The organism is Janthinobacterium sp. FT14W (genome assembly GCF_009208755.1).
GTDB lineage: Bacteria > Pseudomonadota > Gammaproteobacteria > Burkholderiales > Burkholderiaceae_D > Janthinobacterium > Janthinobacterium violaceinigrum.
On sequence record NZ_WFLL01000008.1, the window covers coordinates 110,913 to 159,126 of the forward strand.

General features: G+C 63.9%; 46 protein-coding genes (1 of these 46 running past the window's edge). 25 read left to right on the forward strand and 21 right to left on the reverse strand.

Features of this window, described 5'->3' with window-relative positions; translation table 11 throughout:
- A protein-coding gene (locus GCN74_RS08265) for a hypothetical protein (protein ID WP_152256212.1) crosses the window boundary here: on the reverse strand, positions 1-211 show its 5' portion. Its footprint begins 65 nt before the window's first position; only the first 211 of its 276 coding nucleotides appear in the window; it begins with the start codon at positions 209-211; its stop codon lies beyond the left edge, outside the window.
- 112 nt (positions 212-323) lie between these two features.
- Here GCN74_RS08265 and GCN74_RS08270 point away from each other — a divergent pair, with 112 nt between their 5' ends.
- Complete coding sequence (locus tag GCN74_RS08270; RefSeq protein ID WP_152256213.1) at positions 324-2,633, forward strand: UvrD-helicase domain-containing protein; 2,310 nt, start codon at positions 324-326, stop codon at positions 2,631-2,633.
- A 64-nt stretch (positions 2,634-2,697) separates the two neighbouring features.
- Here GCN74_RS08270 and GCN74_RS08275 read toward each other — a convergent pair whose 3' ends face one another.
- The 3 genes from GCN74_RS08275 to GCN74_RS08285 form a co-directional block, all read right to left on the reverse strand.
- Positions 2,698-3,489, reverse strand: coding sequence for a BPSS1780 family membrane protein (locus GCN74_RS08275; RefSeq protein WP_152256214.1), 792 nt, complete (start codon positions 3,487-3,489; stop codon positions 2,698-2,700).
- Between the two features lie 2 nt (positions 3,490-3,491).
- Positions 3,492-4,448, reverse strand: coding sequence for a homoserine kinase (locus tag GCN74_RS08280; RefSeq protein WP_152256215.1), 957 nt, complete (start codon positions 4,446-4,448; stop codon positions 3,492-3,494).
- 83 nt (positions 4,449-4,531) lie between these two features.
- A complete protein-coding gene (locus GCN74_RS08285) occupies positions 4,532-4,927 on the reverse strand; it encodes a hypothetical protein (protein WP_152256216.1) in 396 nt (131 codons plus the stop codon).
- 302 nt (positions 4,928-5,229) lie between these two features.
- On the opposite strand from GCN74_RS08285, the gene polA reads away from it, so the two are divergent.
- Positions 5,230-7,992: a DNA polymerase I gene (gene polA / locus GCN74_RS08290; protein ID WP_152256217.1), complete on the forward strand. Its 2,763-nt coding sequence runs from the start codon at positions 5,230-5,232 to the stop codon at positions 7,990-7,992.
- Positions 7,993-8,020: 28 nt separating this feature from the next.
- The gene (locus GCN74_RS08295) at positions 8,021-8,905 is read left to right on the forward strand and encodes a dienelactone hydrolase family protein (RefSeq protein ID WP_152256218.1); all 885 of its coding nucleotides are present in this window, start codon (positions 8,021-8,023) and stop codon (positions 8,903-8,905) included.
- A 77-nt stretch (positions 8,906-8,982) separates the two neighbouring features.
- Here GCN74_RS08295 and GCN74_RS28690 read toward each other — a convergent pair whose 3' ends face one another.
- On the reverse strand, positions 8,983-9,240 hold the full coding sequence (locus tag GCN74_RS28690; protein WP_193317011.1) for a hypothetical protein: 258 nt from the start codon (positions 9,238-9,240) through the stop codon (positions 8,983-8,985).
- Here GCN74_RS28690 and GCN74_RS08300 point away from each other — a divergent pair.
- Together GCN74_RS08300 and GCN74_RS08305 are read left to right on the forward strand one after the other, a co-directional pair.
- Positions 9,152-9,910 carry a ZIP family metal transporter gene (locus tag GCN74_RS08300; RefSeq protein WP_052140365.1) on the forward strand — a complete coding sequence of 253 codons (759 nt, stop codon included), beginning with the start codon at positions 9,152-9,154 and terminating at the stop codon, positions 9,908-9,910. The genes GCN74_RS28690 and GCN74_RS08300 overlap by 89 nt on opposite strands.
- 273 nt (positions 9,911-10,183) lie before the next feature.
- Entirely contained in the window at positions 10,184-11,926 is a 1,743-nt protein-coding gene (locus tag GCN74_RS08305) for an ABC-F family ATP-binding cassette domain-containing protein (RefSeq protein ID WP_152256219.1), read from the forward strand.
- A 42-nt stretch (positions 11,927-11,968) separates the two neighbouring features.
- Here the strand turns inward: GCN74_RS08305 and GCN74_RS08310 are convergent, their stop codons facing one another.
- The 3 genes from GCN74_RS08310 to GCN74_RS08320 are packed head-to-tail and all read right to left on the reverse strand — an operon-like array spanning position 11,969 to position 14,916.
- Positions 11,969-12,820 carry a sulfurtransferase gene (locus GCN74_RS08310; protein ID WP_152256256.1) on the reverse strand — a complete coding sequence of 284 codons (852 nt, stop codon included), beginning with the start codon at positions 12,818-12,820 and terminating at the stop codon, positions 11,969-11,971.
- Between the two features lie 12 nt (positions 12,821-12,832).
- Positions 12,833-13,756 (reverse strand): DMT family transporter, encoded by a 924-nt coding sequence (locus GCN74_RS08315; RefSeq protein WP_152256220.1) that lies wholly within the window; start codon positions 13,754-13,756, stop codon positions 12,833-12,835.
- A 59-nt stretch (positions 13,757-13,815) separates the two neighbouring features.
- Positions 13,816-14,916: an aromatic ring-hydroxylating oxygenase subunit alpha gene (locus tag GCN74_RS08320; RefSeq protein ID WP_152256221.1), complete on the reverse strand. Its 1,101-nt coding sequence runs from the start codon at positions 14,914-14,916 to the stop codon at positions 13,816-13,818.
- 407 nt (positions 14,917-15,323) lie between these two features.
- Here GCN74_RS08320 and GCN74_RS08325 point away from each other — a divergent pair, with 407 nt between their 5' ends.
- From GCN74_RS08325 to GCN74_RS08365, 9 genes are all read left to right on the forward strand, one after another.
- Positions 15,324-15,575: an exodeoxyribonuclease VII small subunit gene (locus GCN74_RS08325; RefSeq protein WP_152256222.1), complete on the forward strand. Its 252-nt coding sequence runs from the start codon at positions 15,324-15,326 to the stop codon at positions 15,573-15,575.
- Between the two features lie 8 nt (positions 15,576-15,583).
- Positions 15,584-16,483 (forward strand): polyprenyl synthetase family protein, encoded by a 900-nt coding sequence (locus GCN74_RS08330; RefSeq protein ID WP_152256223.1) that lies wholly within the window; start codon positions 15,584-15,586, stop codon positions 16,481-16,483.
- Positions 16,484-18,355, forward strand: coding sequence for a 1-deoxy-D-xylulose-5-phosphate synthase (gene dxs / locus GCN74_RS08335; protein ID WP_152256224.1), 1,872 nt, complete (start codon positions 16,484-16,486; stop codon positions 18,353-18,355).
- A 158-nt stretch (positions 18,356-18,513) separates the two neighbouring features.
- Positions 18,514-20,622 carry an FUSC family protein gene (locus GCN74_RS08340; protein WP_226938934.1) on the forward strand — a complete coding sequence of 703 codons (2,109 nt, stop codon included), beginning with the start codon at positions 18,514-18,516 and terminating at the stop codon, positions 20,620-20,622.
- A 141-nt stretch (positions 20,623-20,763) separates the two neighbouring features.
- Positions 20,764-21,849 carry a cytochrome-c peroxidase gene (locus GCN74_RS08345; RefSeq protein ID WP_152256225.1) on the forward strand — a complete coding sequence of 362 codons (1,086 nt, stop codon included), beginning with the start codon at positions 20,764-20,766 and terminating at the stop codon, positions 21,847-21,849.
- Positions 21,850-22,390: 541 nt separating this feature from the next.
- Positions 22,391-22,771 (forward strand): glutaredoxin family protein, encoded by a 381-nt coding sequence (locus GCN74_RS08350; RefSeq protein WP_226938935.1) that lies wholly within the window; start codon positions 22,391-22,393, stop codon positions 22,769-22,771.
- A gap of 30 nt (positions 22,772-22,801) precedes the next feature.
- Positions 22,802-22,981 (forward strand): hypothetical protein, encoded by a 180-nt coding sequence (locus tag GCN74_RS08355; protein WP_152256226.1) that lies wholly within the window; start codon positions 22,802-22,804, stop codon positions 22,979-22,981.
- A 77-nt stretch (positions 22,982-23,058) separates the two neighbouring features.
- Complete coding sequence (locus GCN74_RS08360) at positions 23,059-23,250, forward strand: hypothetical protein (protein WP_152256227.1); 192 nt, start codon at positions 23,059-23,061, stop codon at positions 23,248-23,250.
- A 69-nt stretch (positions 23,251-23,319) separates the two neighbouring features.
- Positions 23,320-23,508: a hypothetical protein gene (locus tag GCN74_RS08365; protein ID WP_152256228.1), complete on the forward strand. Its 189-nt coding sequence runs from the start codon at positions 23,320-23,322 to the stop codon at positions 23,506-23,508.
- 62 nt (positions 23,509-23,570) lie between these two features.
- Here the strand turns inward: GCN74_RS08365 and GCN74_RS08370 are convergent, their stop codons facing one another.
- A complete protein-coding gene (locus tag GCN74_RS08370) occupies positions 23,571-24,125 on the reverse strand; it encodes a cob(I)yrinic acid a,c-diamide adenosyltransferase (RefSeq protein WP_152256229.1) in 555 nt (184 codons plus the stop codon).
- 150 nt (positions 24,126-24,275) lie between these two features.
- On the opposite strand from GCN74_RS08370, the gene GCN74_RS08375 reads away from it, so the two are divergent.
- The 3 genes from GCN74_RS08375 to glcF are packed head-to-tail and all read left to right on the forward strand — an operon-like array spanning position 24,276 to position 28,089.
- Entirely contained in the window at positions 24,276-25,766 is a 1,491-nt protein-coding gene (locus tag GCN74_RS08375) for an FAD-linked oxidase C-terminal domain-containing protein (RefSeq protein ID WP_152256230.1), read from the forward strand.
- A gap of 16 nt (positions 25,767-25,782) precedes the next feature.
- Positions 25,783-26,853, forward strand: a complete 1,071-nt coding sequence (gene glcE, locus GCN74_RS08380; protein ID WP_152256231.1) for a glycolate oxidase subunit GlcE — start codon at positions 25,783-25,785, stop codon at positions 26,851-26,853.
- A 6-nt stretch (positions 26,854-26,859) separates the two neighbouring features.
- The gene (glcF, locus tag GCN74_RS08385; RefSeq protein WP_152256232.1) at positions 26,860-28,089 is read left to right on the forward strand and encodes a glycolate oxidase subunit GlcF; all 1,230 of its coding nucleotides are present in this window, start codon (positions 26,860-26,862) and stop codon (positions 28,087-28,089) included.
- Here the strand turns inward: glcF and GCN74_RS08390 are convergent.
- From GCN74_RS08390 to GCN74_RS08405, 4 genes are all read right to left on the reverse strand, one after another.
- Positions 28,082-30,193, reverse strand: coding sequence for a putative bifunctional diguanylate cyclase/phosphodiesterase (locus tag GCN74_RS08390; protein ID WP_152256233.1), 2,112 nt, complete (start codon positions 30,191-30,193; stop codon positions 28,082-28,084). The genes glcF and GCN74_RS08390 overlap by 8 nt on opposite strands.
- Positions 30,194-30,378: 185 nt before the next feature.
- Positions 30,379-30,864, reverse strand: coding sequence for a glutathione peroxidase (locus GCN74_RS08395; protein WP_152256234.1), 486 nt, complete (start codon positions 30,862-30,864; stop codon positions 30,379-30,381).
- Between the two features lies 1 nt (position 30,865).
- Entirely contained in the window at positions 30,866-32,005 is a 1,140-nt protein-coding gene (locus GCN74_RS08400) for a PilT/PilU family type 4a pilus ATPase (RefSeq protein ID WP_319633454.1), read from the reverse strand.
- A gap of 4 nt (positions 32,006-32,009) precedes the next feature.
- On the reverse strand, positions 32,010-33,053 hold the full coding sequence (locus GCN74_RS08405; protein WP_152256235.1) for a type IV pilus twitching motility protein PilT: 1,044 nt from the start codon (positions 33,051-33,053) through the stop codon (positions 32,010-32,012).
- A 70-nt stretch (positions 33,054-33,123) separates the two neighbouring features.
- Between GCN74_RS08405 and GCN74_RS08410 the strand changes: the two genes are divergently transcribed.
- Positions 33,124-33,825, forward strand: a complete 702-nt coding sequence (locus GCN74_RS08410) for a YggS family pyridoxal phosphate-dependent enzyme (protein ID WP_152256236.1) — start codon at positions 33,124-33,126, stop codon at positions 33,823-33,825.
- Between the two features lie 22 nt (positions 33,826-33,847).
- Positions 33,848-34,678 carry a pyrroline-5-carboxylate reductase gene (gene proC / locus GCN74_RS08415; RefSeq protein ID WP_152256237.1) on the forward strand — a complete coding sequence of 277 codons (831 nt, stop codon included), beginning with the start codon at positions 33,848-33,850 and terminating at the stop codon, positions 34,676-34,678.
- Between the two features lies 1 nt (position 34,679).
- Here proC and GCN74_RS08420 read toward each other — a convergent pair whose 3' ends face one another.
- The 8 genes from GCN74_RS08420 to GCN74_RS08455 form a co-directional block, all read right to left on the reverse strand.
- Positions 34,680-35,399 carry an anti-sigma factor domain-containing protein gene (locus tag GCN74_RS08420; protein ID WP_152256238.1) on the reverse strand — a complete coding sequence of 240 codons (720 nt, stop codon included), beginning with the start codon at positions 35,397-35,399 and terminating at the stop codon, positions 34,680-34,682.
- Positions 35,396-35,953, reverse strand: a complete 558-nt coding sequence (locus GCN74_RS08425) for a sigma-70 family RNA polymerase sigma factor (protein WP_152256239.1) — start codon at positions 35,951-35,953, stop codon at positions 35,396-35,398. Before GCN74_RS08425 ends, GCN74_RS08420 begins: the two co-directional genes overlap by 4 nt.
- A 92-nt stretch (positions 35,954-36,045) precedes the next feature.
- On the reverse strand, positions 36,046-36,603 hold the full coding sequence (locus GCN74_RS08430) for a DUF3455 domain-containing protein (protein WP_152256240.1): 558 nt from the start codon (positions 36,601-36,603) through the stop codon (positions 36,046-36,048).
- 90 nt (positions 36,604-36,693) lie between these two features.
- The gene (locus tag GCN74_RS08435) at positions 36,694-37,041 is read right to left on the reverse strand and encodes a hypothetical protein (protein WP_152256241.1); all 348 of its coding nucleotides are present in this window, start codon (positions 37,039-37,041) and stop codon (positions 36,694-36,696) included.
- Positions 37,038-37,424, reverse strand: coding sequence for a phage holin family protein (locus tag GCN74_RS08440; RefSeq protein ID WP_152256242.1), 387 nt, complete (start codon positions 37,422-37,424; stop codon positions 37,038-37,040). The genes GCN74_RS08435 and GCN74_RS08440 overlap by 4 nt, the downstream gene beginning before the upstream one ends.
- A gap of 45 nt (positions 37,425-37,469) precedes the next feature.
- Positions 37,470-37,823, reverse strand: coding sequence for a DUF883 family protein (locus GCN74_RS08445; protein WP_152256243.1), 354 nt, complete (start codon positions 37,821-37,823; stop codon positions 37,470-37,472).
- A 108-nt stretch (positions 37,824-37,931) separates the two neighbouring features.
- Positions 37,932-38,786, reverse strand: a complete 855-nt coding sequence (ubiA, locus tag GCN74_RS08450; RefSeq protein WP_152256244.1) for a 4-hydroxybenzoate octaprenyltransferase — start codon at positions 38,784-38,786, stop codon at positions 37,932-37,934.
- Between the two features lie 77 nt (positions 38,787-38,863).
- Positions 38,864-39,802 carry a hydrogen peroxide-inducible genes activator gene (locus GCN74_RS08455; RefSeq protein ID WP_152256245.1) on the reverse strand — a complete coding sequence of 313 codons (939 nt, stop codon included), beginning with the start codon at positions 39,800-39,802 and terminating at the stop codon, positions 38,864-38,866.
- Positions 39,803-39,936: 134 nt separating this feature from the next.
- Here GCN74_RS08455 and GCN74_RS08460 point away from each other — a divergent pair, with 134 nt between their 5' ends.
- The 6 genes from GCN74_RS08460 (at position 39,937) to GCN74_RS08485 (ending at position 48,030) form a co-directional block, all read left to right on the forward strand.
- On the forward strand, positions 39,937-40,191 hold the full coding sequence (locus GCN74_RS08460; protein ID WP_152256246.1) for a DUF3717 domain-containing protein: 255 nt from the start codon (positions 39,937-39,939) through the stop codon (positions 40,189-40,191).
- Between the two features lie 40 nt (positions 40,192-40,231).
- Entirely contained in the window at positions 40,232-40,714 is a 483-nt protein-coding gene (gene rfaE2 / locus GCN74_RS08465; RefSeq protein WP_152256247.1) for a D-glycero-beta-D-manno-heptose 1-phosphate adenylyltransferase, read from the forward strand.
- 157 nt (positions 40,715-40,871) lie between these two features.
- Complete coding sequence (locus GCN74_RS08470; protein WP_152256248.1) at positions 40,872-42,338, forward strand: hypothetical protein; 1,467 nt, start codon at positions 40,872-40,874, stop codon at positions 42,336-42,338.
- Positions 42,335-43,804 carry a hypothetical protein gene (locus tag GCN74_RS08475; protein ID WP_152256249.1) on the forward strand — a complete coding sequence of 490 codons (1,470 nt, stop codon included), beginning with the start codon at positions 42,335-42,337 and terminating at the stop codon, positions 43,802-43,804. Before GCN74_RS08470 ends, GCN74_RS08475 begins: the two co-directional genes overlap by 4 nt.
- Before the next feature lie 44 nt (positions 43,805-43,848).
- Positions 43,849-44,298, forward strand: coding sequence for a hypothetical protein (locus GCN74_RS08480; protein ID WP_152256250.1), 450 nt, complete (start codon positions 43,849-43,851; stop codon positions 44,296-44,298).
- A gap of 36 nt (positions 44,299-44,334) precedes the next feature.
- Positions 44,335-48,030, forward strand: coding sequence for a tubulin-like doman-containing protein (locus tag GCN74_RS08485; protein WP_152256251.1), 3,696 nt, complete (start codon positions 44,335-44,337; stop codon positions 48,028-48,030).
- Positions 48,031-48,214 lie beyond the last annotated feature (184 nt).

Below are 48,214 nucleotides of genomic sequence, written 5' to 3' on the forward strand. Positions count from 1 at the left end.
CTACGCTGTCGTGGAGCGCATCCTGCACGCTGTTCCACTGCGCGTCGCAGCTGAAGCGGTAGACGCGCGCCTCGCCTTCGTACCGGCACAGGGCCAGGCCGTGGATGGCGAGCGGGGCCGTGCCATCTTCCGCGGCCACGTGGCCGAAAGGCAGATCGGACCAGGCCCACGCCAGTACGCGGGCGCCGTCGATGTGGCTGGGAGGTGTCATGGAGGCGATTTCTGCAGTAATGGCGTGACGCCGATTGTAGCGCGCACGGCGACACTGGCGCGACCGCTGGACAAATGCACAGTATTTTTAGCCATGCCGGTATAATCACGGCATGCAAAATCTTCTTCACAACCTCAATCCCGAACAATTGGCTGCCGTCACCTTGCCGGCGCAGCATGCGCTGATCCTGGCGGGCGCCGGCTCGGGCAAGACCCGCGTGCTGACCACCCGCATCGCGTGGCTGATCCAGACCCAGCAGGTATCGCCGCCCGGCATCCTGGCCGTGACGTTTACCAACAAAGCCGCCAAGGAAATGCTCACGCGCCTGTCGGCCATGCTGCCGATCAATACGCGCGGCATGTGGATCGGCACCTTCCACGGCCTGTGCAACCGCTTGCTGCGCACGCACTACCGCGACGCGGCCTTGCCGCAGACGTTCCAGATCCTCGATTCCCAGGATCAGTTGTCGGTGATCAAGCGCTTGTTGAAGGCGAATAATATTGATGATGAAAAATTCCCGCCGAAGACGGTGATGTATTTCATCAACAATGCCAAGGACCAGGGTTTGCGCGCCACGGACGTGGAAGCGTACGACGCGCACGAGCGCAAGATGGTCGAGCTGTACCAGATGTACGACGACCAGTGTCAGCGCGAAGGCGTCGTGGATTTTGCCGAACTGCTGCTGCGCACGTACGAATTGCTGAGCCGCAACCAGCCCTTGCGCGAGCATTACCAGGCGCGCTTCCGCCATATCCTGGTGGACGAGTTCCAGGATACGAATAACCTGCAATACAACTGGTTGAAATTGCTGGCCGGCCAAGGCAGCCGCGATGGCGGCGCCCTGTTTGCCGTGGGCGACGATGACCAGAGCATCTACGCGTTCCGCGGCGCCAACGTGGGCAATATGAGCGCCTTCGAGCACGAGTTCCAGGTGAAGAACTTGATCAAGCTGGAGCAGAACTACCGTTCGCACGGCCACATCCTCGATAGCGCCAACGTGTTGATCGCGAACAATAGCAAGCGCCTGGGCAAGAATCTGCGCACGGACGCGGGCCATGGCGAGCAGGTGCGCGTGTATGAAGCCAGTTCCGACCTGCAGGAAGCGCAGTGGATCATCGAAGAGGCGAAAAGCCTGATCGCCGATGGTGCCTCGCGCAGCGAAATCGCCATCTTGTACCGCTCGAACGCGCAGTCGCGCGTGATCGAACATGCGCTGTTTTCGGCCGGCATGCCGTACCACGTGTATGGCGGCCAGCGCTACTTCCAGCGGGCCGAGGTCAAGCATGCGATTGCTTATTTGCAATTGATGGACAATCCCCACAACGATTCCGCCTTCTTGCGCGTGGTCAATTTCCCCACGCGGGGCATCGGCATGCGCTCGATCGAGCAATTGCAGGCCGCATCGGAGCAATACGGCATTTCGCTGTACGCGGCCGTGCCGTATGTGGCGGGCAAGGCGGGCAGCGTGCTGGCCGGCTTCGTCAAGCTGATCGAAGGCGTGCGCTTTGAAACGCAGCAATTGTCGCTGCCGGAAATGGTGCGCGTGGTGCTGGAAGCGAGTACCTTGCTGCAGCATTACCAGAATGAAAAGGAAGGCGCCGACCGCATCGAGAACCTGGAGCAGATGGTCAGCGCGGCCAGCCAGTTCATTTCCGAGGAAGGTTTCGGACAGGGCGCGCCCGCCCACCTGGGCCCAAGCGCCCAGGCACAGTCCGGTGCACCCGTGGTGAACCAGGATGGCATCGAGATTCTCGATGCGGATGCGCCGCTGCCGGCCGTGATGTCGCCGCTCTCCGCGTTTTTATCGCACGCGTCGCTGGAAGCGGGCGACAACCAGGCGCAGGCGGGGCAGGATGCGCTGCAGATGATGACGGTGCACTCGGCCAAGGGCCTGGAATTCGACAACGTCTTCATTACCGGACTGGAAGAGGGCCTGTTCCCGCACGAAAGCAGCTCGAAGGAAGACAACGGCGTGGAAGAGGAACGCCGGCTGATGTATGTGGCCATCACGCGCGCGCGCAAGCGGCTGTACATGAGTTTTTCGCAGACGCGCATGCTGCATGGCCAGACGCGCTACAACATGAAGTCGCGCTTCTTCGACGAATTGCCGGAAGAATCCTTGAAATGGCTGTCGCCGAAGGTGCAGGCGAACTGGTTCGGCAACCGCAAGTCGGCCTGGGACGAGGCGCCCAAGGTGGCCAGCCTGGGTTCGGACAATGCGATTGCGCAAAAGATCGCGCAAAAAGCCGCGGGCGGCGGCTGGCGCATCGGCGAATCGGTGGCGCACGCCAAGTTCGGCGAAGGCGTGATCGTCAATATCGAAGGCGGCGGCGGCAATGCGCGCGCGCAGATCAACTTCGGCCAGCACGGCATGAAGGTGCTGGACCTGGGTATCGCCAAGCTGGAGCGATTGGGGCGTTGAGACACGAGCGGCCATAAAAAAGGGCAGCCTGCGCAGGCTGCCCTTTTTGCATGCGGCGTGAAAATCAGTCGTTCGGCTTGTCCAGCGACACCGTCTTGCTCTCATCGACGGGCACGCCGAAGATCTGGCGGTAGGCGGCGTAGAACGAGCAATGCATGATGATGGTGAGTATCATCGACAGCGGCATCATCAGCTGCATCATCAGCGGCGTGCGGCCAAAGATGACGGCCAGCAACTGGCTGGTGACGATGCTGATGGCGAACCATGTGGCGGCAAAGACGATGAAGGCCGACAGCGAGCGCCAGACGGCGAAAAAGCTGAAGAACAGCGACTTGCCCAGGCCGGCCTTTTGCCAGTAGATCAGCGGCGCGGCAAAGCAGAACGCCATGGCGGCCGGCACGTACAGCACGATGGCCAGCAGGATGCCGAGGCCCAGGCGCGATTCGGGGATGGCGGCGCGCGCCGCTTCTTCCGTCAGTTGCCCCGTGACCAGCTGCCACAGCAAGCCGTCGTCCACCAGGGTGGACGCGCCGATGGCAAGGATGGCCATCAGGATGTACAGCACGCCCAGGCCGAACAGCGAGGGAAACACCGGTTTGCGGAAGCCCGAGATCAGCAGGCTGGGCAAGACGCGCTTGCCCTGGTCGATATGCAGGCAGCCTTGCACGAAGGCCACGGAAAACACGGGCACGAGGATGACGGGCAGCATCTGGCCGAGCACGGGCACGATGCTGACGGCCAGCATGCAGAACATATAGCCGAGAAACAGCATCGACATGCCGCCAGGTTGCTTGCGAAACAGGCCAAAGCCTTGTTTCACCCAAAGCCAGCCTGTACTTGCAGGTAATTTTTCCATGTTTAAAACAGTTCCGGTGCAGGTGTGGCAATACGTTCGCGCAGAATGCGTTCGAAATGCGTGGGATCGTGCGGGGTCAGCATTTCCGCTTCGCGCGGCTGGTAATAATCGTACAGGCGCGACAGCCAGAAGCGCAGCGCGGCGGCGCGCAGCATCGGCTGCCATGCCGTCTGTTCTTCGTGCGTAAACGGGCGCACGGCCTGGTAGGCGTCCAGCAGGGCACGCACGCGCACCGTGTCGAGCACGCCCGTGGCCAGGTCCACGCACCAGTCGTTGACGGTGACGGCCACGTCGAACAGCCAGGTGTCGCAGCCGGCAAAATAAAAGTCGAAAAAGCCCGTCAGCTGTTCGCCGTCAAACATGACATTGTTGCGGAACAAGTCGGCATGCACGGGACCGCGCGGGATGGCTTTATAGGTAGCGCAGGCAGCAAAGGCGTCCTGGAAATGGATTTCCGCGCGCAACAAATGCGCCTTGGCGTCATCGAGGTGGGGCAAGACCAGCGGCGTGGTGGTGTTCCACCAGTCCAGTCCCCGCAAATTCGGCTGCTGCAGGGGGAAATCCTGCGCTGCCAGGTGCATCTTCGCCAGCATGGCCCCCACGGCCGCGCAATGCACGGCTTGCGGCGCCATCTGCGAGCTGCCGTCGAGCTTGCTGACGATGGCGGCCGGCTTGCCTTGCAGGGCCGTCACCAGTTCGCCATCGGCATTGGCGATGGGGGCGGGCACCAGCACGCCCCGGTCCGCCAAATGGCGCATCAGCTGCAGATAGAACGGCAATTGCTCGAAGCTGAGGTTTTCAAAGATCGTCAGCACATACTCGCCGCGCTCCGTGCTCAGGAAGAAATTGCTGTTTTCAATGCCGGATGCGATGCCCTTGAGCGCCAGAGGTTTGCCGAGTGGAAATTGCGTGATCCACTGGCCGATATCGTCCAGGTGTAGCGCGGTAAATACTGCCATGGGAAAGAGGGGAATGGTCTAAAAGGTCAAAAAAAGCCGGCTGCCCCGCAGATGGCCGGGGCAGGGCAGAAGAGAGTGGCTGCTTACTTCGTTGCTGCGGGCGGTGCTGGCGCGTCCGCGGCCTCTTCATCGCGTTGTTTCTGTTTCTTCTTGCCCAGGTCGAATTCCAGTACTTTCCATTGGGGGCCGCGCAGGGCGCCGCCGTTGGCCTGGTCGGCGCCCGTGGCCGGCTTCATGTAATAGGTGCTGCCGCCCGTGGTGACTTTCACTTCGGACGTCACACCCGCTTCGCGTTTCTCGGTGATCTGCTGCCTGGCGGCAGCCGGCGCCACGGTGATGGGCGCTTCGCCCATTTCCTCGATACGTTCGAGCTGTGGCGGCGCGTCGCTCGGTTTGGCCGGCGTCTGGGCGCTGGCGATGGCCGAACATGCCAGCAGGGGCAGGGCGAGGAATGTCCAGAGTGTCGATGTACGCATCATGATGGGTTCGCTTCCATGTGTGGGACTGCAGCGCGTGCAGTGGTGTAATGCCGTCAATTTATCTATAAGGCATTGTAACAAACTGGTAGGCAATGCTGTTTAATACAGCTGATTAATGTGCCGAAATGGCTGGCGGCGGCAGCCCGCGCGCCCGCACGGGGCCGCCGGGGTGCTCAAAACGCCGGGAACGGCACGCATGGCGGCCGGTGGCGCGGCCCCAAACTCTGCGATAATTGGGCGATATTCCGCCCGCCCGCCGCGCTTTCCCCGGCGGACGCGGCTCACCTTATTTTATTGGCATTATGCAAAACACCCTGCTGTTAGTCGACGGTTCCAGTTACCTTTATCGTGCTTTCCATGCGCTGCCCGACCTGCGCAGCCCGGATGGCTATCCCACGGGCGCCATGCACGGCATGGTCAACATGCTGCGCCGCCTGCGCGCCGACTACCCGGCTGCCTACATCGCCTGCGTCTTCGATGCCAAGGGTAAAACTTTCCGCGACGACATGTACCCCGAGTACAAGGCCACGCGCGCCTCGATGCCGGACGACCTGCGCCTGCAGATCGAACCGATCCACGAAGCCGTGCGGGCCATGGGCTGGCCCATCCTGATGGTCGACGGCGTGGAAGCGGACGACGTGATCGGCACCCTGGCCGTGCAGGCGGCCGCCGCCGGCATGGACGTGGTGGTGTCGACGGGCGACAAGGACCTGGCGCAGCTGGTCAACAGCCAGGTGACCCTGATCAATACCATGAGCAATGAAAAGCTGGACGAGGCGGCCGTGCTGGCCAAGTTCGGCGTGCCGCCCAACCGCATCATCGATTATCTGTCGCTGATCGGCGATACGGTGGACAATGTGCCGGGCGTCTCGAAATGCGGCCCGAAAACGGCCGTCAAGTGGCTGACCTTGTATGACAGCCTGGAAGGCGTGATGGAAAACGCGGCCAATGTGGGCGGCGCCGTGGGCGAAAACCTGCGCACGGCCCTGCCTTGGCTGCCGCAGGCGCGCGCCTTGATCACCGTCAAGACCGATTGCGATCTGTCGCAGCACATGACGACGATCGCCGACTCGCTGGTGGCAAGACACGAAGACAAGGAAGCGCTGCTGGCCTTCTTCCAGCGCTACGGCTTCAAGGCCCTGCTGCGCGAACTGGGCGCGGCGCCGCCGCCGATGTCGCCCGTTGGGCCAGCGGCCGCCGCCGGTGCCTCCACCGCCAATACGACGGGCGACATGTTCGCCGATGCTGTGTCAGCCGTGGAAGCCGTGTATGAAACCGTGCTGACGGACGAGCAGCTCGATAAGTGGATCGCCCTGATCGATGCGGCGGCCCTGACGGCCGTCGACACGGAAACCACCTCGCTGGAACCGATGACGGCGCAGATGGTCGGTATTTCCCTGTCCGTGGCCGAGCACGCGGCCTGCTACATTCCGCTGACGCACGACTACGCGGGCGCGCCGGAACAGTTGTCGCGCGAACACGTGTTGGCGAAGTTGCGCCCGTGGCTGGAGGACGAAACGAAATCCAAGCTGGGGCAGAACCTGAAATACGACAGCCACATCTTCGCCAACCATGGCGTGACGTTGCGCGGCATCGCCCACGATACCCTGCTCGAATCGTATGTGTTCGAATCGCACAAGAAGCACGACATGGACAGTCTGGCCCTGCGCCACCTGAACTACACGACGATTCCGTTCGAGGACGTGTGCGGCAAGGGCGCCAAGCAGATCACGTTCAACCAGGTGGAAGTGGAGCAGGCGGCGAAGTACGCGGCCGAGGATGCGGACGTCACCTTGCGTTTGCACAATGCCATGTGGGGCAATGTGGCGAACGATGAGAAGCTGACTTTCATCTATGAAAAGATCGAGATGCCGACGGCCGTGGTCTTGCAAAAGATCGAGCGCAACGGCGTGCTGATCGACGACGAGCTGCTCAACATCCAGTCGGCCGAGCTGGCCGTCAAAATCCTCGAACTGGAAAAGAAGGCGTACGAACTGGCCGAGCAGCCATTCAACCTGGGTTCGCCCAAGCAGATCGGCGAAATTTTCTTTGAAAAATTGAAACTGCCGGTGGTCAAGAAGACCCCGACGGGCGCACCGTCGACGGATGAAGAAGTGCTGCAAAAGCTGGCCGAGGATTATCCGCTGCCCAAAGTGCTGCTCGAATACCGGGGCATGGCCAAGCTGAAGTCGACGTACACGGATAAATTGCCGAAGATGATCAACGTCACCACGGGCAGGGTGCACACGAACTATGCGCAAGCCGTGGCCGTCACGGGCCGTCTGGCGTCAAACGACCCGAACCTGCAGAATATTCCCATCCGCAGCGCGGAAGGCCGGCGCATCCGCGAAGCCTTCATTGCGCCGCCGGGCAGCCACATCGTTTCGGCCGACTATTCGCAGATCGAATTGCGCATCATGGCGCACATCTCGGGCGACGAAGCCATGCTGCGCGCGTTTGCCGACGGCATCGACATTCACCGCGCCACGGCCGCCGAGATCTTTGGCGTGCCGGCTGCGGAAGTGCAGAGCGAACAGCGCCGCTACGCCAAGGTCATCAACTTTGGTTTGATCTACGGCATGAGCGCATTCGGCCTGGCCGGTAACTTGGGTGTGGACCGCACGGCCGCGCAAAGCTATATCGACCGTTACTTTGCCCGTTTTTCCGGCGTGAAACAGTATATGGAAGACACGCGCCAGCAAGCGAAGGCGCGCGGCTACGTGGAAACCGTGTTCGGCCGCCGTTTGTGGCTGCCGGAAATCAATTCGCCGAACGGCCCCCGCCGCCAGGGCGCCGAACGGGCGGCCATCAACGCGCCCATGCAGGGCACGGCCGCCGACCTGATCAAGCTGGCCATGATTGCCGTGCAAGGCTGGCTGGAAACGGATGGCTTGCAGACGAAGATGATCATGCAGGTGCACGATGAACTGGTGCTGGAAGTGCCGGACGCCGAGCTGGAACTGGTCAAGCGCAAGCTGCCGGAACTGATGGCCGGCGTGGCCGCGCTGAAAGTGCCGCTGACGGCGGAAGTGGGCGTAGGCAAAAATTGGGACGAAGCGCATTAATTAAACGCAATACCTTCAGGAGAAACGCATGAGCGACATGATCACCGATTGTGAAAGTTTGCTGGGCCAGAGCAGCTTGTCCGGGCCCGATGGCCGGCGTGGTTTCCTGAAGGTGGCGCTGGGCACGGGCTTTGCCGTGGCCGTGCTGCCCGTGGCGGCGCAAAACGTCATCAAGACGGATTCCGCCGGGCTCGTCACGGCCAGCATATCCGTGATGGTCGATGGTCAGGCCGTGCCCGTGTATGCGGCCCAGCCGGAAGGCAAGACGGGCTTGCCCGTGGTGCTGGTTATTTCGGAAATCTTTGGCGTGCATGAACATATCGCCGACATGGCGCGCCGCTTCGCCAAGCAAGGCTATCTGGCGCTGGCGCCCGACCTGTTCGTGCGTCAGGGCGACCCCACCAAGGTGGGCAGCATTCCAGAGTTAATGAAGGGCATCATCGCCAAGACGCCCGATGCGCAAGTGATGACGGACCTCGATGCCGTGGTCGCATGGGCGAAACAGAATGGCGGCGACACGGGCCGCCTGGGCATCACGGGTTTCTGCTGGGGCGGCCGCATCACCTGGCTGTACGCGGCGCACAATCCCGCCGTCAAGGCGGGCGTGGCCTGGTATGGCCGCCTCGTGGGCGAACCGACCCCCTTGCAGCCGAGCAACCCCATCGATATCGCCGCCAGCTTGAAAGTGCCCGTGCTGGGCTTGTATGGCGGCAAGGATACGGGCATCAGCCAGGAATCGATCGGCAAGATGAAGGACGCGCTGGCCAAGGGCGGCAACAAGTCGGAATTCGTCGTCTACCCCGATGCGGGCCACGCCTTCAACGCCGATTACCGTCCCAGCTATGTGGCGGCCGATGCGAAAGACGGCTATGCGCGTTGCCTGGCCTGGTTCAAACGCCACGGCGTAGCGTGATCTGCAACAGAAAAAGAGCAAATTTTTCCATCAGTTGACGCGAAAGGCGCACCGGGCTGTAAAATGCCCGGTTCGCGTCAATGCAGTACAATTGCATCTTCACTGCGCCACGCTGCCGCCAAGCGCGCACAAGATTGAATAATAAGCAACACTATGCAGATCAAGCCAGACGCCAGCATCGCGGGCGCCCGTAGGCCGGCGCCATTTTGAGGTAAGAAAATCATCGATCCCGTCCTTATATCCATTTTGCTCGCGACCACGATCGCGGGCGTATTCAGCATTACCGCGGCGGCGATCTTTTCGTTTGCATTCTTGTCCAAAGTGGTCGAGCGCATGGTCAGCTTGTCCGTCGGCATCATGTTGTCGACGTCCCTGCTGCACGCCTTGCCCGAAGCATTCGAATCGCAGGCGGACCCGCGCAGCCTGTTCGCCACCCTGCTGGCAGGCTTGCTGGCCTTTTTCATGCTGGAAAAATTTGCGATTTTGCGCCATTCGCACCACCACGAAGGCGACGGCCACCACCACGCGCACGGCCACGACAAGCACGAAGCGGGCAAGGCCGGCTGGATGATCCTCGTGGGCGACGGCATGCACAACTTTACGGACGGCATTTTGATCGCCGCCGCCTTCCTGGCCGACCCGAAGCTGGGCCTGGTGACGGGCCTGGCCATCATCGCGCATGAAATCCCGCAGGAAATCGGCGACTTCATCGTGCTGCTCAATGCCGGCTTCTCGCGCCTGCGCGCGTATATTTTCAATCTGCTGTGCAGCCTGATGGCGGTGGCGGGCGGCCTGCTCGGCTATTTCACCCTGGACCGCGCCAGCAATCTGATTCCTTACGTGCTCGTGTTCGCCTCGTCCGGCTTCATCTACATTGCCCTGTCCGACCTGATGCCGCAGATGCAGCGCCGCGCCACCTTGCGCGAAACCATCCCGCAAGTGCTGCTGATCGCGCTGGGCGTGTGCATCGTGCTGTTCCTGACGCATAAACGCCACGGCGGTTGACGCGCGGCGGTGCCGCAGTGTCACTTGTGCTATATTGCCTTTCTGACTAACTTGCACAGAAAGGAGGAAAATATCATGGAAGAAAACTTGTTGCTCGCCGCATGGCGCGCACGCTCTTTAAGCGCATTTGCCAGCTCTTGCCCACGTTCTATCGCGCTGCGATAACCTGGCCAGAGCAAAGTTACCCTCCTAGACGAGTCCTTTCCTGGTACTCCGTTGTCGTTAGCGCTCCTGTTAACGCGGATGCTTGCATCCCGAACAAAGACAAGAGCCATGACTACCCTGATCTCGACACAAGCTTTACAACTCGATACCCACGACGGTTTCCTGTTCCATGAACTCGCCTTTACCTTGCGCCAGGGCGACCGCATCGGCCTGATCGGCCACAACGGCTGCGGCAAATCCACCTTGCTGGGGTTGCTCAGCGGCACGCGGGAAGCCACTGCCGGCGCCATCCACTATTCTCGTGCCTGCCGCTTGCAGCACGTGGAGCAGCACTTGCCGCCGGAACTTGCCAGCCTGAGCCTGTACGACGCCTTGCTGGCGCCCGTGCTGGAACAGCCCGAGCTGCATTGGCGGGTCGACAGCCTCTTGGCCGAGTTAGGCTTCGAGCACGAGACGGCGCAAGTGCCCGTGCACTCGCTGTCCGGCGGCCAGCATACGCGACTGCTGCTGGGGCGTGCCCTGCTGCAGGAGCCGAACGTGCTGCTGCTCGATGAGCCCAGCAATCATCTGGACTTGCCATCCCTGCTGTGGCTGGAGCAATTCCTGCTGGCCTGGCGCGGCGCCTTCATCCTCGTCTCGCACGACCAGCGCCTGCTCGACAACGTGGCCACGCGCAGCTGGATCTTGCGCGACCGCCGGCTCTACGATTTCGACTTGCCGTGCGGCCCCGCGCTGGCGGCGCTGGCCGAAGCCGATATTGCCGCCGCTGCCCGCCATGCGGCGGAACAGAAGGAAATCGACCGCCTGTCTGCCAGCAGCGCCCGCCTGGCCCTGTGGGGCCGCACCTATGACAATGAAGACCTGGCGCGCAAGGCCAAGACCATGCAGCGGCGCATCGACAAGTTGAAGGATGAGCAATCGTTCGTCAGCGATGGCGCACCCTGGCGCTTGAGTCTGCGCGGCAAGGCGCTGGCGGCCGACCAGCTGCTGGTGCTGGACGGGCTGGACGTGCGCGCCGTGCCCGCGTCTCCCGTGCTGTTCCAGGTCGGCCAGCTGTGGCTGAAACCGGGCGACCGGGTCGCCTTGCTGGGTGCCAACGGCAGCGGCAAGTCCTCGTTGCTGCGCTTGTGCTGGCAAGCCATCCAGGCGCAGGAAGAACGGACGGACTTGCGCTACCACAAGGCGGCAAACATCGGCTATTACGACCAGTCGCTCAAGCAACTGGCCGATACGGCCGACCTGTCCGACGCCCTGTATCCGTTTGCCGTGCAAAACGAAGCTGCGCGCAGCCAGGTGGCGCGCAAGCAGGCGTTAATCTCGGCCGGTTTCCCGTATGCGCGCCATGGCCAGACGGTGGCCACCCTGAGCGGCGGCGAGCGGGCGCGGCTGCTGTTCCTGGGGCTGTCGCTGGCCAGCTACCACTTGCTGCTGCTCGATGAACCCAGCAATCACCTGGACATGCAGGGTAAGGGGGAGCTGGGACAAGCGTTGCAGGGATTTGCGGGCGGCTGCCTGCTGGTATCGCACGACCGCGACCTGATCGAGACGGCCTGCAACCGCTTTTGGGTGGTGGCCGATGGCGGGCTGGAAGAGTGGCTTGATGCGGCCAGCGCGTATGCACGGCTGAGTCTTGAGGATGGGCAGGCGCCGGCGTCCGCGCCGCGCGTGGACACGGCTGCGCTTGCGCCAGCGCAAACCGACATCGACGTGCAGCTGGAACGCCTGTGCGAACTGGAGCAGTTGCTGGCGCAAGACCTGGCGAGAAAACCGCGCCACCAGAAGCCGGCCAGCCAGCAGGCGTGGCAGGCGGAACTGGAACGCTTGAATCAGTCGCTGGGGATAACGTCGTAGTTACCCACAAGTAAAAAGGCGGACCATCTGGTCCGCCTTTTTTTAACTGCCCGTCGCCACGGGCCTTGCCGGGTCGGCACACCATTCGCTCCACGAGCCCGGATACAGGGCCGCGCCGGGCAAGCCGGCCACTTCCAGGGCCAGCAGGTTGTGGCAAGCCGTCACGCCGGAGCCGCACTGCAGGATGGCCGCTTGCGGCGCGTCAAACAAGGGGCTGAAGTCGCGCCGCAGTTCCTCGGCGTTTTTAAAATGGCCATCCGCCTGCAGGTTATCCTTGAAGAAACGGTTTTTCGCGCCGGGGATATGGCCGCCCACGGGGTCGATGGTTTCGTTTTCGCCCCGGTAGCGGTCGGGCGCGCGCGCGTCGATCACGGTCAGCGCCTGTGTTTCCAGGTTGGCGATGACGTCCTGCACGGTGACCATGCGCGTCAGGCTGGTTTTTTCCGTGAGCTGGCCCGCCGCGCGGGGCGCCACGGGCGTGACCAGGGGCAAGCCTTGCGCCTGCCATGCGGCCAGGCCGCCGTCGAGCACGGCGACGGCCCCGTGGCCCACCCAGCGCAGCAGCCACCACAGGCGGGCGGCGAACATGCCGCCCTGGCCGTCATATGCCACCACTTGCGTGTCGTCATTGATGCCCCAGCCGCGCAAGGTGACCAGCAGGGTATTGCGGTCGGGCAGGGGATGCCGTCCCGTAAAGTCCGGGCCGCGCGCCGTCTTGGGGCCGGACAGGGCCGTGTCGATGTCGGCGAACTGCGCGTTCTGGATGTGGCCGGCGGCAAACGCATCGCTGCCGGCCGTGGGGTTGAGCAAGTCGTGGCGGCAATCGAGGATGACCCAGTTGCTGTCATTCACGTGGCTGGACAAATCATTGCTGTTGATCAAGGTCGTATACAAGGTCATGACTCCTTACACTTCGCTGGCGATGGGATCCGTGCGCGCGATGGCGGCGCCACGGGCCGTGTTGCGGGTATTGTAATAGGTTGCCGCGATGCCGGAAGCGAGAATGATGCCGATGCCGGCCCAGCCGTGCCAGTCGAACAGGTCGCCAAAGATCACCACGCCCCAGAAGCTGGAAAAGACGATGCCCGTGTACTGCAGATTCGCCACCACGAGGGTCTTGCCCAGGCGATAGGCGCGCGTCATGGCCATCTGCGCCATGGTGGCGCACAGGCCGATGGCGGCCAGCAAGCCGATGCCGTAGGCGCTCGTGTGCGCGTGCCAGGCGACGGGACCGCCGCCGGCGCTGGCCACGTGGCCGATCACGCCGGCGAGGAAATTGACGACCGAGAAATAGAACACGACCCGGTATTCGGGTTCGCCCAGCAAGCCCAGCTTGCGGACCTGCAGGTAGGCGAGGGCCGACAGCATGCCGGAAATCAGGGCCGTGATGGCGCCAGCCGCCTGGTCCGTCTCGAACACGGGTTGCAGCAGCAGGGTCACGCCGACAAAGCTCATGGCGATGGCCGCCGCCAGCGGCCATTCGACCTGTTTCATGCCTTTCCACCAGCCGCCCGCCAGCAGGATCACGGCGATCCAGATGGGCGCCATGTAATTGAGCGTCATGGCCGTGGCCAGCGGCAGGATGGCGATCGCGTAAAACCACAGCCACAGGGCGATCACGCCCACCACGCCGCGCCACAGATGCTGGCCCGGCATCGTGGTTTTAAAGCTGCCGCCTTGGTAGAGGATGGTGCAGCTCATGACGGCCATGCCGATGATGCCGCGATACATGACGATTTCGGACGTCGAATACATCTCCGACGCCAGCTTGACGCACACGCCCATGATGGCGAACATAAAACTGGCAAACAGCATCCACAACGATTGCATTGGATTCCTGGGTAATGAGAGGATAAAAAAAGGGCCGCGTCATGCGGCCCTTCTGCGAATTACAGTTCGATATTGCTGCGGTACCATTCGTGGAAGTGCTGCATGCCATCTTCCATCGGCGACTGGTAAGGGCCCACTTCGCTCACGCCGCGCGCCATCAGGGCCTTGCGGCCCGCATCCATGCGCTGGGCGATTTCATCGTCCTCGACGCAGGTTTCCATGTAGGCTGCCCGTTCGGCCTCGACGAAGTCGCGCTCGAACAGCACGATTTCCTCTGGGTAATAGAACTCCACCACGTTGCGCGTCTTTTGCGGGCCATCGGGCCACAGGGTCGAGACGACGAGCACGTGCGGATACCATTCGACCATGATGTTCGGATACAGGGTCAGCCAGATGGCGCCATACGGCGGCGCTTCGCCGCCGCGGAATTGCAGCACCTGTTCCTGCCATTTCTTGTAGGCAGGCGAACCGGCTTGCTGCAGGCCCCGGTGCACGCCCACCGTTTGCACGCTGTAATCCTTGCCGAATTCCCAGCGCAGGTCGTCGCAGCTGACGAAGCTGCCCAGGCCCGGGTGGAACGGCTCCACGTGATAGTCTTCCAGATAGACTTCGATGAAGGTTTTCCAGTTGTAGTCGCACTCGTGGATTTCCACGTGGTCGAACATGTAGCCGGAAAAATCGAGGTCTTTCGAGACGGACAAATCTTTCAATTTTTCCATCACGTTGTAGCCGTTCTGCTCGAACAGCAAGCCATTCCAGCTTTGCAGCGGCGTTTTCGACAGGTTCAGGCACGGCGTCTCGGGGAAGTGCGGCGCGCCGATCAATTCACCCTTGAGGTCGTAGGTCCAGCGGTGCAGCGGGCACACGATATTATTGGCATTGCCGCGGCCGTTGAACATCAGCGCCTGCCGGTGGCGGCAGACGTTGGACAGCACTTCGATGCCATTGGCGTTGCGCACGAGCATGCGCCCTTCGTTCTCAGACGCCAGGGTCGCAAAATCGCCGGTTTCCGGCACCATCAGCTCATGCCCGACATAGCGCGGGCCGGCCTGGAACAATTGTTGCATTTCACGCTGCAACAGCGTTTCGTCAAAATAGACGTGGACCGGAAGTTGCGCGTTTGAGCGCGCCAGCTTGGCGTGAGTAGCCAGATCGGACATCCCAACCCCCCATAAATGTACAACGGTCAGCAGTGCCCCAGGCCATTCCCTGGACAACCGCTACAGAGAGAAAGAATCCGCAAAGACCTGAATTCAAATTTGTTGAAACGGTATTTCGGACAGAACCGGCGATTATAGCGCGTATCGGCCTCGGCATTGCCAAAACCCCCCGGTAAATACGGCACTTTAATGAGAAACATTGTCATTTACCATGCAATTTCGGGCCGATGGGGGCGATTGCGCTAAAATTTACTGCCAAGCTGGCAACGTCTTCTCCTTTGAGCACGCCGATTGCGCTTTAGTTTTCACTTAATAGTGTGGTTTGTTCTAAAATAACGCTTCTATGCTGGCCGGGAGTCCCCGGCGTCTCCCACCAAGCCCCTCGTGCCACGAAGAGATCTGAGTCTATGTCGAAGAAAATAACTGCCGCTGCCGCAGCGCCGGCCTCGTTTGAAGAGGCAATGGCGGAACTGGCGCAGCTGGTAACGCAAATGGAAGCGGGCCAGTTGCCGCTGGAAGCATCGGTCGCGGCGTACCAGCGCGGCTCGGAACTGGTCAAGTATTGCGCAACCCAGCTCGACAGTGTCGAAGCGCAGGTGAAAGTACTGGAAGGCGACATGTTGAAACCGTTCGTGGATGCCGGCGAGGCCGCGCAATGATGGCCAGCATGCAACAAGACAGCGTGACCTTCGGCGACTGGATGCAGAGCACCCAGTCCGGCGTGGAAAGCCGGCTCGACCAGTTCCTGCCGGCGGCGGACGCCGTGCCGCACAAGCTGCACGCAGCCATGCGGTACGCGCTCCTGGGCGGCGGCAAGCGCGTGCGCCCGCTGCTGGTGATGGCGGCCGGCGAATTGTTCGACGCCGACCAGGACACCCTGGCGCGCGCCGCTTGCGCACTGGAAATGATTCACGTGTATTCGCTCGTGCATGACGACATGCCGTGCATGGATGACGATGCCTTGCGCCGTGGCAAGCCCACCGTGCACATCGCCTACGATGAAGCGACGGCCCTGCTGGTGGGCGACGCGCTGCAATCGCAGGCGTTCATGCTGCTGGCCGACGGCGCGGCGATTCCTCCCGCGCGGCAAATGGCCATGATCAAGCTGCTGGCGCACGCCTCCGGTTCGGCCGGCATGTGCGGCGGCCAGGCAATCGACCTCGACAGTGTGGGCCTGGCCTTGAGCCTGCCGCAACTGGAACAGATGCATCAGCTGAAAACGGGCGCCTTGCTGCGCGCGGCCGTGATCCTCGGCGCGCTGGCGGGCAAGGAGCTGGCGCCGGACGACATGACGGCGCTGAACGCGTATGCGCGCGCCGTCGGGCTGGCGTTCCAGGTGGTCGACGATGTGCTCGACGCGACGGCCGATTCGGCCACCCTGGGCAAGACGGCGGGCAAGGATGCGGCCGCCAACAAGCCCACCTACGTATCGATACTGGGGCTGGAACCATCGAAAGCCCTGGCAGAACAATTGCGGTGCGACGCCCATGCGGCGCTGGCGCCATTCGGGGACAAGGCACGCCGTCTGCGCGAGCTGGCAGACCTGGTCGTGCAGCGGAAGGCATAAATGAAACTGTTAGAAACCATCAATGAACCAGCGCAAGTGCGCAAGCTGGCCCGCTCGCAACTGGTGCCGCTGGCGCAGGAATTGCGCAGCTTCCTGCTCGACTCCGTTTCCAAGACGGGCGGCCACCTGTCGTCCAACCTGGGCACGGTCGAGCTGACCGTCGCGCTGCACTACGTGTTCAACACGCCGCATGACCGCATCGTGTGGGACGTGGGCCACCAGACCTACTCGCACAAGATCCTCACGGGCCGCCGCGGGCGCATGCACACCCTGCGCCAGAAGGACGGCATTTCCGGCTTCCCGAAGCGCGACGAAAGCGAATACGACACGTTCGGCACGGCGCACTCGTCGACATCGATCTCGGCTGCGCTGGGCATGGCGCAGGCCGCCAAGATCAAGGGCGACCCGCTGCACGCGATCGCCGTCATCGGCGACGGTTCGATGACGGCCGGCATGGCTTTCGAGGCGATGAACAATGCGGGCGTGCAGGAAGACGTCAACCTGCTGGTGATTCTGAACGACAACGACATGTCGATCTCGCCGCCCGTGGGCGCGCTGAACCGCCACCTGGCGCGACTGATGTCGGGCCAGTTCTATGCTGCCGCGAAAAACGTGGGCAAGTCCGTCTTGCCCGGCCCCGTGCTGGAATTGGCGAAGCGCTTTGAAGAGCACGCCAAGGGCATGGTCGTGCCCGCCACCATGTTCGAGGAATTCGGTTTCAACTACATCGGCCCCATCGACGGCCACGACCTCGATTCGCTGATCCCGACCTTGCAAAACATCAAGCAATTGAAGGGTCCGCAATTCCTGCACGTGGTGACCAAAAAAGGCCAGGGCTACAAGCTGGCCGAAGCGGAACCGATCCTGTACCACGGCACGGGCAAGTTCAACCCGGCAGAGGGCATCAAGCCGGCCACGGCGCCCGCCAAGATGACGTACACGGAAGTGTTCGGCAATTGGCTGTGCGACATGGCCGCGCACGACAAGCGCCTGGTGGGCATCACGCCCGCCATGCGCGAAGGCTCGGGCATGGTCAAGTTCGAACAGAAGTTCCCGGCCCGCTACTTTGACGTGGGCATTGCCGAACAGCATTCCGTGACCTTCGGCGCGGGCCTGGCCTGCGAAGGCTTGAAACCCGTCGTGGCCATCTATTCCACCTTCCTGCAGCGCGCCTACGATCAGCTGATCCACGACGTGGCCCTGCAAAACCTGGACGTGACGTTCGCGCTGGACCGCGCGGGCCTGGTGGGAGCCGATGGCGCCACGCACGCGGGCAACTACGACATGGCGTTTTTGCGCTGCATCCCGAACATGGTCATCATGGCCGCGTCCGACGAAAACGAATGCCGGCAGATGCTGACGACGGGTTACCACTACCCGGGTCCGGCCGCCATCCGCTATCCGCGCGGCGCCGGCGCCGGCGCGGTCATCGTGCCGGAACTGACCAGCATCGAGATCGGTAAGGGCGAACTCAAGCGCCAAGGCAAGCGCATCGCCATCCTGGCCTTCGGTTCGATGGTGGCGACTAGCGTGGCGGCGGGCGACAAGCTGGACGCGACGGTGGCCAACATGCGCTTCGTCAAGCCGCTCGACGTGGCGCTGGTAAAACAGCTTGCTGCCGAGCACGATTACCTGGTGACGGTGGAAGAGGGCTGCATCATGGGCGGCGCCGGTTCGGCCGTGGCCGAGGCCCTGGCGGCCGAGGGCATCGTCAAGCCGATCCTGATGCTGGGCTTGCCCGACACCTTCATCGACCATGGCGACCCCGTGCAGTTGCTGAAAGGCGTGGGCCTGGACGCCGCCGGCATCGCCGCCTCGATCGAGCAGCGCTTTGGCGGCACGCAGCCGCCGCGCCTGGCAGCTGTCAGCTAAGCTGGTTTGCATACGGAAAAGCGACACCGAGGTGTCGCTTTTTTTTCGCCCGCGGAGATTTTACGCTGCACTGCAACATTCTTTGCCCGGGAATGCTACGATGACGCTTTGATACCTTCTCAAAGTCCACCTTGCACTTCAGGAAACTTCACCGCCGTGTGCGCGCACTGGCCGGCCGCTGGCTGGCGGGCATGCACGCCTACACCGATACCCTGGCGCAGCGCCGCCCCCTGTGGATGGTCACCCTGGCCATCGATGAAACGAACCTGTCCGAAGGCTTGCGGGCCGCCTGCGCCTCGAGCGCCATGCTGCTGCTGGGCTTGCTGTTCGACCACCCTGATTTTTCCTGGGCCGCCATCGGCGCCTTCTGGACTTGCCTGGCCGACGCGGCGGGCACGCGGCGTATGCGTTTCGTCTCGATGGTGGGCTTCGGCTTGCTGTCCACCGTGGCTGGCGGCCTGACGGCGCTGGCGGCCGGCCACGGCATGGCGGCGGCCGCCATTGCCGTGCTGCTGTTTTCCTGGGCCGGCGCGCTGGCGCGCATCTGGGGCGCGGCCACGGCGCAAGTGGCCATCCTGGCGGCCACCGCCTGCGTGGTGATGGTCACGCATCCGCTGGCATCGATGACGCAGACGGCGCCTTTCCTGGGCCTGTACATGTTCGGCTGCCTGTTTGCCACCGTGCTCAGTTTTACGGTCTGGCGCATCCACCCGTTCGGCCCCAGCAGGCGCGCCATCCGCGCCGCGTATTCGCGCCTGGCCGGCATCGCGCGCGACAATGCGCGCTTCCTGGAACAGGGCCCGGCATTGCCGGACGCGGCCGCGCATGGCGCCAGCTACCGTTCGCAGGCGCGCGCCGCACTGGAAGCGGCGCGCGTGGCGCTGGCCGCCGTGCCGCCCGCGCGCGCGGGCCGCAGCGCTCTGTACGACAACCTGTTGCTGGCGCTCAGCGACGCCGAGCGCATCTTCGCCTATCTGATTGCCGTCACGCATACGTGCGAGCGCGAGCAGCAGCGCCTGCGCCGGGACCCGCGCGCGCGGCGCAGCCTGGAAGTGATGGCCGTGCTGCTGCGCCGCCTGGGGCAAGCCGTGCAGCGCCAGCCGGAAACGCCGCCCCTGCTGCTGCAGCGGCGCCTGGCCGCCTGCGGACGGCGCCTGGAAGCGGCGCTGGGCGCCTTGCTGCCGCTGCGCCTGAACGTGGAATTCATGGAACTGGGCTTGCCGCGCGCGACGCAGCTGCCGTGGCGCGAGGCGGCTTTCCTGGTACTGGGGCAGGCGTGGCAAACGGCGAAAGTCAACGCCACGCCGCAGTCGCTGAGCTGGCGCCATGCGGCGCGCGTGTCGCTGGCGACGACGGCCGGCTTCCTGCTGGTCGAAGCCTTGCACATTCCCTTCGGCTACTGGGCCACCATGGCGACCTTGCTGATCCTGCAGCCGTCCGTGTCGACCACCTGGCCGCGCGGCATCGAGCGGGTGGCGGGCAGCGTGCTGGGCGCCGTGCTGGCCGTGCTGATCGGCCTGGCCGTTCACACCCCGCTGGCGATCTCGCTCGTGGTGTTTCCCCTGATCGTCGCCACCATGGCCTTGCGCCGCGTCAGCTACAGCCTGCACGTGCTGTTCATGACGCCCGCCTTCGTGCTGGTGGCCGACTATGCGGCGCCGGCCAGCGAGATGGTGTATGCCGCTAGCCGCCTGGGCAACAATGTGCTGGGCTGCGTGCTGGCCCTGCTGGCCACGTTCTTCCTGTGGCCCGACCGCGAGGCGGACGACCTGGACCAGCGCCTGGCCAAGGCCGTGTCGGCCAACCTGAAATACCTGCTGGCCGTGCTGGCGGCGGGCGGACGGTGGGATAGCGCGATCGCCCGTCTGCGCCGCGAGGCGGGACTGGCCAGCAATAATGCGGAACAGGTGCTGCAGCGCCTGCGCATCGAACGCCGCCTGGACCGCAGCAGCGGCGTGGGCCTGGCGGCGCTGCGCACCTTGCCGCTGCTGCGCCGCGTGGCGGGCAGCACGGCGCGCATCAGCCTCAGCCCCCAGGCCGAACCGGCCACGCCTCAGCTGCAGCAATGGATTGCCGAAGTCAGCGGGGAAATCGACGCGCTGCTGCGCGGCGCGGCGGACGTTCCGGCGCCCGGCCCCTGCGCGGCCGAGGGCTTGACCGCCCTGCAAGCGGACGCGGTGGCGCAGGTGCAGCTGCTGCGCGGCTTGCTGCGCGACCATGTGCAGGCGCAGGAAACGCAGGGAAAATTGACGCAGGTCGCCAAATAGCTACTGCCTGTCCCCTTTCGCTTTGTCGCTGCCAAGCTTGATGGTTATCATTTGTCGATGCCAGCGTACAAAACAGGAATGAGCGACGTGTATAGATTTGCAGCAGGAAAGACCAGATGGGCGGCCGCAGCGCTGCTGGCCATGACAGCGGGATTGCCGGCAGGAGGGGATGCGGCGGCGCGCGAGGCCAGCCCTGCCGCTTGCGCCACGCCGGATGGCTGGAATCTTGCCTGTCTGCGCCAGATGTATGCGCAGCCCATCGCCAGCTGGCCCCGTCCGCAGGTGGCCGACGGCGTCGCGCCGCAGGAAATGGCGCCCGTCTCGGCCCTGCCGCCGGCGCAGGTGGCGCCGCAGGTGGCGGCGCTGGGACAGCGGCTGTTCAACGACCCCCGCTTGTCGCGTTCGAACGGGGTGGCCTGCATCAGCTGCCACAGTCCCGCCCACAGTTTTGCCGACAGCAAGCGCGTTTCCGTCGGCCATGCAGGGCGGCTGGGCCAGCGCAATGCGCCGGGCTTGCTGGGCGTGGGCCAGCTCAAGCCGCTGTTCTGGGATGGCCGCGCGGATACCCTGGAAGAGCAGGCGCTGGGGCCCTTGCAGCATCCGGACGAGATGGCCATGGACGTGCCGGCCCTGGCGGCCAAGCTGGCCGCGCTCGATGACTATCCGGCGCAATTCGACGCCGCCTTCGGCCCGGGCGCCGGCGTGACCCTGCCGCGCATCCTGACGGCGCTGGCCGATTACCAGCGCACGCTGCTGCCGCCCGTCACGCGCTTCGATACCTTCCTGGAAGGCCGGCGCGCCGACTTGAACGAGCGCGAGCTGCTGGGCCTGCATCTGTTCCGCACCAAGGCGCGCTGCATGACCTGCCACAGCGGCGCCTTGCTGACGGACCAGCAATTCCATAACCTGGGATTGACGTATTACGGGCGCAAGAAATATGAAGACCTGGGGCGCTACCTGGTGACGGGCAAGGATGAGGACGTGGGCAAGTTCCGCACGCCCGGTTTGCGGGGCGTGGCGCAATCGGGGCCGTGGATGCACAACGGCCTGTTCCCGCAGATGGTGGGTTTGCTGAACATGTACAACGCGGGCATGTCGCGCCCCGTGCCGCAGAATGCGCAGCAGGCGGCCGATCCGAAATTCCCCGTCACGTCGCCCCTGTTGCAGCGCTTGCAGCTGACGTCCGATGAAATCATCGCGCTGAAGAGTTTTCTCGAAGTGCTATAGCCTGCCATGGCCGCTCGGCCGGCTGCGCCCGCAGCCGGCCTTTTTCTGCTTGCGGCGCCGATATTGTATAGACGTTTGGCGCCTCCCAATCTCTCCAAATTCCACATTCGATGGGCTTTCCCCATATATTTTCCAAAGTGTAAATTTATCGGAAGGAAACGTTGACTCTAAAATAAGTGCGGTCTATATTCGATTTTGTAGGATGTAAATTCTATAAGGTAATAAGCATTGAATTGCAAGCGGCATTCCTTTTTCCATGTCAATCGAAAGGTAGAAAATGTTTAAAAAGATCGCACTTTTCCTGTTTGCCGTCGGTGTCAGCGCGTCCTATTCGGTGGGGGCGGCCGGCAATGGCTTGAGCGACTGCCAGCGCGAGTGCTACGGCGCCTTTACCGATTGCCTGGATTCCGGCCAAACCAGCAACGAATGCAAGGCGATGTTAAATGCATGCAAGGCCGAATGCGCCTTGAATTAAGAAAACCGGGTTTGCCGGGATGAAACAATCGTCCCGGTTTGAAGGCAACGACGTCAAGGTAGCTTCATGATGCAAAAGAAAATGAAAACCATCGCCATGTATGGCGTGATATTGGCCGCCGGCCTGGGCAGCGGTTATGGCCTGTCCTTATTGCCTGGTTTATTCAAATCGACTTACACGGAAGGCAATTACGCCGCGTATTTCCCGAATGCCCAGGCGAAGGTGGTGTTGTATGGGACGGACTGGTGCGCTTATTGCGCCAAGACGCGCGCGTATTTCAAGGAAAACAAGATCGAATTCGTCGATCTCGATATCGAGAAATCGCCGGAAGCAAGAAAAGCCCATGAAGAACTCGGCGGCGGCGGCGTGCCCGTGGTGTTGATCGGCAACCGCAAGATCCAGGGCTTCAATGCGGGTGCGCTGGAAGCGGCGCTGAAGAAAATCTGACGTCTCCGCTGTCTACTTGAAAGGTCGACCATGTTCAAAAAGATTGCCGCGTTTCTGTTTGCCGCCGGTGCGGCCCTGTCTTTCAGCGTGCATGCGGGCAGCCCCGATTGCACCTTTGTCTGCGAGCGCAACATGCTCGATTGCGTGGAGTTCGAACAGCCCGCATGCATGCAGGCATACAAGGAATGCCTGAATCAGTGCCTGCGCTAGCCAGGTGCTGCCGGTGTAGTGAGCTGCCAGGTGATCCTGGCTGATTTTTCCTGATTGTTAATTTGATTGGACTGGCAATGAATAAAAAACTGGCTATTTTCCTGTTTTCCATCGGCCTGGGCATCACGGGCGCGGCCATGGCGGCCCCGGTGGACTGCAAAGCCGAATGCCGCGTCGGCATGAGCGAATGCCTCGATGTTTCCGGTGGCCTCAGCCATTTGTGCTTCGTCAATTTCGACATTTGCGTCAACGAGTGCCGCGCGCGCTAAGTCGCGTCTTCCGGCGGGCTGGAACAGCCTGCCGTCCTTGTGATGTTTCTCTTTTGCGAAGGAATACTTATGATGAAGAAATTGGGTTTCTTTTTGTTTGCCATGGGTGTCAGCGCATCGTATGCCATGGCCAGTAGTACCGCCGACATAACGGAATGCCAGTCCGAGTGCTATATGGCACTCGATGCCTGCGTCATGGAATTCAATGTCCCTGGCTGCGTGCGTATCAACAAGGAGTGCCTGAAGCGCTGCGGCTAAGTAGCGCCTGCCAGCCCGGCGCACGGCGATGCTGTTTCACAGGCATCGCCGTTTTTTTTATCTCATCCCCGCGTGCGGTCATGCCGCCACAGCACGTCGCTGCCGCCGGCAAAGCGGTTCAGCACGCGCGACAGCACGAACAGCAGGTCCGACAGGCGGTTCACGTACTGGCGCGGATGTTCGTGGATGGGCTCCGCATTGGCCAGCGCGACGATGCTGCGCTCGGCGCGGCGGCACACGGTGCGGCACACATGCGCCAGCGAGGCGGCGCGCGAGCCGGCCGGCAAAATGAATTCGCTCAAGGCGGGCAAGTCCGCATTGTATTTTGCCAGCAGATCATCAAGGCGCAGCACGTGTTCTTCCTGGATCAGCTGGTAGCCGGGGATGCAGATTTCGCCGCCCAGGTCGAACAGGTCGTGCTGGATGGCCACCAGCTCGCCGCGCAGATCGTCGGGCATGGCTTCGCACAGCAGCAAGCCCAGATGCGAATTGAGTTCGTCCACGTCGCCCATGGCGTGGATGCGCGCGCTGTCCTTGCTGGTGCGGCTGCCATCGCCCAGGCCGGTGCTGCCATTGTCGCCCGTGCGCGTGGCGATTTTCGAAAGTCGGTTGCCCATGATGTCGGTCCTGTAAAGAAGAATGGGGGCAGCATACGACACCGCGCGCCGCCTGGCCCCGGATTTGCCCGCAAATCGGACAAAAAATGCGGTGCGCGCCCCTTTTGTGCTTACAATCGTTGCACGCCCATGCACTTTTGTCCCCATCTTATGCTCAATGCTGCCCCCGAACCCGGATTGACCGCCGCGCGCCAGCAAGCCGTCGTCGCGGCCCTGCTGGCCGTGCTGCCGGCCCGCTGCGTGCTGTCCGACGCGGAAGATACGCGCCCGTACGAATGCGACGGCCTGGCCGCCTACCGCCAGCTGCCGATGGTGGTGACGTTGCCGGACACGGAAGAACAGGTCATCGCCATTCTCGGCGTCTGCCGTGCGTTGAAGGTGCCGATCGTGCCGCGCGGCGCGGGCACGGGCCTGTCGGGCGGCGCCTTGCCCATCGCCGACGGCGTGGTGCTGTCGACGGCGCGCCTGAACCGCATCGTGCGCCTCGATGCGTATGCGCGCACGGCCGTGGTGCAGCCGGGCGTGCGCAACCTGGCCATTTCCGAAGCGGCCGCGCCCCACGCGCTGTACTACGCGCCCGACCCGTCTTCGCAGATCGCCTGCAGCATCGGCGGCAACGTGGCGGAAAACTCGGGCGGCGTGCATTGCCTCAAATACGGCCTGACCGTGCACAATGTGCTGCGCGTGCGCGTCGTCACCATCGATGGCGACGTGCTGGAACTGGGCGGCGAATGCCTGGATGCTCCTGGCCTCGACTTGCTGGCCGTCTTCATCGGTTCGGAAGGCATGCTGGGCATCGTCACGGAAGTGACCGTGAAACTGGTCCCGAAACCGGCCACGGCGAGGGTCATCATGGCCTCGTTCGGCGACGTCGTCACGGGCGGCAATGCGGTGGCCAACGTGATCGCCGCCGGCATCATCCCGGCGGGACTGGAAATGATGGACCAGACGTCTTCGCGCATGGTCGAACCGTTCGTCAAGGCTGGCTACGACATCGACGCGGCCGCCATTTTGCTGTGCGAAGCGGACGGCACGCACGAGGAAGTGGAAGAGGAAATCGCCCGCATGACGGCCGTGCTGGAAGGGGCGGGCGCCAGCGCCATCGCCGTTTCGCAGTCGGAAGCGGAGCGCATGAAGTTCTGGTCCGGCCGCAAGAACGCCTTTCCCGCCGCGGGACGCATCTCGCCCGACTATTACTGCATGGACGGCACCATCCCGCGCAAGCGCCTGGCGGAAGTCCTGACGGGCATCGCCGCCATGGAAACGACGCATGGCCTGCGCTGCGCCAACGTATTCCACGCGGGCGACGGCAATCTGCATCCCTTGATCCTGTTCGATGCCAACATGCCCGGCGAATTCGAGCGCGCCGAAGCGTTTGGCGCCGATATCCTGGCCCTGTGCGTGGCCGTGGGCGGCACCATCACGGGCGAGCATGGCGTGGGCATGGAAAAGATCAATTCCATGTGCGTGCAATTTACGCGCGCCGAACTCGATGCCTTCTTTGCCGTCAAGCGCGCCTTCGATCCCCACGCCTTGCTGAACCCGGACAAGGCGATACCCAGCTTGAACCGCTGTGCCGAATTCGGCAAGATGCATGTGACGGCGGGGCGCCTGCCGTTTGCCAACCTGCCTCGTTTTTAATTTTCCGGAGACTCTCTTGCAAGCGATAGCGGAACAATTCAGGCAGCAGATCCTGGCGGCCAGCGCGGCGGGCCTTCCTTTGCGCCTGCGCGGCGGCGGCACGAAAGACTGGTATGGCCAGCAGCTGGCGGGCGAGGTGCTCGACACGCGCGCATATGCGGGCATCGTCGATTATGAACCGACGGAGCTGGTGATCACGGCCCGCTGCGGCACGCCGCTGGCCGAGATCGAGGCGGCGCTGGCCGCGCGCAACCAGATGCTGGCCTTCGAGCCGCCCCATTTCGGCCCTGGCGCCACGGTGGGCGGCGTCGTCGCCAGCGCCCTGTCCGGCCCGCGCCGCGCCAGCGCGGGCGCGCTGCGCGACTTCGTGCTGGGCGCCGTGCTGCTGGACGGCCATGGCGAACGGCTGGCGTTTGGCGGACAAGTGATGAAAAACGTGGCCGGCTACGATGTCTCGCGCCTGCTGGCGGGTTCCCTGGGCACCCTGGGCCTGATCCTGGAAGTGTCGCTGAAGGTGCTGCCCTTGCCGCTGCGCGAAGCGACCTTGCGCTTGGCGTGCGCGGAAATCGCCGCCTTGCGCATGCTCAATGAATGGGCGGGCAAGCCGCTGCCGATATCGGCCAGCTGCTGGCATGACGGCGTCCTGAGCGTGCGCCTGTCGGGCGCGGAGGCGGCCGTGTCGGCGGCGCTGCACACGCTGGGCGGCGAGGTGCTGGCGCCGCAGGACGCGGCCGCCTTCTGGCTCTCCGTGCGCGAACAGACGCACGCTTTCTTTGCGGGCGCGGGCAGCCTGTGGCGCTTGTCCTTGCCGCCGCACGCCAGCGCCGTAATATTAAAGGGGCGCCAGCTGATCGAATGGGGCGGGGCGCAGCGCTGGCTCAAGCTCGACGGCGACGCCGACGCGGCAGGCAGCCAGCGCATCCGCCAGGCCGTCGCTGCCGCCGGTGGCCACGCCACCTTGTTCCGCGGCGGCGACAAGGCCGTGGGCGTGTTCCATCCGCTGGCGCCGGCCGTTGAAAAGATCCACCAGCGTCTGCGGCAGGCTTTCGACCCGGCCGGCATCTTCAACCCGCACAGAATGTATTGAGCGCGCATGCAAACCAATCTCGCCGATTTCATCAAGAACACGCCGGCAGGCGACGAAGCGGAAGCCATCCTGCGCGCCTGCGTGCATTGCGGCTTCTGCACGGCCACCTGTCCCACCTACCAGCTGCTGGGCGACGAACTCGATGGCCCGCGCGGACGCATCTACCTGATCAAGCAGGTACTGGAAGGCGCGCCCGTCACGGCCAAGACGCAGACGCACCTGGACCGCTGCCTGACCTGCCGCAACTGCGAATCGACCTGTCCCTCGGGCGTGCAGTACGGGCGCCTGGTCGACATCGGCCGCAACGTCGTCGAGCAGCGCGTGCAGCGCCCCTTGCGCGAGCGGGCTCTGCGCTTCGCCCTGAAGGAAGCCTTGCCGCGCCGCTGGCTGTTTACGCCCGCGTACAAGGCGGGGCAGGCGCTGCGGCCCTTGCTGTCGAAAAGCCTGCAGGACAAGCTGCGTCCCGGAGAAAAGGCCGGGGCGTGGCCCGCGCGCCGGCACGCGCGCACCATGCTGCTGCTCGATGGCTGCGTGCAGCCGGCCATGTCGCCGAACATCAACGCGGCCGCGGCGCGCGTGCTCGACGCGCTGGGCGTGCAATTGATCGTCGCGCCCAGGGCGGGCTGCTGCGGCGCGCTGCGCCATCACCTGAACGACCAGGACGCGGCGCTGGACGACATGCGCCGCAATATCGACGCCTGGTGGCCATACGTCGACAGCGCCGAAGCCATCGTCATGACGGCCTCCGGCTGCGGCGCCACGGTCAAGGAATATGGCCACCTGCTGGCGCACGACGCGCGCTATGCGGAGAAGGCGCGGCGCATCGCGGCACTGACGCGCGACTTGTCCGAGATCATGCCCCCGTTCGAGGCGGAGCTGGCGGCGCTGCTGCAGGGGCGCATCGGCAAAAAGGTGGCGTATCACCCGCCATGCACCCTGCAGCATGGCCAGCAGGTGCGCGGCAAGGTGGAGCAGGTGCTGCGCGCCGTCGGCGTCGACGTGCGCCTGTGCGCGGACAGCCATCTGTGCTGCGGTTCGGCGGGCACGTATTCGATCCTGCAGCCGGCACTGTCGCAGCAGTTGCGCGACAACAAGGTGGCGAACCTGGAAGCGTGCGAGCCGGACATGATCGTGTCGGCGAATATCGGCTGCCTGAGCCACCTGCAGTCGGGCACCGAGACGCCCGTGCGGCACTGGATCGAGTTGATCGACGCAGCCTTGTCCCCGGTCAAATAGGCACTTCGCTGTACTGAGCGATGCGCCATTGCGGCGCCGGGATGAAATTGTTCGCCCATTCCAGCACGGCGTCGGCCGGCATGGGGCGGGCGATGCCGTAGCCTTGTGCCAGGTCGCAGCCCAGCTGGATCAGGCGCGCGCCATGCTCGACGCTTTCCACGCCTTCGGCGATCACCGTCAGGGAAAAGGAACGGGCCAGGCCGATGACGGCGCGCACCAGGTGCAGGTCGTCGCGGTCGTTGAGCATATTGCGCACGAAGCTCTGGTCGATCTTGACGATATTGGCCGGCAGGCGTTTCAGGTAGGACATCGACGAGTAGCCGGTACCGAAATCGTCGAGGGCAAACGTGATGCCCAGCGCCTGGCAGGCGCGGATGATGCGGCGCACGTCTTCGATGTCGTGCAGGGCCGACGATTCGAGGATTTCCAGTTCCAGCATGCTGGCGCACACGCCGGGAAATTCGCCGAGGATGGTTTCCAGGCGCGAGACGAAATCGGGCTGCTGGAAGTGGCGCGCCGCGATATTCACGCTGACCACCCAGTGCTTGCCGGCGGCGCTCCAGCGCTGCATCTGCCGCAGCGCCTGGCGCAGCACCCATTCGCCGATGTCGATGATCAGGTCCGTCTGCTCCACCAGCGGCAGGAATTGCGCGGGCGCCAGCACGCCGCGGCGCGCATGCTGCCAGCGCAGCAGCGCTTCCATGCCCACCACCGTGCCGGCGCGCATGTTCACCTTGGGCTGGTAGTACAGGCGCAGTTCGCCATTGATCAGGGCCTGGCGCACTTCCGTGCGCTGGTTGTGGTGGGTGCGCACTTCTTCATCGAGGTTGGTGTCGAAGAAGTGGTACTGATTGCGCCCCGTCAGTTTGGCCTGGTAGACGGCGTGGTCGGCGTGGCGCAGCAGGCTTTCCGTATTCAGGTCCTTGCCCGCGTAGACGGCGATGCCGGCGCTGGCCGTCATGTGCAGCGCCTGCTGGTCGCACTGGTAGGGACGGCTCAGCTCTCTCATCAGTTGCGTGATGTTCTGTTCGATGCTGGCGATGCTGGCCTGGCCGCACAGCAGCATGACGAATTCATCGCCGCCCAGGCGCGCCGCGTAGTGGACCTGGCCCGTAAAGCCGTGCAGGCGGCCAGCCACCTGCTTGAGGATTTCATCGCCCGCCTCGGCGCCGTAGCGGTCGTTGATGGCCTGGAAGTGGTCGAGGTCGAACAGGCAGACGGCCAGCAGGCGCTGGCGTTCGCGCGCGAGGAACAGTTCCTGCTCGAAGCGGGCGGCCAGCGCGGCCCGGTTGGGCAAGCCCGTCAGCACATCGTTGTAGTTTTGCCACGACAGCTTTTGCAGCGCCTGCTGCATGTGCACGGTTTCGTTCAGCTGTTCGCCCAGTTGCCGCTGGCTCGTCTTCAGCGAGGAAAACAGCGCTTCGACATCGCCGGCCATGCCGTTGAACGATTGCGACACGGCTTGCGCTTCAGGCGTGGCGCCCGCTGCCAGGCGCACGGCGAAGTTGCCTTCGCGGAAGCGGTCGGTCGTCTGCACGAGCCGCGCCAGCAGCCTGCGGTGGGCCGCCAGGATCAAGCCCAGCAGGAGGAAGACCAGCGCGATATTGATGGCGCTGAGGACGGCCTGCCCGCGCACCTTGTGCCACACCTGCGCCAGGGGCAGGCCGGGCGTGTAATGGAGGTCGAGGACGCCGTCGCCGCCGTCAGGCAGCGCCACCGTCAGGCGGCTGCGGATGGCCGTGATGCCGGCCAGGCGCGCGAACCAATCCGGCACCGTGGCCGCCATGGCGCCTGCCAGCGGTGTGTCGGCCAGCACTTCGACATGCTCGTCGGCCGTATCCCAGCGCGCGGCGGCGAGGTTACGGTTCAGCGGCAGGGCGCTGCGCAGCACCTGCCGCACGCTGTCGTGCATGGCCTGCCGGTCCGTGCGCACGGCCAGCGGCAGCACGCTGTTGGCCAGGAACAGGTCCAGTTGCCGGGCATCGCGCTGATAGCGCGCATTGGCCAGCGCGCTTTCGGTACCGAGCAGGGCGTGATAGCGAACGGCGGAAACGGCGAGTATCAGGAAGAAAATAGGAATGAATAGGCGGGAATAAATGCCCATCCGCATCCATGAAGATAATATTTTCCCAAAGACTGGCATCGTTTTTTGATCGATATCTACGAATAATTATGTAAACATTATCACCGAAATTTGCTATTGGAAACACAATATTGATATCAAGCATGAAATAAATATCGAATGACTGATTTCGGCGATTGTTGCCTTTAATCAAAGCGTTGCATCGTTTATTCCTGTAGCAAGCGCCGTATGTCGGCCGCCAGGGTGGCCGGTTTGCTGGCCGTGGCGTAGCGGCGAAACACGCTGCCATCCTTGCGCACCAAAAATTTGGTGAAATTCCATTTGATGGCTTGCGTGCCCAATATGCCGGGCGCCGCCTGCTTTAATTGGGCAAACAGGGGATGGGTGTGGCTGCCATTCACGTCGATCTTGGCGAACAGGGGAAAGGTGACGCCGAAGTTCTTTTCGCAAAAGGCTTTGATTTCCGCATTCGATCCCGGTTCCTGCTGGCGGAATTGATTGCAGGGAAATCCCAGCACCTCCAGGCCCTGCGCGTGAAATTCGCGGTACAGCGCTTCCAGGCCCTGGTATTGCGGCGTGAAGCCGCAGGCGCTGGCCGTGTTGACGATGAGCAGTACCTTGCCCTTGTAGCGCGCCAGGTCGACGGGCGTGCCGTCCAGCGCTTCAGCCTGGAAATCGTGGATGTTGGCCATGTCAGAGCAGTCCCAGTTTGGTGGCGCCCGCTTGCGGGGCCGGTTCCGGCGCCGTTGCGCCCTTGAGTTTGATCGCCAGGCGCAGGTCGTTGACGGAGTCCGCATTGCGCAGCGCGTCTTCATGGCTGATGGCGCCCGCCTCGTGCAGGTCGAACAGGGCCTGGTCGAAGGTCTGCATGCCCAGTTCGCGCGATTTTTTCATCAATTCCTTGATCTCGTGCACCTGGCCCTTGAAGATCAGCTCGCTCATCAGCGGCGAATTGAGCAGGATTTCCAGCGCCGCCTGGCGTCCGCTACCGTCCTTGTTGGGGATCAAACGCTGCGAAATCATGCCTTTCAGATTCAGCGACAGGTCCATCAGCAGCTGCTGGCGCCGCTCCTCGGGGAAGAAATTGATGATGCGGTCCAGCGCCTGGTTGGCATTGCTCGCGTGCAGGGTGGCCAGGCACAGGTGGCCCGTCTCGGCAAACGCGATGGCGTGGTCCATGGTGTCGCGGTCGCGGATTTCGCCGATCTGGATCACGTCGGGCGCCTGGCGCAAGGTGTTTTTCAGGGCCGTGGCCCAGTCGTCCGTATCGACGCCCACTTCGCGCTGGGTGACGATGCAGTTGCCGTGCGGATGGATGAATTCCACGGGGTCTTCGATGGTGATGATGTGGCCATGGCTGTGCGCGTTGCGGTGGCCCACCATGGCGGCCAGGGTGGTCGACTTGCCGCAGCCCGTGGCGCCCACCATGATGACGAGCCCCCGCTTGCTCATCACCACGTCCTGCAGGATGGCAGGTAAACCCAGTCCGTCCAGGGTGGGAATGGCGGTATTGATCAACCGCAAGACCATACCCGCCTGGCCCATCTGCACGAAGGCGGACACGCGGAAGCGCCCCAGTCCGTCCGGGCTGATGGCGAAATTGGCTTCGCGGCTGGCCTCGAATTCGGCTGCCTGGCGCGCATTCATGACGGCGCGCACATAGCCGGCCGCCCGCTGCGGGGCCAGCGGGCCGCCCGCCAGCGGCGTCAGCTTGCCGTCCAGCTTGATGGCGGGTGGAAAACCGGCCGTGATGAACAGGTCGGAGCCGCCCCGGTCGCGCATCTGCGCCAGCAGCGCGTGCATGGCGCCATAGTGTTCGTGCGTCGTCTGCATGCGCTTATCCGGGGAAGTTTTCGGGGGCCTTGGCGGCCGAGCGGGCCGTCTCCGCCGAGATCGTGCCGCGCCGCACCAGGTCGGAGAGGCACTGGTCCAGGGTTTGCATGCCCACGTTGCTGCCCGTCTGGATGGCCGAATACATCTGCGCCACTTTCGCTTCACGGATCAGGTTGCGCACGGCCGGCGTGGCCAGCATGATTTCATGCGCGGCCACGCGGCCCGCGCCGTCCTTGGTTTTCAGCAGGTTTTGCGAAATGACGGCTTGCAAGGATTCGGACAGCATGGCGCGCACCATTTCCTTTTCCTCGGCGGGAAAGACGTCGATGATGCGGTCGATCGATTTCGCCGCCGACGAGGTATGCAGGGTACCGAACACCAGGTGGCCCGTCTCGGCCGCCGTCAGGGCCAGGCGGATGGTTTCCAGGTCGCGCAGTTCGCCCACCAAGATGACGTCCGGGTCTTCGCGCAGGGCCGAGCGCAGCGCATTGCTGAACGAATGCGTGTGCGAACCCACTTCGCGCTGGTTGATCAGGCACTTCTTCGGCTCATGCACGAATTCGATCGGGTCTTCGATGGTCAGGATGTGGTGGTTCAGGCGCTCGTTGACGTGGTTCACCATGGCCGCCAGGGTGGTCGACTTGCCGGAACCCGTCGGGCCCGTCACCAGTACGAGGCCCCGCGGGCGCATGGCCAGCTCGCCGAAGATGCGGGGGGCGTTCAATTCTTCCAGGGTCAGCACTGTCGACGGAATCGTGCGCAGCACGGCCGAGGCGCCCCGTTCCTGGTTGTAAGCATTGACGCGGAAGCGGGCCAGGCCGGGAATCTCGAACGAGAAATCGCATTCCAGCGCTTCTTCATACGCCTTGCGCTGGCTGTCGTTCATGATGTCGTAGATCATGCCGTGCACTTCCTTGTGCTCGAGCGGGGCCACGTTCAGGCGGCGCACGTCGCCGTTGACCCGTATCATCGGCGGCAGGCCGGAAGACAGGTGCAGGTCGGAAGCCTTGTTGCTGACGGAGAAAGCGAGTAGTTCGGAAATGTCCATTTATAATCCCTGTGCCTGCATTGATGGGCTGGCGCACCGTGCCGCCGCCCCTATACACTAGAAAATGATTATGTCCACAATCGAACAGAACTTGCAAGCCGTGCGCGACAGTATTGCGCAGGCCGCCTCGGACGCGCGGCGCGCGCCGGCCGACGTGACCCTGCTGGCCGTCTCGAAGACCTTCGGCGCGGATGCCGTGCTGGCGGCCGCGCGCGCGGGCCAGGCGGCGTTTGGCGAAAATTATCTGCAGGAAGCGCTCGACAAGATGGCCGCCGTCAAGCTGGCCTTGCCGCAAGGCGGCCTGGCCTGGCATTTCATCGGCCCCATCCAGAGCAACAAGACGCGTCCCATCGCCGAACATTTCGACTGGGTGCACACGGTGGAACGGGAAAAGATCGCCGCCCGCCTGTCCGAGCAGCGCCCGGCCGGCTTGGCTGACCTGAATATCTGCCTGCAAGTGAATATCAGCGGCGAAGCGAGCAAGAGCGGGATTGCTCCGGCCGAGCTGCCGGCGCTGGCGCATGCCGTGGCGCAATTGCCCCGTTTGCGCTTGCGGGGCCTGATGGCCATCCCCGAAGCGGAAACGGATGTCAACCTCCAGCGCCGTGCGTTTGCGCAATTGCGCGCACTGTACGAACAATTGAAAGCCGACGGCCTGGCGCTCGATACCCTGTCGATGGGCATGTCGGCCGACTTGCGCGCAGCCGTGCTCGAGGGGGCTACCATCGTGCGCGTGGGCAGCGCCATCTTCGGTTCCCGCCATTACTCTTAACTGATAGATAGAAAGCATCACCATGACGACAGAATTGAATATCGCCTTTGTAGGCGGCGGCAATATGGCGGCGGCCCTGATCGCCGGCCTGGCAGGCAAGCTGACCCTGGGCGGCAACATCCACGTGATCGACCCGCATGCGCCCGCGCTGGAAAAACTGCAGGCGCAATTCGGCGTCACCACGGCGCCGCTTGCGGACGACGCGCTGCGCGCCGTGGACGTGATCGTGCTGGCCGTGAAACCGCAAAGCATGCGTGAAGTGGCGGCGCAACTGCTGCCCTTCCTCGACGGCGAACGGGCGCCATTGATCCTGTCGATCGCGGCCGGCATCCGCGCGGCCGACCTGTCGCGCTGGCTCGGCGATTATTCTGCCATCGTGCGCTGCATGCCGAACACGCCGGCCCTGATCGGCATGGGTATCACGGGCATGGTGGCCAGCAGCGGCGTCAGCGGGGAACAACAGAAAACGGCGGACGCCATCCTGCGCGCCGTCGGCCAGACCGTCTGGCTCGACGATGAGGCCAAGATCGATCCTGTCACGGCCGTGTCCGGCAGCGGTCCTGCCTATGTGTTTTACTTTATCGAAGCCATGCAGCAGGCGGCGGCCGAGCTGGGCCTCACGCCCGAGCAGGGCACGCAGCTGGCGATCGCCACGTTTACGGGCGCGGCGCAACTGGCGGCCAATTCCAGCGAACCCGTGTCCTTGCTGCGCGAGCGGGTCACCTCGAAAGGCGGCACGACGTATGCTGCCCTCACCAGCATGGAAGAGAGCGGCGTGAAGGCAGCCATCGTCAAGGGCATCAAGGCGGCCGCGCAGCGGGGACGCGAGCTGGGGGACGAGCTGGGCAAGTAAGTTACATCACCTTGACGGCGCGGCCAATGTAGAGCACGGGCCCCGTCGGCCGGCCCGTGGGCGAACCCGTTGCCGGTTCCAGGGTGATTTCAAACAGCTGTTCCGGCTGCAAGGGCGGCAGCTTGTCCAGTGTCAGTTTGAGGCTGTGGCCCGGCTTGACCAGGCCCAGCGAGACGGGCGCGCCCCAGTCCTTGCCCTTGGTCCAGAATTGCAGGGCTTTTTGCTGCGGCACGGCGGTCGGGCCCAGCGGGATCAGGCTCAGGTCGCGGTTCTTGCTGCCCCGTCCGCCCGCCTGCACGATCCAGCCCGGCGAATTGTTTTGCGGCGCCACCAGCACCACCAGGTAGCCGGGGCCGCTCGGTGCCTGCGACTGCACGGCAACCAGCACGGCCAGCGCGGCCGTGGCCGCCAAGCCGCCGCCCGCCAGTATTCTCCAGAACGCCAGGCTGTTCCACCACGCCTGCCAGCCGCCCGCCTGCCGCACGGCCGAAGGCGTGAACAGGCTGGCGCTGATGCGCGGCCACAATTGCGCGGACGGCGTTTCGGGCGGCGCCAGCGTGGTCAAGGGCAGCAAACGCTGTTCCCAGGCAGCCACGGCGTCGCGCAGGGCGGCGTCGCGCGGCAAGCGCTGTCCCACTTCCGCGCGTTCGGCCAGCGCCAATGTACCCAGCACGTATTCGCTGGCCAGCCGCTGCAGTTCGTCTTCGTCGCGGCTGCTCATCCCATGCACTCCCGCAAGGCGGCCAGGCCCCGCTTGACCCAGGCTTTCACGGTACCCAGCGGCGCTTGCAGGCGCTGCGCGATTTCGCTGTGGGAACAGCCGTCGACGTAGGCGTACAGGATGCTGTTGCGCTTGGCGTCGTCCAGGTGGCCGAGGCAGTCGTGCAGCTTGCCCAGGTTCGCCTGGTCGGCATAGGCCTCGCCCGTATCGTGGCCTTGGCGTTCGTGCAGCAGGGTTTCCACGCTATCCTCGCCGGCCGATACTTCATGGGCGCGGGCGCGCGCCACGTTCAGCGCCTGGTGCCGCACCACCACATAGATCCAGCCCTTGCCGCTGCCGCGCGTGGCGTCGAAACTGCCGGCGCGGCGCCAGATATTCAGGAAGGCGTCGTGCAGCACGTCTTCGGCCAGCGCCCGCTGGCGCACGATGCGCAGGGCCACGCCCAGCAGATAGCGGCTTTCCTGCTGGTACAGGCCGTGCAATGCCTGCTGCTCGCCCCGGGCGCAGGCGCGCAGGGCGGCATCGTAATCGTAGGTGGCGGCTTGGGCTGGCAAGGTTGGCGCAATCGTCAAGAGTGAACGGTTAGCAAGTTTTCAAGGCCGAGTATAGGCCAGAAACCCGCTTGCCAACCGTCAATTTGACGCTGTTATGCGGCTTTCCAAAAAATGTAGTCGGCCTGGTAGGGCACCCATTGTTTGACGCCGATGCTTTCCATGCCGCAGGGGCTGGCTGGCGCCACGCCGCCGCGGGTGGCCACGCGCTGGATGTAGCTGACGCCCTGCATGGCGCCGCTGCCCGTGGCGGGATTGGCTTTCACCAGCTGGTAGGGGATATTGCCTGCGCCGGCAGGCGCCACGGCCACTTGCGTCGCCGTCACTTTCGAGCCGTCCAGGTTGGCCCAGGTGGCCGGCGGGCCGACATATGTGCCCACTTGCATGCCGTTGCGGTCGTTCAAGGCCGCATCCGGGCCCACGAAGACCCATTCATGGCCCGTCATGTCTTTTTTCGCCTTGCATTCGTAGGCGATCTTGCCCACGCCCACGGTCTGCATGGCTACCTGGTGGCCATCGGGTACTTTGACGGCGCCCGGCAATTGTTCCTGCGAATAGCGCGCGCCCATGGGGGCGCAGGCGCTCAGCAGCAGGGCGGCGCCCAGCAAAGTCAGGGCGGGAACGGCGTGGCGTGGGGCGGTGATGGCAAGCATGGCGAACTCCTGGTAGTTGGCTCAGCCGGTTGGCTGATACTGCTACTACCCGGCAGCGCGCCATTTGGATGCAGCGGCGGCAGATTATTTTTACGGCGGCGTTTCCTGCTTGCTGAAGCGCTTGGCCAGCGCCAGCGCGATGGGCATGGCGGTGGTGGCGTGCCTGAGCAGCGCGCCGCTGGCCCGCAGCAGGGGCAGGACGCGGCGCGGGCGCACCAGCGCCAGGCCCAGCACGGCGCCGCCCAGCATCAGGGGAATTCTGAAACGCGTGGCCAGGGTGTGGCGCAGATTGCCGCCCGTCAGCGGTTCCAGCAGCTGCCGCGTCTGCACGCCCAGGGCCAGGCGCTGCAGCGCGCATTCGGCCAGCAGCGCGTCGCGCCGCTGCGCCAGGCTGGCGGCCGTGTGGACATGCGACAGTTTGGTGGGATGCGTGGTCATGGCCGCTCCGCTCCCCGGCGCGCCAGCAGTTGCAGCTCGTCCAGGTCTTTGTTCAGTTCGGAAAGTGTAAAAGAAAGCAGTTTCGGCTTGCTGCGGAAACTGGCGCGCACGCCCAGCAGGGTGGCGAGGGCGGCGACGATGAAGACGGCGGCCGTGACGGCGATGGCGGCGATGCGGTGCGTATCCCAGAACAGCACGATGACGAGGAACACGATCAAGACCAGGCCCACGAACAGGAATAGCAGTGCCAGCATGGCCAGCGCCAGATAGGACAGGAAGCGCAGCGACTCTTCTTCCATTTCCACGGCCGCCAGGGCCAGACGGGTCTGGACGATGGCGGCGAGGGTCGCTGCGACTTGGGCGACATGGTGCACGATAGCCATATGCTGCCTTTCGCGTCAGGAGACGGCCAACGCCGTCGAGGCTGTCTAGCGGCGTGAGGAGAGCAGCAGGCCGAACAGCACGCCCACGACGGCGCCCGCGCCCACGGCTTTCCAGGGGTTGTCCTGCACGTATTCGTCGGTGGCCTTGGCCGCCTTCTTGGTGCGTTCGAGCAAGTCTTCTTCCAGCTTGATCAAGTCCTTCTTGGCCGTTTCCAGGGTGGCGATGAACTTGTCCTTGACGGCTTTGACATTCTCGCCCGTCTGATCCTTGGCGCCATCGAGCCAGCCTTCCGCTTCATTGATGACGTTTTTCAGGTCGCCGACCAGTTTGTCGCGTGCCTTGTCGGCGTCGGCGAGGATGGTGTCGCTGCTGGATTTGCCGGTATGTGTCGAGCTCATGTATTACCTCATGGAAGTGAAACTGCACAGTGAAATACCAGTGTAGGCAGCTGCGGCCGGGCTAGTCTTGCGCCGCCTCAAGGGCTGCCGCGGCGCATGGAACATTGATTAACGGAAAGCAAAGTCCAGTACCACGCCTGCAAACACCGCCGCTCCTAGCCAGTTATTATGCCGGAATGCCGCAAAACACGGCATACGCTCGCGTGCGCGGATCAGGGTGTAGTGGTAAACGGCGCAGCCGGCCGCCACCAGCAAGCCCGCCACATACCAGTAGCGCAAGCCCAGGTACCAGCCGCACGCCAGCCACAGCAGCAGGAAAGCGGCATAGCACAGCATGACGGTGGCCACGTCGTAGCGGCCGAAGGTGATGGCCGACGTCTTGATGCCGATCTTCAGGTCGTCGTCGCGGTCGACCATCGCGTATTCCGTATCGTAGGCCACGGCCCAGAAGACGTTGCCCAGCAACAGCAGCCAGGCGACGGCGGGCACGCCATCCGTGATGGCGGCAAAGCCCATGGGGATGCCGAAGCCGAAGGCGATGCCGAGATACGCTTGCGGAATGGCAAAGAAGCGCTTGAAGTAGGGATAGGTGCCGGCGATGAAGACGGCGGCCACGGACAGCTGCTTGGTCAGCGCATTCAGGGGCAGGATCAGGCAGAATGCCAGCACGGTCAGCACGCCGGCCACGGCCAGCGCTTCCTTGCCGCTGATGCGCCCGCTGGTGATGGGACGTTCAGCCGTGCGCTTGACGAATTTGTCGATGTCCTGGTCGGCGTAGTCGTTGATGGCGCAGCCTGCCGAGCGCATCAGGAAAGTGCCGAAGGTGAAGATCAGCAGCAGCCGCCAGTCCGGCACGCCCTGCTGCGCCAGCCACAGCGCGCACAGGGTAGGCCACAGCAGCAATACGGTACCGATAGGCTTGTCCAGCCGTATCAGGCGGAAATACAGCGCCAGCTTGTTCATGGAAGACTCGATCTTGTTGAAGAGAAAGGTCGATTATCGCAAATAGTATGTAAATGTACTATTTTGCGGCTGGGACGCTAGTCTTCGTCGTCGCACAAGGGGGTAATGCCGGGCAAGTTGCAGCTGGCGATGGCCGCGCACAGGGCGTCGATGGCGGCCTTGCGGGTAAAACTCTTGCGCCACAGCATGACCACCCTGCGCGAGGGCACGGGGGCGGCGAACGGCCGGTACTCGAGCATGCCGTCGGTGGCGTGCATATTGGCGACGGAGGCACGCGGCAAGACGGTCAGGCCGATGCCGCTGGCCACCATGTGGCGGATGGTTTCCAGCGAGGAGCCTTCAAACGTGCGCTGCATGCCGTTGCCGGGCGAGGAAAAACGCGCCATCTCGGGGCACACTTCCAGTACCTGGTCGCGGAAGCAGTGGCCATTGCCCAGCAGCAGCATGGTTTCCGATTTCAAGTCTTGCGCGGCAATTTTTTCACGCGCCGTCCACGGATGCTGGCGCGGCATGGCCACGACGAACGGTTCGTCATACAGTTCCTGGATGGCCATGCCGTGCTCGGGCAGGGGCAGGGCCATGATGGCCACGTCCAGTTCGCCCTGGCGCAGCAATTCGAGCAGGCGAACCGTGAAGTTTTCCTGCAAGATCAAGGGCATCTGCGGCACCTGGTCTATCATGGCCTTGACCAGGGGCGGCAGCAGGTAGGGGCCGATCGTGTAGATCACGCCCAGGCGCAGGGGGCCGGCCAGCGGGTCCTTGTTCTGCTTGGCGAGTTCCTTGATGGCGGCCGTCTGTTCCAGCACGCGCTCGGCTTGCGCAATGATTTGCGCGCCCAGGGGCGTGACGGAGATTTCCGCGCCGCCCCGTTCGAACAGGACCACGCCCAGTTCGTCTTCGAGTTTCTTGATGGCCACTGACAGGGTGGGCTGGGCAACGAAGCAGGCTTCGGCGGCATGGCCGAAGTGTTTCGCTCGCGCGACTGCAACGATGTATTTCAGTTCAGTCAGTGTCATAAGGTGATTGAAACACACGAAGTGCTTACTTGCAATGAATGAAAGGTGGCGCAAACGTGAAACTGTGGCGCCGATGGCGTATTGTAGCGGATCGCCCCCTATAATGCGGGACCAGGCGGCGGAGGGAGATGGCGATGGAAGTGCACATGCAGGCGCTGGAAGCGGCAATCAATTACTGGCGTGCCAGGCAACCGGCGCGCGGCAATGAATATGCGCTGTCGCCGCCCGTCAGCCGCCTGGCCGGCGTGTACGCGCTGATGATTTACTACCGGCAAGATCGCATCGCCGAAGCGCGCCTGGAACCGGCCATCCTGGCCTTGATCGATGCCTGGCGCCGGGATGCCGGTGGCATCCAAGGCGATAGCCACGCCTCATCGGCCGCGCCATGACGGCCGTCTTATTAATCTGCAACCCCGACAAGAGAATTCCATGCCTGACTTTGAAAACAAACTATGCAGCCGCGACGACTTGCGTGCCCGCGCCGCGGCTCTGCCGAAACCGGTGGTGGTGACGAATGGCGTGTTCGACATCCTGCACCGCGGCCACGTGACCTACCTGGCGCAGGCGCGCGCGCTGGGTGCCTCGCTGATCGTTGCCGTGAATACCGATGCCTCGGTGAAACGCCTGGGCAAGGGCGACGACCGCCCCCTGAACAATTGCGAAGACCGCATGGCCGTGCTGGCCGCGCTGGAAGCGGTGAGCCTGGTGGTGCCGTTTTCGGAAGACAGCGCGCTGGAAGTGGTGCAGGAAGTCCGGCCGGAAATCTATGCCAAGGGCGGCGACTACGACATGGCGGCCATTCCCGAAGGCAAGGCCGTGCTGGCGTATGGCGGCCAGGCCGTGGCCATCGATTTCGAGCATGACCGCTCGACCACCAAGCTGTTGACGAAAGTGCGGACGCAGCAGGGCTGAGGAACGTCGTCAATGTTTCCATACAGATAAAAAGACGTTACTATGAGAACTGCCAGGGCTGCGACTTCGTTTCGGCAGCCCCAGCACGTTACACCGTCTGATATGCATTGCTTGTCATAGAAAATAAATGGATCTTAAAACTTCTGGGGATTGGGCAGTGCCCTCCGGCGTCTGGTACGTGGATGACGATGGCGCGTGGACCATGCAGCGCAGCGCGGAGGGCCAGGACGTCTCGCCCTTGCTGAGTCATGCCGATATCGGCAAGCTGATGCATGCGCGGCGCCTGCCTGCGGCGGCCGGTGCGCCCGTGCGCCAGTTTCCGCCCGAATTCTCGTTCGACCCCGCCACGGGAGCGGCCTTGCAAGTGCCGCCCGACACGGCCGCCACGCCGCCCTGGGTGCCGCCCTACGGCGCGCAGCCCGTCAGCGACGTACCGCCGGCCGGCGCGGCCGGCTTGCGCCAGGCCAGCGTACCGCTGAAACTGGCCGACCAGCGCGCGCGCGAAGAGCATGCGCAGGCCGATGCCTCGCTGCCCATGCCGCCGCCCGGCGAATACGAATTCTTTTCCGCCCAGTTCGGCACCAGCGCCGCCGCGCTGCTGGCGCTCGACCCGCGCAAGGCCGTCTTGCACGCCTGGCTGCCCGCCTCGAAACGCTGGCTGGCGCTGGACCCCGAATACGGGGGCTTGCTGGCCGAATCGGACCTGGCCCATGGCGCCTGGCGCGCCGAGCTGGTGCCGGAGTTCAATAGCGTGCTGGTCTTGCCGACCAGCCATGGCCTGGCCTGCATCCGTCCCGACGTGCCTTCGCTGAGCTACGTGGTCGAGCATGTGGGCGGCGCACCGTGCGCGGCTGCGCCCGTCTGGTTCCAGAACCGCCTGTGGGCGCCCCTGCGCGACGACGATGGCCGCATCCGCTTCGTCAACCTCGATGCGGCGCAAAAGCCGGGCAGCGACGTGCTGCTCGACGGCGCCGTCGAGCTGGGCCGCGTCGGTGCTCCCGTGGCCTACAACCGCATGGCCGTGTGGCCTTGCGCCAACGGGCAGCTGCGCCTGCAGCTGCAGCCCGATGGCAACGTGGCCGCCTCGTTTACGCCCTGGCCCGAGGGGCTGGTGCCGCACTTCGAATTCGGCAGCCCCTATCTGTCGCGCGACGGCGGCCTGTGGCAGCTGTGCTTTGAAAGCCGCCGCGGCACCTATGTGTATGTGAAGCTGGGCGTCCAGGCCGAGAAGGCCGACGCGCTGGCGCCGCGCCTGTGTTCGGGCAGCTTCAATTACCGCTTCGCCACCAAGCTGAAAACGGCGCCGTGGGAAGAACCGGAACACGGCGACGATGGCGGCAAGAACCAGGCCGTCATGCCGTTGCTCGAATCGGGTGCCGAGTCCGGTGTAAGCAGCAGCGTCTTCGGCGTGAAATTTGCCACCAGCGCCGGCCTGTCGAGCGTGCTGCGCTCGAACGAACGCCTGGCGGCGCAGCTGGTGCAGGACGATGAATTGCGCGAAACGGTGTTCCACACCTTTGCCGTCAGCGAGCCGTGGCGGCTGCGCCTGTTTGTCCATGAAGGCACGCTGTGGGCCTACCACCCGCTGCTGTCGCGCATCGATGGCTGGGCCTTGCAGGCATGAAGGCGCGCGTACTGATCGCGGCCTGCGCCGCTTTTCTCGCCACGGCAGCCGCGCAGGCAGAGGGCATCCAGCAAGCGTTTCTCGTGCAAAACTCGGGCTGGATGGAGCCGTTTTACACGGATGAGCATTCGCAGCTGAAGGCGCTGGTGGGCGCCGTGGCGCAGGCCGCCACGAACCCGTCCGATAAGGTCTACACCCTGGCCTTCAGCCAGAGCAGCGGCGCGCACGTGTCGCCGTCGCTGCTGGGCCAAGGCCAGGGCGGCGCCGGCGTGGCGGGCCAGCTGGCCAGCCTGGGCCTGGCGCGCAAGAGCGCCGGCGGTGCGCTGGCCGACACGGATTTCCAGGAAGCCGTCACCAAGACCATCACGGGCCCGTTCCAGTCCGCTTCCGGCATCGTGTGGATTTTTACCAATAACAAGAACAGCCCGAACAACGACAGCCAGACGGCCGAACGCAACCGCGACTTTTATCGCTTGCTGCACCTGGAGCCGTCGATTGCCAAGACGGTGGTGTTTCCGCTGCGCATGCCCGTGCAGGGCAAGCTGTACAGCGCCAAGGGCTTGATGGTGTATGCGCTCGCGTATGGCCAGCCGGCGTCCGAGGCTTTGACCCGCATCCTGGCCGAAGGGCGGCTGTCGCAAGTGCTGACGCGTCCGCCCGCGCGCCTGAAACCCGTGGACCAGGATGCCGTGCGCATCGTGCCCCAGTCCGTCAAGAACAGCGCCAACGTACACGCCAGCCTGGGCCGCGACGGGCGCACCATCGTGCTCGACGTCGATGCGGCAAAGCTGGTGCCGCAAGTGGTGCTGCAGGCGTCCTTGCAAAACATGTTTTTCCCGTACGTGATCGACAGCGCCAGGGTGCACGCCAGCCTGGCGGGCCGGAACGCGCCCCTGCACGTTGCGCCGGATCAAATCCGCCACCTGCAGCCGGGCGCCAGCCAGTCCGTGCAGGTGCAGTTTTCCCTGCCGATGGCGCAGATACCGTCGCCGTGGTCGGCGCAGGCGATTGCCGCCATGGGCAAGCAGGTGATGCTGCCCATGCAGGCGCAGGTGGGCCTGTCGGAGCAGCGGCTGGCGCTGGCGTCCAGCTTTGGCAAGGACTTGCAGGAACTGTTCCCTGGCGACCCCATCTCGGAGATGTTCACGCCGCCCGACAGCGTGCGCGCCTCGCAGGCAACGATACCGCTGCTGGTACGCATCCAGTATCCGCTGCTGCCCGTGCTGGCGATGCTGGGCGGCGTGCTGGCGTTCGTGCTGGGCTTGCTGGCGCTGGGTCTGGTCAGCACGCGCGCCACGCGCTACAAGGTGATGGCCGACGGCGTGCAGCGGCAAGTGCTGTTGAAACCGTTCAAGAGCGTGCAGATCCGCGACGATGACGGCCGCGACATTGGCGAACTGAAGCGGGGCCTGGGCCAGCCGCAAGTCGTGCGCGTGGCCGAAGGCCACACGCTGAGCCTGGCCTGAGCAATATTTCTTTTTAAACTATTCAAACCCATTCGAGGCATACCATGGCGCAAGACACTCCGAAAGACAACGCAGGTTTCACTTTGCCGGCCCCGGTAACGGCGCCGGCGTCGGCACCGCCCGCCGCGGACGCTTCCGCCGCGGCCAGCGCCGCCACGGCAACGACCGAAGCTGCGCCCGCGTTTGACGCTGCGGGCACGACCGATACCTCGTCGCGCGACACCCTGGTGGGCGGCGTCGTGCTGTTGCTGCTGTTCATTGCCTTTTTCTTTGCCAAGAATGCCTATGCGAATGGCCTGGTGGCTAAGCGCGTGCCGCCGAACAAGGCCAATGCCTCGGGCTGGTGGCTGTTCATCTTCCTGGCCAGCCTGGCCACGGGTGTCGTGCTGGCGGCCGTGAATGCGCATAAATTCCTGGCGCCACTGTTCATGGGCCCGCTGGTGCTGGTGGGCCTCGTTGCACTCTTGTTGACCTTTACTTCCAGCCGCCGCTAAGAACACGCCGTTGCACGCATCATCGAAGGAACCACCATGGCAGAGAACCTGAACCAAACCATCACCGGCGGCGCCAGCGAGCGCAAGCAGGACAAGATCATCGAACTGCGCCCGACCCTGTTCATCGGCATCGGCGGCACGGGCATGCAAGTGCTGATGCGCGTGCGCCGGCGCATCCTCAATACCCTGTGGGGCGGCGCGGGCAACCGCACGCGCATCGAGGGATTGGCCGACTTTCCCATCGCGCAATTCATCCATTTCGACCTGGACAATGGCGCCGTGATCGAAAGCGGCGAGTCGCAGGCGAAGGACTTGCAGTTCGACCAGGTGAAGTTTACGGATGACGACAAGGTGGTCGAATCGTTCGACATGGACAAGTACAGCCGCGATGAAGATTCGCTGGAGAAATATCCGCACATCAAGGAATGGCTGCCCCTGACGCCGCAGCGCATCCGCGAGCTACGTTTCGACATGAGCAGCGGCGCGGGCCAGATCCGCGCCGTGTCGCGCCTGTATTTCTTCGACAAGTATGCGAAGATCCGCGACAAGATCCGCCTCAAGCTGAAAGCGCTGAAGGCGGGCCTGTCGCACGAGCGCCAGCTGGCCGAACTGGGCTTGCGCATGGAAACGAACCGTTTCCGCATCGTTATCGTCGGTTCCGTGGCGGGCGGCACGGGGTCCGGCTCCTTCCTGGACATGGGTTTGCTGGCGCGCTGGCTGGCGCGCAGCGAAGTGGGCGCGGCCGACGTCGAGCTGATGCTGTTCTTGCCGACCGGTTACACCAAGGCCAACAAGGACCGGGTCGAGGCCAACGGCTATGCGGCGTTGATGGAACTGGAATCGGCCATGATGGGCAACAAGGGCTATGTGGGCCGCTGGGATGCCTACGACCGTCCGGAACTGTCGCGCGAGCCGTATAGCGAGGTCTACCTGATCGATTCGGGCAATCTTGCCCAGCAGCACACCAAGGATGTCAGCGACGTCTACCACATGGTGGCCGATTCGCTGTTCGAGGATTTCGCCTCGGCCGACTTCGCGCGCGCCAAGCGTTCGATCGCCGTCAACCAGGCACAGCACAAGAATTCCCTGTACAACGCGCCCGTGCCGCAAGACCGCTTCGGCGACATGCGCCTGTATTTCTCGAAGCGCTTTTCCTCGTTCGGCATGGCCGTGCTCGATACGCGCCAGGAAGCGGCGCGCGACGAGCGGGCCCACCGCTGGGCCGGCGCCATGCTGCAAGCGTTCTTCGGCGTGGGCGGCACGGATGCGGGCGCCAACCGCGCCACGGATACGCAGCGCGATAATTTCCTCGCCGCCAATATGTTCCTGAAGGGCACGCCGTTCAGCGATTTCCCCGAGTTTTCCGACAAGAGCATCGAGCTGAAGCGCTCCAGCGGCGACTTCATCGATTTCCGCGTCGTCGACGAATTGCTGGAAGACCGCCACGGTCACCTGCTGGCCGGCGTGGAAAACCGGGTCAACACGCGCATCAACGATATCCGCACGGGTTTCGACCGCAGCGAATGGCCGGCCCAGGTGCGCGACGCCATGAAACACCTGGAACGCGACGCCGTGCGCGACCAGGATTCCACCGCCGACACGACGGAAGACCGCATCAGCAAGCGCCGCCGCGAAGTGCTCGACGACGTCAAGAAAGTCGTGCGCGACCAGCTGTACGGCTACCTGGACAACAAGGAATTCGGCGGCCTCGAATACGTGCTGTCGCTGGTGGAGCAGATCAAGGACCGCATCGAGGCGCCGGGCAGCGGCTTGACGGCGCAGATCGGCGCCAATGCCGAGCGCTACCGCGAAATCAAGGAAGCCGTGCGCTCGCGCGAATACGAGCGCCTGCTGAACAACCTGGAACAGACGCGCAGCACCTTCGGTTTTCTCAGCAATGGCGAAAAACAGGCGGGCGTGGTGATGGACCATTTGCGCACGGAAATGGCGAATGCGCTGAAATTCCATTTGCGGGCCAAGGCGGCGGACGAGTCCGTCATCCTGCTGGGCGAACTGTCGCGCTGGCTGGGCAACCGCATCGGCGTCGATGCGCAGGGGCGCGCGCAGTGGAATGGCCTCGTGGGCGAGCTGCAATCGGGCCGCGAAGGCGTGCTGGCCATGCTGGCGGAACTGAAAACGGCCAATACCATCCTGCAAAAGGACCTGGACAAGGAACACGCGACCCTGATCGTCATTCCCGTCACGGAAAAAGACATTGCGCTGCCCTCGGCAGCCACCCTGCGCCAGTGGGCCGATGAAGCGTTCAAGGACATGGGCGGCTCGAAAGCGCTGTTCCCCATGCTGGGCGAACCGGCGCAGCGCGGTTTGATCCTGGCCAAGGTGACGCGCATGGCCGAGAACATGATCGCCACGGCGGGCCTGGCCGAAGGGGCGACGAGCACGCCCGATCCCCTGTTCGACGCGCTGGAACAGATGGACGTGTCCGAACGCCTGGACCGTTTCCGCAAGCTGCTGGCCTGTTCCATGCCGTGGATCGACGCCAACATGGCGGGCGATTTCACGGTCGTGTCGGACCAGTTCAAGTGCGTGATCGGCGTGGCCAATGCGGCCGCCTTCAAGGCGAAGTTCGGCGCCGAACTCGAATCGTGCATGCCGACCCAGGTGGGCATCACGGTGAGCCAGCTGGAAATCGTCGAGACGGGCATCCGCGGGCGCGCCGTCTGCTATTGCGAACTGGCCGGCGTGCCGATGACGGTGCTGCGGGGCCTGGAAGGCTGGCGCACCAGCTACCGCAAGGAAGGCGACAACGACAAGGCGCCGACCCACACGCATATCGATCCCACGCAATTCACGCATCCGATCGCGCCGAACACGGACGAGATGAAGCGCCTGGCCGAAGACTTCGGCGAATTCCTGCAAGCGATCATGCTGGGCGTGCTGACGCGCCACACGGGCAGGGTCGTGCCGCCGGGCCAGTACCAGTTTGCCGTCGAACCGGGCGACTTGCGCCGCATCGGCAATGAACGGGCCATCCGCCAGAACGGCATGCCCGCTTCGTACGAAAAAAATATCGCCCTGCGCATCGAAGAAAAATTGACGGCGCTTGACGCCGTGCAGACGGCGGCCATGGCGGCGCTGGCAAAATACTATGAGCGGGGCGTGTATGCGCCCAAGCTGGTGGCGCAGGCCGATGGCTCGCAGCTGCCGTATATCGGCTTTGGCAGCGCCATTTCCGCCGAGTTGGGGGCGCGCCTGCGCGAGTCGGCACGCCGCAAGGGCATGGCCAGCGATGAGCTCGACCGCACGGTGCAAGCGCTGCTGGGACGCCTGAAGGAATGGGCGAACGTCATCGGCGACTCCGACAGCGATGCCTACGACTGGGAAGTGCGCGAGCCGGAAGCGGACGGCCAGCCCCGCCTGAAATACGCAGTCAAGCCGGAAATGCTGGAAGCGGGGCGCCTGGAGCAATTGCTGCGCCCGGCCGGCGCGGCGGCCCCTGCGGCAGCCCCGTTCGGCATGGCGCCGCCACCGCTGGGCGGCATGCCGCCGCCGCTGGTGGAGTTCCAGTATTTCCTGGGCATTAACGGCCAGCAGCAAGGGCCGTTCACGGCCCAGCAGATCGTGCAGTACGTACAGGCGGGACAAGTCGTGCCGGCCACCGCCAAGTTGTGGCGCGCGGGCTTGCCGGCCTGGGTCGACCTGGCCCAGTTCGCCGAGCTGGCGCCCCTGTTCCTCAGCGCGCCGCCACCGTTGATGCCGCCACCGTTGTGAACGCTGGAATGACGCTGGAATGGAGGAATAGTTTTGGATATCTGCATCAAATGTAAAACGGGCCTGTGGACCGCCGTCAGTCATTGCCCGTATTGCGGGCAGGCGCAGGCTGGCGCGGCCCAGCCGGCTGCCGCCGTGCCGCCGCCGCTGCCGTCCGTGCCAGTGCCACCGCCCGTGGCGCCCA

What these genes read in the sequence shown, in the direction of transcription:
- GCN74_RS08270 (WP_152256213.1), top strand. Translation starts at nt 324, where the DNA reads ATGCAAAATCTTCTTCACAACCTCAATCCCGAACAATTGGCTGCCGTC.
- GCN74_RS08275 (WP_152256214.1), bottom strand. Translation starts at nt 3,489, where the DNA reads ATGGAAAAATTACCTGCAAGTACAGGCTGGCTTTGGGTGAAACAAGGC.
- GCN74_RS08280 (WP_152256215.1), bottom strand. Translation starts at nt 4,448, where the DNA reads ATGGCAGTATTTACCGCGCTACACCTGGACGATATCGGCCAGTGGATC.
- GCN74_RS08285 (WP_152256216.1), bottom strand. Translation starts at nt 4,927, where the DNA reads ATGATGCGTACATCGACACTCTGGACATTCCTCGCCCTGCCCCTGCTG.
- polA (WP_152256217.1), top strand. Translation starts at nt 5,230, where the DNA reads ATGCAAAACACCCTGCTGTTAGTCGACGGTTCCAGTTACCTTTATCGT.
- GCN74_RS08295 (WP_152256218.1), top strand. Translation starts at nt 8,021, where the DNA reads ATGAGCGACATGATCACCGATTGTGAAAGTTTGCTGGGCCAGAGCAGC.
- GCN74_RS28690 (WP_193317011.1), bottom strand. Translation starts at nt 9,240, where the DNA reads ATGCGCTCGACCACTTTGGACAAGAATGCAAACGAAAAGATCGCCGCC.
- GCN74_RS08305 (WP_152256219.1), top strand. Translation starts at nt 10,184, where the DNA reads ATGACTACCCTGATCTCGACACAAGCTTTACAACTCGATACCCACGAC.
- GCN74_RS08315 (WP_152256220.1), bottom strand. Translation starts at nt 13,756, where the DNA reads ATGCAATCGTTGTGGATGCTGTTTGCCAGTTTTATGTTCGCCATCATG.
- GCN74_RS08320 (WP_152256221.1), bottom strand. Translation starts at nt 14,916, where the DNA reads ATGTCCGATCTGGCTACTCACGCCAAGCTGGCGCGCTCAAACGCGCAA.
- GCN74_RS08325 (WP_152256222.1), top strand. Translation starts at nt 15,324, where the DNA reads ATGTCGAAGAAAATAACTGCCGCTGCCGCAGCGCCGGCCTCGTTTGAA.
- GCN74_RS08330 (WP_152256223.1), top strand. Translation starts at nt 15,584, where the DNA reads ATGCAACAAGACAGCGTGACCTTCGGCGACTGGATGCAGAGCACCCAG.
- dxs (WP_152256224.1), top strand. Translation starts at nt 16,484, where the DNA reads ATGAAACTGTTAGAAACCATCAATGAACCAGCGCAAGTGCGCAAGCTG.
- GCN74_RS08345 (WP_152256225.1), top strand. Translation starts at nt 20,764, where the DNA reads ATGACAGCGGGATTGCCGGCAGGAGGGGATGCGGCGGCGCGCGAGGCC.
- GCN74_RS08350 (WP_226938935.1), top strand. Translation starts at nt 22,391, where the DNA reads ATGATGCAAAAGAAAATGAAAACCATCGCCATGTATGGCGTGATATTG.
- GCN74_RS08355 (WP_152256226.1), top strand. Translation starts at nt 22,802, where the DNA reads ATGTTCAAAAAGATTGCCGCGTTTCTGTTTGCCGCCGGTGCGGCCCTG.
- GCN74_RS08360 (WP_152256227.1), top strand. Translation starts at nt 23,059, where the DNA reads ATGAATAAAAAACTGGCTATTTTCCTGTTTTCCATCGGCCTGGGCATC.
- GCN74_RS08365 (WP_152256228.1), top strand. Translation starts at nt 23,320, where the DNA reads ATGATGAAGAAATTGGGTTTCTTTTTGTTTGCCATGGGTGTCAGCGCA.
- GCN74_RS08370 (WP_152256229.1), bottom strand. Translation starts at nt 24,125, where the DNA reads ATGGGCAACCGACTTTCGAAAATCGCCACGCGCACGGGCGACAATGGC.
- GCN74_RS08375 (WP_152256230.1), top strand. Translation starts at nt 24,276, where the DNA reads ATGCTCAATGCTGCCCCCGAACCCGGATTGACCGCCGCGCGCCAGCAA.
- glcF (WP_152256232.1), top strand. Translation starts at nt 26,860, where the DNA reads ATGCAAACCAATCTCGCCGATTTCATCAAGAACACGCCGGCAGGCGAC.
- GCN74_RS08390 (WP_152256233.1), bottom strand. Translation starts at nt 30,193, where the DNA reads ATGGGCATTTATTCCCGCCTATTCATTCCTATTTTCTTCCTGATACTC.
- GCN74_RS08395 (WP_152256234.1), bottom strand. Translation starts at nt 30,864, where the DNA reads ATGGCCAACATCCACGATTTCCAGGCTGAAGCGCTGGACGGCACGCCC.
- GCN74_RS08400 (WP_319633454.1), bottom strand. Translation starts at nt 32,005, where the DNA reads ATGCAGACGACGCACGAACACTATGGCGCCATGCACGCGCTGCTGGCG.
- GCN74_RS08405 (WP_152256235.1), bottom strand. Translation starts at nt 33,053, where the DNA reads ATGGACATTTCCGAACTACTCGCTTTCTCCGTCAGCAACAAGGCTTCC.
- GCN74_RS08410 (WP_152256236.1), top strand. Translation starts at nt 33,124, where the DNA reads ATGTCCACAATCGAACAGAACTTGCAAGCCGTGCGCGACAGTATTGCG.
- proC (WP_152256237.1), top strand. Translation starts at nt 33,848, where the DNA reads ATGACGACAGAATTGAATATCGCCTTTGTAGGCGGCGGCAATATGGCG.
- GCN74_RS08420 (WP_152256238.1), bottom strand. Translation starts at nt 35,399, where the DNA reads ATGAGCAGCCGCGACGAAGACGAACTGCAGCGGCTGGCCAGCGAATAC.
- GCN74_RS08430 (WP_152256240.1), bottom strand. Translation starts at nt 36,603, where the DNA reads ATGCTTGCCATCACCGCCCCACGCCACGCCGTTCCCGCCCTGACTTTG.
- GCN74_RS08435 (WP_152256241.1), bottom strand. Translation starts at nt 37,041, where the DNA reads ATGACCACGCATCCCACCAAACTGTCGCATGTCCACACGGCCGCCAGC.
- GCN74_RS08440 (WP_152256242.1), bottom strand. Translation starts at nt 37,424, where the DNA reads ATGGCTATCGTGCACCATGTCGCCCAAGTCGCAGCGACCCTCGCCGCC.
- GCN74_RS08445 (WP_152256243.1), bottom strand. Translation starts at nt 37,823, where the DNA reads ATGAGCTCGACACATACCGGCAAATCCAGCAGCGACACCATCCTCGCC.
- ubiA (WP_152256244.1), bottom strand. Translation starts at nt 38,786, where the DNA reads ATGAACAAGCTGGCGCTGTATTTCCGCCTGATACGGCTGGACAAGCCT.
- GCN74_RS08455 (WP_152256245.1), bottom strand. Translation starts at nt 39,802, where the DNA reads ATGACACTGACTGAACTGAAATACATCGTTGCAGTCGCGCGAGCGAAA.
- GCN74_RS08460 (WP_152256246.1), top strand. Translation starts at nt 39,937, where the DNA reads ATGGAAGTGCACATGCAGGCGCTGGAAGCGGCAATCAATTACTGGCGT.
- rfaE2 (WP_152256247.1), top strand. Translation starts at nt 40,232, where the DNA reads ATGCCTGACTTTGAAAACAAACTATGCAGCCGCGACGACTTGCGTGCC.
- GCN74_RS08475 (WP_152256249.1), top strand. Translation starts at nt 42,335, where the DNA reads ATGAAGGCGCGCGTACTGATCGCGGCCTGCGCCGCTTTTCTCGCCACG.
- GCN74_RS08480 (WP_152256250.1), top strand. Translation starts at nt 43,849, where the DNA reads ATGGCGCAAGACACTCCGAAAGACAACGCAGGTTTCACTTTGCCGGCC.
- GCN74_RS08485 (WP_152256251.1), top strand. Translation starts at nt 44,335, where the DNA reads ATGGCAGAGAACCTGAACCAAACCATCACCGGCGGCGCCAGCGAGCGC.